52 protein-coding genes (2 of these 52 only partly in view) are annotated in these 57,671 nt (G+C 39.5%); 33 read left to right on the top strand and 19 right to left on the bottom strand.

Translation table 11 applies throughout. The features are described from left to right. Nucleotides 1-1,428: the 3' portion of a glycoside hydrolase family 43 protein gene (locus IGI77_RS16980; RefSeq protein ID WP_438770409.1), read on the top strand. It extends 207 nt beyond the left edge of the window; only the last 1,428 of its 1,635 coding nucleotides appear in the window; the start codon falls outside the window, past its left edge; it ends in the stop codon at nt 1,426-1,428. Between the two features lie 169 nt (nt 1,429-1,597). Here the strand turns inward: IGI77_RS16980 and IGI77_RS16975 are convergent, their stop codons facing one another. Continuing rightward, complete coding sequence (locus tag IGI77_RS16975) at nt 1,598-2,449, bottom strand: helix-turn-helix domain-containing protein (protein ID WP_438770408.1); 852 nt, start codon at nt 2,447-2,449, stop codon at nt 1,598-1,600. A 237-nt stretch (nt 2,450-2,686) separates the two neighbouring features. Between IGI77_RS16975 and IGI77_RS16970 the strand changes: the two genes are divergently transcribed. Continuing rightward, nucleotides 2,687-4,261, top strand: a complete 1,575-nt coding sequence (locus IGI77_RS16970; RefSeq protein ID WP_438770407.1) for an ATP-binding cassette domain-containing protein — start codon at nt 2,687-2,689, stop codon at nt 4,259-4,261. Between the two features lie 36 nt (nt 4,262-4,297). Here IGI77_RS16970 and IGI77_RS16965 read toward each other — a convergent pair whose 3' ends face one another. After that, on the bottom strand, nt 4,298-5,146 hold the full coding sequence (locus tag IGI77_RS16965; RefSeq protein ID WP_438770406.1) for a helix-turn-helix domain-containing protein: 849 nt from the start codon (nt 5,144-5,146) through the stop codon (nt 4,298-4,300). A 209-nt stretch (nt 5,147-5,355) separates the two neighbouring features. On the opposite strand from IGI77_RS16965, the gene IGI77_RS16960 reads away from it, so the two are divergent. The 7 genes from IGI77_RS16960 to IGI77_RS16930 all read left to right on the top strand — a co-directional run bounded on the left by IGI77_RS16960 (nt 5,356) and on the right by IGI77_RS16930 (nt 14,532). Continuing rightward, a complete protein-coding gene (locus IGI77_RS16960; RefSeq protein WP_438770405.1) occupies nt 5,356-6,543 on the top strand; it encodes an MFS transporter in 1,188 nt (395 codons plus the stop codon). An 865-nt stretch (nt 6,544-7,408) separates the two neighbouring features. Beyond that, the gene (locus tag IGI77_RS16955; RefSeq protein WP_438770404.1) at nt 7,409-8,401 is read left to right on the top strand and encodes an ABC transporter permease; all 993 of its coding nucleotides are present in this window, start codon (nt 7,409-7,411) and stop codon (nt 8,399-8,401) included. 15 nt (nt 8,402-8,416) lie between these two features. After that, nucleotides 8,417-9,301, top strand: a complete 885-nt coding sequence (locus tag IGI77_RS16950; protein WP_008381795.1) for a carbohydrate ABC transporter permease — start codon at nt 8,417-8,419, stop codon at nt 9,299-9,301. A gap of 48 nt (nt 9,302-9,349) precedes the next feature. Then, entirely contained in the window at nt 9,350-10,957 is a 1,608-nt protein-coding gene (locus IGI77_RS16945; protein WP_438770403.1) for an ABC transporter substrate-binding protein, read from the top strand. Further along, entirely contained in the window at nt 10,958-12,442 is a 1,485-nt protein-coding gene (locus tag IGI77_RS16940) for a glycoside hydrolase family 32 protein (RefSeq protein ID WP_034869507.1), read from the top strand. A gap of 176 nt (nt 12,443-12,618) precedes the next feature. After that, nucleotides 12,619-13,611: a LacI family DNA-binding transcriptional regulator gene (locus IGI77_RS16935; RefSeq protein ID WP_008381799.1), complete on the top strand. Its 993-nt coding sequence runs from the start codon at nt 12,619-12,621 to the stop codon at nt 13,609-13,611. A gap of 51 nt (nt 13,612-13,662) precedes the next feature. Continuing rightward, complete coding sequence (locus tag IGI77_RS16930) at nt 13,663-14,532, top strand: ROK family protein (protein WP_061053450.1); 870 nt, start codon at nt 13,663-13,665, stop codon at nt 14,530-14,532. A gap of 441 nt (nt 14,533-14,973) precedes the next feature. On the opposite strand, the gene IGI77_RS16925 is transcribed toward IGI77_RS16930, so the two are convergent. The 11 genes from IGI77_RS16925 to IGI77_RS16875 form a co-directional block, all read right to left on the bottom strand. After that, nucleotides 14,974-15,513, bottom strand: coding sequence for a DUF1697 domain-containing protein (locus tag IGI77_RS16925; protein ID WP_438770402.1), 540 nt, complete (start codon nt 15,511-15,513; stop codon nt 14,974-14,976). Nucleotides 15,514-15,787: 274 nt separating this feature from the next. Further along, nucleotides 15,788-17,179 (bottom strand): oxaloacetate decarboxylase subunit alpha, encoded by a 1,392-nt coding sequence (locus IGI77_RS16920; RefSeq protein ID WP_438770401.1) that lies wholly within the window; start codon nt 17,177-17,179, stop codon nt 15,788-15,790. Next, nucleotides 17,176-17,730, bottom strand: coding sequence for a citrate lyase holo-[acyl-carrier protein] synthase (gene citX / locus IGI77_RS16915; RefSeq protein ID WP_026008125.1), 555 nt, complete (start codon nt 17,728-17,730; stop codon nt 17,176-17,178). Before citX ends, IGI77_RS16920 begins: the two co-directional genes overlap by 4 nt. Beyond that, a complete protein-coding gene (citF, locus tag IGI77_RS16910) occupies nt 17,711-19,243 on the bottom strand; it encodes a citrate lyase subunit alpha (RefSeq protein WP_438770400.1) in 1,533 nt (510 codons plus the stop codon). The genes citX and citF overlap by 20 nt, the downstream gene beginning before the upstream one ends. Before the next feature lie 2 nt (nt 19,244-19,245). Beyond that, on the bottom strand, nt 19,246-20,133 hold the full coding sequence (gene citE / locus IGI77_RS16905; protein ID WP_005230463.1) for a citrate (pro-3S)-lyase subunit beta: 888 nt from the start codon (nt 20,131-20,133) through the stop codon (nt 19,246-19,248). Continuing rightward, a complete protein-coding gene (citD, locus tag IGI77_RS16900) occupies nt 20,121-20,429 on the bottom strand; it encodes a citrate lyase acyl carrier protein (RefSeq protein ID WP_005230465.1) in 309 nt (102 codons plus the stop codon). The genes citE and citD overlap by 13 nt, the downstream gene beginning before the upstream one ends. A 12-nt stretch (nt 20,430-20,441) precedes the next feature. Further along, nucleotides 20,442-21,437, bottom strand: coding sequence for a [citrate (pro-3S)-lyase] ligase (citC, locus tag IGI77_RS16895; protein ID WP_438770399.1), 996 nt, complete (start codon nt 21,435-21,437; stop codon nt 20,442-20,444). 12 nt (nt 21,438-21,449) lie between these two features. Beyond that, nucleotides 21,450-21,575 carry an OadG-related small transporter subunit gene (locus IGI77_RS16890; RefSeq protein WP_008381833.1) on the bottom strand — a complete coding sequence of 42 codons (126 nt, stop codon included), beginning with the start codon at nt 21,573-21,575 and terminating at the stop codon, nt 21,450-21,452. 24 nt (nt 21,576-21,599) lie between these two features. Continuing rightward, nucleotides 21,600-22,715, bottom strand: a complete 1,116-nt coding sequence (locus tag IGI77_RS16885) for a sodium ion-translocating decarboxylase subunit beta (RefSeq protein WP_010748903.1) — start codon at nt 22,713-22,715, stop codon at nt 21,600-21,602. Between the two features lie 23 nt (nt 22,716-22,738). Beyond that, nucleotides 22,739-23,152 carry an acetyl-CoA carboxylase biotin carboxyl carrier protein subunit gene (locus IGI77_RS16880; protein ID WP_438770398.1) on the bottom strand — a complete coding sequence of 138 codons (414 nt, stop codon included), beginning with the start codon at nt 23,150-23,152 and terminating at the stop codon, nt 22,739-22,741. 9 nt (nt 23,153-23,161) lie between these two features. After that, nucleotides 23,162-23,509: a hypothetical protein gene (locus IGI77_RS16875; RefSeq protein WP_034869502.1), complete on the bottom strand. Its 348-nt coding sequence runs from the start codon at nt 23,507-23,509 to the stop codon at nt 23,162-23,164. 431 nt (nt 23,510-23,940) lie between these two features. On the opposite strand from IGI77_RS16875, the gene IGI77_RS16870 reads away from it, so the two are divergent. From IGI77_RS16870 to citG, 3 genes are all read left to right on the top strand, one after another. Further along, nucleotides 23,941-25,287 (top strand): CitMHS family transporter, encoded by a 1,347-nt coding sequence (locus tag IGI77_RS16870; protein WP_010748906.1) that lies wholly within the window; start codon nt 23,941-23,943, stop codon nt 25,285-25,287. Nucleotides 25,288-25,403: 116 nt separating this feature from the next. Beyond that, on the top strand, nt 25,404-26,099 hold the full coding sequence (locus IGI77_RS16865; RefSeq protein WP_005230494.1) for a GntR family transcriptional regulator: 696 nt from the start codon (nt 25,404-25,406) through the stop codon (nt 26,097-26,099). Beyond that, nucleotides 26,092-26,955, top strand: a complete 864-nt coding sequence (citG, locus tag IGI77_RS16860) for a triphosphoribosyl-dephospho-CoA synthase CitG (protein ID WP_438770397.1) — start codon at nt 26,092-26,094, stop codon at nt 26,953-26,955. Before IGI77_RS16865 ends, citG begins: the two co-directional genes overlap by 8 nt. Here citG and IGI77_RS16855 read toward each other — a convergent pair. After that, the gene (locus IGI77_RS16855; RefSeq protein ID WP_438770396.1) at nt 26,932-27,648 is read right to left on the bottom strand and encodes a response regulator transcription factor; all 717 of its coding nucleotides are present in this window, start codon (nt 27,646-27,648) and stop codon (nt 26,932-26,934) included. The genes citG and IGI77_RS16855 overlap by 24 nt on opposite strands. Before the next feature lie 53 nt (nt 27,649-27,701). On the opposite strand from IGI77_RS16855, the gene IGI77_RS16850 reads away from it, so the two are divergent. After that, nucleotides 27,702-29,507 carry an ATP-binding protein gene (locus tag IGI77_RS16850; RefSeq protein ID WP_438770395.1) on the top strand — a complete coding sequence of 602 codons (1,806 nt, stop codon included), beginning with the start codon at nt 27,702-27,704 and terminating at the stop codon, nt 29,505-29,507. Between the two features lie 15 nt (nt 29,508-29,522). Here IGI77_RS16850 and IGI77_RS16845 read toward each other — a convergent pair whose 3' ends face one another. Further along, nucleotides 29,523-29,942 (bottom strand): phosphate-starvation-inducible PsiE family protein, encoded by a 420-nt coding sequence (locus tag IGI77_RS16845; protein ID WP_074934197.1) that lies wholly within the window; start codon nt 29,940-29,942, stop codon nt 29,523-29,525. Nucleotides 29,943-30,419: 477 nt separating this feature from the next. On the opposite strand from IGI77_RS16845, the gene IGI77_RS16840 reads away from it, so the two are divergent. Both IGI77_RS16840 and IGI77_RS16835 read left to right on the top strand, forming a co-directional pair. Beyond that, nucleotides 30,420-31,943, top strand: a complete 1,524-nt coding sequence (locus tag IGI77_RS16840; protein ID WP_438770394.1) for a flavocytochrome c — start codon at nt 30,420-30,422, stop codon at nt 31,941-31,943. A 277-nt stretch (nt 31,944-32,220) separates the two neighbouring features. After that, nucleotides 32,221-33,603: a lytic polysaccharide monooxygenase gene (locus IGI77_RS16835; RefSeq protein ID WP_438770393.1), complete on the top strand. Its 1,383-nt coding sequence runs from the start codon at nt 32,221-32,223 to the stop codon at nt 33,601-33,603. A 181-nt stretch (nt 33,604-33,784) separates the two neighbouring features. Here IGI77_RS16835 and IGI77_RS16830 read toward each other — a convergent pair whose 3' ends face one another. After that, the gene (locus IGI77_RS16830; protein WP_005230514.1) at nt 33,785-35,065 is read right to left on the bottom strand and encodes a 2-hydroxycarboxylate transporter family protein; all 1,281 of its coding nucleotides are present in this window, start codon (nt 35,063-35,065) and stop codon (nt 33,785-33,787) included. A gap of 13 nt (nt 35,066-35,078) precedes the next feature. Then, the gene (locus IGI77_RS16825; RefSeq protein WP_438770547.1) at nt 35,079-36,740 is read right to left on the bottom strand and encodes a malolactic enzyme; all 1,662 of its coding nucleotides are present in this window, start codon (nt 36,738-36,740) and stop codon (nt 35,079-35,081) included. Nucleotides 36,741-36,856: 116 nt separating this feature from the next. Here IGI77_RS16825 and IGI77_RS16820 point away from each other — a divergent pair, with 116 nt between their 5' ends. From IGI77_RS16820 to IGI77_RS16775, 10 genes are all read left to right on the top strand, one after another. Next, on the top strand, nt 36,857-37,753 hold the full coding sequence (locus IGI77_RS16820) for a LysR family transcriptional regulator (protein ID WP_015510574.1): 897 nt from the start codon (nt 36,857-36,859) through the stop codon (nt 37,751-37,753). 268 nt (nt 37,754-38,021) lie between these two features. Beyond that, nucleotides 38,022-38,165, top strand: coding sequence for a putative holin-like toxin (locus IGI77_RS16815; RefSeq protein ID WP_438770392.1), 144 nt, complete (start codon nt 38,022-38,024; stop codon nt 38,163-38,165). A 1,034-nt stretch (nt 38,166-39,199) separates the two neighbouring features. Next, nucleotides 39,200-39,445: a hypothetical protein gene (locus IGI77_RS16810; protein ID WP_438770391.1), complete on the top strand. Its 246-nt coding sequence runs from the start codon at nt 39,200-39,202 to the stop codon at nt 39,443-39,445. Further along, entirely contained in the window at nt 39,414-39,965 is a 552-nt protein-coding gene (locus IGI77_RS16805) for an ATP-binding cassette domain-containing protein (protein ID WP_438770390.1), read from the top strand. The genes IGI77_RS16810 and IGI77_RS16805 overlap by 32 nt, the downstream gene beginning before the upstream one ends. Then, on the top strand, nt 39,944-40,567 hold the full coding sequence (locus tag IGI77_RS16800; RefSeq protein WP_311903580.1) for an ABC-2 transporter permease: 624 nt from the start codon (nt 39,944-39,946) through the stop codon (nt 40,565-40,567). The genes IGI77_RS16805 and IGI77_RS16800 overlap by 22 nt, the downstream gene beginning before the upstream one ends. 1,600 nt (nt 40,568-42,167) lie before the next feature. Next, a complete protein-coding gene (locus IGI77_RS16795; RefSeq protein ID WP_438770389.1) occupies nt 42,168-42,719 on the top strand; it encodes a hypothetical protein in 552 nt (183 codons plus the stop codon). A 409-nt stretch (nt 42,720-43,128) separates the two neighbouring features. After that, nucleotides 43,129-43,620 (top strand): helix-turn-helix domain-containing protein, encoded by a 492-nt coding sequence (locus tag IGI77_RS16790; protein WP_438770388.1) that lies wholly within the window; start codon nt 43,129-43,131, stop codon nt 43,618-43,620. Between the two features lie 113 nt (nt 43,621-43,733). Further along, nucleotides 43,734-43,940 (top strand): hypothetical protein, encoded by a 207-nt coding sequence (locus tag IGI77_RS16785; protein WP_123833912.1) that lies wholly within the window; start codon nt 43,734-43,736, stop codon nt 43,938-43,940. Between the two features lie 175 nt (nt 43,941-44,115). Further along, nucleotides 44,116-44,409 carry a hypothetical protein gene (locus IGI77_RS16780; RefSeq protein WP_438770387.1) on the top strand — a complete coding sequence of 98 codons (294 nt, stop codon included), beginning with the start codon at nt 44,116-44,118 and terminating at the stop codon, nt 44,407-44,409. A gap of 13 nt (nt 44,410-44,422) precedes the next feature. Continuing rightward, the gene (locus IGI77_RS16775; protein ID WP_438770386.1) at nt 44,423-44,815 is read left to right on the top strand and encodes a hypothetical protein; all 393 of its coding nucleotides are present in this window, start codon (nt 44,423-44,425) and stop codon (nt 44,813-44,815) included. 161 nt (nt 44,816-44,976) lie between these two features. Here the strand turns inward: IGI77_RS16775 and IGI77_RS16770 are convergent, their stop codons facing one another. Continuing rightward, nucleotides 44,977-45,303, bottom strand: coding sequence for a YbjQ family protein (locus tag IGI77_RS16770; protein ID WP_142968639.1), 327 nt, complete (start codon nt 45,301-45,303; stop codon nt 44,977-44,979). A gap of 15 nt (nt 45,304-45,318) precedes the next feature. Then, entirely contained in the window at nt 45,319-46,050 is a 732-nt protein-coding gene (locus IGI77_RS16765) for a MerR family transcriptional regulator (RefSeq protein WP_438770385.1), read from the bottom strand. A 411-nt stretch (nt 46,051-46,461) separates the two neighbouring features. On the opposite strand from IGI77_RS16765, the gene licT reads away from it, so the two are divergent. From licT to IGI77_RS16725, 8 genes are all read left to right on the top strand, one after another. Next, a complete protein-coding gene (gene licT, locus IGI77_RS16760; RefSeq protein WP_270274295.1) occupies nt 46,462-47,292 on the top strand; it encodes a BglG family transcription antiterminator LicT in 831 nt (276 codons plus the stop codon). Nucleotides 47,293-47,372: 80 nt separating this feature from the next. Continuing rightward, complete coding sequence (locus IGI77_RS16755) at nt 47,373-49,235, top strand: beta-glucoside-specific PTS transporter subunit IIABC (protein ID WP_270274294.1); 1,863 nt, start codon at nt 47,373-47,375, stop codon at nt 49,233-49,235. A gap of 15 nt (nt 49,236-49,250) precedes the next feature. Next, entirely contained in the window at nt 49,251-50,681 is a 1,431-nt protein-coding gene (locus IGI77_RS16750; protein WP_270274293.1) for a 6-phospho-beta-glucosidase, read from the top strand. Between the two features lie 214 nt (nt 50,682-50,895). Then, nucleotides 50,896-51,774: a MurR/RpiR family transcriptional regulator gene (locus IGI77_RS16745; RefSeq protein ID WP_438770384.1), complete on the top strand. Its 879-nt coding sequence runs from the start codon at nt 50,896-50,898 to the stop codon at nt 51,772-51,774. A 136-nt stretch (nt 51,775-51,910) separates the two neighbouring features. Beyond that, a complete protein-coding gene (locus IGI77_RS16740) occupies nt 51,911-53,803 on the top strand; it encodes a beta-glucoside-specific PTS transporter subunit IIABC (RefSeq protein WP_438770383.1) in 1,893 nt (630 codons plus the stop codon). 4 nt (nt 53,804-53,807) lie between these two features. After that, on the top strand, nt 53,808-55,208 hold the full coding sequence (locus IGI77_RS16735; protein WP_438770382.1) for a glycoside hydrolase family 1 protein: 1,401 nt from the start codon (nt 53,808-53,810) through the stop codon (nt 55,206-55,208). 207 nt (nt 55,209-55,415) lie between these two features. Next, nucleotides 55,416-56,201 carry a sulfite exporter TauE/SafE family protein gene (locus IGI77_RS16730; protein WP_438770381.1) on the top strand — a complete coding sequence of 262 codons (786 nt, stop codon included), beginning with the start codon at nt 55,416-55,418 and terminating at the stop codon, nt 56,199-56,201. A 549-nt stretch (nt 56,202-56,750) separates the two neighbouring features. Then, a protein-coding gene (locus tag IGI77_RS16725; protein ID WP_438770380.1) for a bacterial Ig-like domain-containing protein crosses the window boundary here: on the top strand, nt 56,751-57,671 show its 5' portion. The gene runs 2,910 nt beyond the window's last position; the window shows 921 of its 3,831 coding nt (coding positions 1-921); the start codon lies at nt 56,751-56,753; its stop codon lies beyond the right edge, outside the window.

Raw genomic sequence — 57,671 nt, 5'->3', positions numbered from 1 at the left:
GGTGGAATATGGGCACCAGACTTATCCTATGCAGACAACAAATTTTGGTTGGTGTTTACCGACGTAAAAGTTGTGGATGGGGCGTTTAAGGACATGACCAACTATTTGACTACCGCAACGAACATCCATGGACCGTGGACTACACCGATTCGATTGAATGGCGTTGGCTTTGATCCCTCTCTGTTTCATGATGAGGATGGCAAAAAATACCTCGTGCAACAGACGTGGGACCATCGAGAGTATAAAAATCCTTTCAATGGCATTACACTGACCGAATTTGATGTAGAAACCATGCAGTTGAAACCAGAAACTGCTCGAATGATTTATGAAGGAACGAATGTAGGATTAGTTGAAGGGCCGCATCTATACAAAATAAATGGGCGTTACTATTTATTTGTGGCAGAAGGTGGAACTGTCTTTACCCATCAAGAAGTCGTAGCTAGATCCTCTTCACTGGAAGCTGATTCGTTCGAGACCGATCCTCATGGTCCGTTTCTAACCAATTACGATACGCCTCATTCATACTTGCAAAAGCAAGGACATGGGGCACTTGTGTCTACTCCGTCAGGCGAATGGTACTATGCATCGCTATGTGCAAGACCCTTACATCGAGAAAACGAGTCGGTGACAAATCCTCGCGGATGGTCAACTTTAGGACGTGAGACCGCCATTCAAAAAGTTGAATGGGATTCTGAAAACTGGCCAAGAATCGTTGGTGGACATGGGGGACAAACAAGCGTGGAGGCACCTAAAGATGCAGCACCTACCGAAGTTTTGAGTAGCCGCTCTCATTATGATGACTTTAGTGAGAAGCAGCTCAATAAAAACTGGCAGACCCTTCGTGTACCATTTTCAGCAGAAATGGGCAGTGTAGGCGATGGGAAACTAGAACTAATTGGAAAAGGAAGCTTAACAAATCGCCATGATCTTTCAATGATCGCACGCCGTTGGCAAACCTTTTATTTTGATGCAATAACAAAAGTAAAATTTGATCCATTTTCTTACCAACAAATGGCAGGACTAACCAATTATTATAATGACCAACACTGGTCCTTCATTTTTATCACTTGGAATGAAGAAAATGGAAAAGTAATTGAAGTAGCTGAAAACAACCAAGGAACCTATACGTCCTACTTAAGAGAAAATGCGATTGCCATTCCAGATGCTGTGGATTTTGTCTGGTTCAAAACAAAAGTCCGCAAGCAGACCTATAGATATGCCTACTCCTTTGATGGAGAAACATGGCAAGATTTACCAATCGAATTTGATTCTGCTATTCTCTCGGATGATTATGTATTACAAACTTGCGGCGGCTTCTTCACCGGAGCATTTGTCGGACTAGCAGCGGTTGACTATGCAGGCTATGACACAAAAGCTGTGTTTTATGAATTTGATTATCGAGAGATGGATGAGGAAGGGCGCAGTTAATTATTATATTGATCTAGAGTAAACTCATTTTTTGTGAGTTTACTCTTTTTTCGCTAATTTCTTTCAGTTGGCGGAAAAAGTGAACACCAACGTTGTTATAGCTTTTTGGTTTCTGCATAGTTCAGTCTTTTGTCCATCGGTACATAAAAGGAAATAGGTAAGCATTTAATTAAGAAGAGAAAACTGCCCATTCTTTTTTCACATGCTCTAAAATATCGTTTTCTTCGGTCATTTCCAACAAGAGAAAACCTTCACAAGCCATTTTGTAATCATCTATGCAGATAGCATAACGTACTTTGGCAATCGACAAATAGTCATATCGTTTCGCTTCTTTTCCTAGATCGATTGCTTCTTTGAGTAGAGGAATTGCAACTTCTTTATGGTTGTTCTGAATCAAAAGTAATCCTACATTTAATAGAATAGATAGTCTAATTGTAATCATAGGGGTAAATTTTTCATATTTTTCAACAGTTTCAAGCAGTTTTGGAAGAAACGAAAGGACGGTTTCTATCGGAAAGTAATACATAAAGCTATTAATTAGACGAAGCTCGCTATAGTACCATTCATCCATTTTTGACAATTTAGACCAGACATCACTTATGATGATTTTTGGTAAACAATCGATTTGCTCAATCTGGTCATTAGTCAGTAGAGTGAGACTTTGAATGATTTTCATCAAGTTTCTTATAAAAATATCGTCTGCTGTTTTCAAATATTTATTTCCTTTTTCAAGTAACCTGAAAAGTTGAGCAGTTTCTAAGTTCGACGTTTGTCTAAAGAAAAGAGTAATAATTTCATCCCTTAAATCATAGCTGAAGTCATTACATACAAATTGAAACTCTTCTTCACTCATATCAATTTGCAACAACAGATAGACCATCGTGTCATAGGAAGGTGAAAGTTTATTATTTTCGAATTTTGACAAGGTTGTTCTAGAAATGCTAGTGCCACAAACCTCGTTTTGACTTAATCCTTTACTCTTTCGTATCTTTTTGTAAATACTTCCTGCATCCCATCTCATAAACAACCTCCTTAAAAAGTGAGTACTCTGTACAAAATTAATTTCTCTAAAGAAAGTGTAATATGCTTTTTAAAAAAAAGAAAGAATAAATAGATAAGTTATTTTGTAGCTAAAATTGATTCAGAAAGTGAAAAAATAATTTTTTTAGGGGAAAGAAAGGTGTCTATGAGCGTACTGGTGATTCTCTTGAACAAATTTTGAAAGATCAGTATCAAAGATACGTATTGGAGGTAAATAATGTTTAGACTATTATTGAAAAAAAATAAATATTTGGGTTTCTTATCGATATTCTTTTTAGTATGTTACTCAGCGTATAGTCCTATTTTATCAAAATTAATTCAGTACAATATGTCTGTCGCAGAAGGTAAGTACGCTTTAGATCTGGTTAGATTGACAACAATAAATCTGAGTGTATTGATTCTTTTGTGTCTAGTTAATTGGTTTTCACAATATTTTTCAATTAAATTTTATTCTCGTTCACAAAACGAGTTGAATCAATTGCTTTACAGCAAAGCTGCTAAACATGTGACAGAAGAATTAAAGGTTTCAAAACTAATTAAGGTATTTAGTAATGACATCCCTTTAATCGTGGATAATTATATTCCTTCATTGATTAGTTTAATATATTTTGGTTTGTCATTTAGCTTTGGTGCGATTCTTATTTTCTCTTTAAACAAAATTATTCTGTGCTATCTGATTCTTATTGCTGTTTGTTCGTTACTCGTCTCGAAAAAAATGTCAAACAAGATATCCCCTTCTCAAAAGAAATACAATGATAGTTTGGGAAATAACTCAGACGTTTTGCTAGATATTTTTGATCACTCCATAATTAGAAAAGTATTTTTTCTAGATAATTTTTTGGAAAAACGGTTTGCTTCTTCGAGTGAACAGAGTGCAAAAAAAATGTTTGTATTAAAAAAAGAAAAGTCGATCGTAACTGTCTCAAATGATTCGTTTGCTTGGCTATTACAAATTGGTATGTATGTCATTGGTGCTATTCTCATTACACAAAAGAGCTTATCTTTTGCGGAATTGATTGCTATCACACAAGCTGCTGGTACAATTACAACACCTATTTTCTGGTTTTCCAATACGCTAGCAGATATTTACTCTTCAAAGGAAATTCGACAAGAAATGATGGAGTTTTTGCAATCAGAAGATTCACAAAAGCAAGAGGACTTCCATTCTGTTATAGATAAAGTAGAAATGAAAAATGTAACTTTTCTTATGGAAAACAAACGAGAAGTTGATCCAAATAGTTTTATTTTGGAGAAAGGAAATTCTTATGCAATGATAGGGAAAAATGGTAGCGGAAAGTCAACGATATATGCTGCTTTGATGCTGGCTAATAATAAATATCGTGGAGAAATTTTGATTAATGGTAAAAACATCCAACATTTGAAAAAAGAAGGTTATTTTTCTCAAATCAGTGCCGTGACACAAAACATAAAACTATACAACGGCAGTGTAATCGACAACATTACAGGCTTTTCTAGCGATGTGAATGAAGAGAAACTACGTAAGATAAAAAAAATGTTTATTAATGAGCAGGATGATTTTTTCTCGAAAGAGGTTAGCGCCCTTAGTGGTGGTCAAAAGCAAATGGTCTCAATTGCCAGAGCTTTGTATAAAGACGCATCATTTTTAATTATGGATGAGCCTTTTTCTGCTCTGGACAAAGTAATGGAGGAAGTTGTGCTGGACTATTTACTTAAGATTGATGATAAAATAGTTTTACTATCTTTACATCATTACGACCAGTTGGTATTAGATAGATTTAATGACGTAGTGATCATTGGAGAACGGTTATGAAAATTTAGTTAATGTAAGCCATCCGACGACCTGCCATCAACCCAAAAACTGTCGTCCTTCCTTCTCAATCAACTCACAAGTCCATTTATCCTCAAACAACGACGCCATCTGTCTTGCTCGCTCAAACAAATCCGAATCTCTGATCGCAAAACTTTTTCGAGCAGTGGCTAACGAATAGTAATCATAGCGCTTGCTCTTTTTTGCCAATAGCAGGGCTTGTTCCGCGGCTTCTTTCGCTTCTTGGTGTTGCTGCTCTTGCAGATAAAGCAAGGCGACATTCAAATGAATCGCACACTGTAAAGGCACAGTATTTTCTAGTGCTTCGTATTTTTTTAGCTGTTGGATCAATTGGCGGGCAATGGCGTGGGCCGTTTCAATTGGAAAGTGGTATAAAAGACAATTGATCAATTTGATATCATCAAGGGTCCAGTCGGAATAAGCTTGAAGCGCATCCCAGGGAACCGTCAAAAGAACTTTGGGCAGGCAAGGAATTTCTTTTTCTGCATTCATTGAGAGCGCTGTGAGAGAGTCGATTACATACAACAATAAGTCAATGGTTTTACTGACGGATGTTTTTTGGAAAAGTAAACATTGCTCTTTCAAAGCAAGCAATGCTTTTAGGTCCTGGTTGGAAAACATAGAGAAAAATTGATGCAAGATTTGTTGTTTCTCATTTAAACGGTATCCTTGGGCGATGTAAAAAAATTCATCAAAACTGCAATCGATTCGCGCTAAAAGTTCGATAAAAAGGGTAACGGAGGGTGTTAATTTTTCATTCTCAAATTTAGACAAGGTGGTTCTTGAAAGCAGGTCTCTACAAACTTGCGCTTGTGTGATGCCGCGGCTTTTTCTGATTTTACGATACGTGGTTCCTAAATCATTCATAGTTGCCTCCTTGAGCAATGTGATTATAGTGTACATAAGATAATTTTGCCCGTCAATCTGGTATAGTAGAACTATTAGACAGCTAGGCAACACCAGATAGAGGAGGCCCCACAAATGAATCAGACAAAATAAAATCCTTTACTTAGCAAATGGCGATCGATAACTAGAAAAACGAGCAATCGTTATTTCTAAGTAAAGGTGGAAAACAAATGAAGAAGAATCAGGGATTTACCCAATTGATCATTGGCCAAACAGTGGCGAATGTCGGGGATACCATTTATATTGTGGCAATTATCAGTTCTATTTTTAGCTGGACAGACTCTGCTTTGGCAGCGGCGCTTGTCCCGGTGCTAGTAACAGGAGGCGGTATCATTTCCGGCTTTCTCTCACCTGTCATCACGAGTTATTTTCGCTTAGAACAAGTGCTGAAGGTCAGCCAGATGTGCAAAACAGCCTTACTCTTTTTTATGACCGCGTATCTCTATTTGAAAGCTGAAACGATGAATCTATTGGTTTTATATTGCCTTGTCGCATTGATTTCGTTTTTGGACGGCTGTTCAGAACCAATTAGCCGTGCCTTGATCCCGAAATATGTGGAAAAGCATCGCCTCGTCAAAGCCAATGGAATATTCAATTCGATGCTTCAAACAGTCAACATCGGTAGCTGGGCGATCGGAACCTCCTTGCTGCTGGTATTTTCTGCTCATCAGTTGGTTTTATTAGACAGCTTTTTGTTTCTAAGTGCCTCGATAGTATTAGCGTTTTTGCCTAGAACGACTCGAGAAAAAAACGAAAAGCAGCCATTAGGACACCAGTTGTTTATTGGTTGGCGCTGGATTATGAAAGATCCTCTGGTTCGGGTGATCGTTGGCATGGACATGCTGGAAAGTATCGCCAATACAGCCTGGGTGTCCGCAATTGTGTTAGTATTCGTCCGAGAAGTGATGCAGGCACCTGATGCTTGGTGGGGCTATATCAACGCCACTTATTTTGTTGGTGCGTTGCTAGGAAGTTCGCTGGTGATGCGATTTTCCGAACGGTTTGATAAAAACAAACGAATAGCGATTGTAATGGGCGCTGTCTTAGGCGGACTGATCACCGTTGCCGTTGCCCTATCAGGCGACCGCTTTTTGATTCTAGGATTATCCGTTTTAATCGGGCTTTTTTCCCAGATCAAAAATATCCCACAAGCCTCATTGATCCAACAAAAAGTAGCAGCCGATCGATTGGTTGCCATCTACGCTGCCTCAGGCATCTTGAATTCCGGTGTTTTTGCTTTATTCACCTTGTTGATGGGACAGGTGGCAGATGTTTTTGATGTACGGTGGGTGTTTGTTCTTTCCGGCAGTTTATTGCTTCTAGTAGGGCTGATTGCAGGGAAGCTTAAAGTTAGATAAAAGTAAGAGAGATAGTAGTCAAGAGAAACTCTTTTTTACTAAGTTCTATAAGATAAAACTAGCTTTAACGGTTAGCTTAGATAATGGTACACACAGGAAGATGAAAAAGTAATTACGGCTAGTTAGGAATAGTCCCTGACTAGCTTTTTGCGTAGTGATCTAAACGCTCTTACATCGAGAATACAATGATTATTGTAGATTTGATCAGTAGCTGATCACAGATCATTCATATGCAAAAGCATTTCGTAGCTGAATGTTGAGATTGACTAAGTATGGGACTGCTATAGGAGGAAAGCGCAAGCGTCTCTATAGAAAACTTGATTACTTGAAAGAAAAGCTTTGTATTGATTTGGAGTAAACTCACAATTTTTTTGAATATCTTTAGTTTTCCGAGATTCCCCTAAAAAGCTCATCTAACAGCTCTTAACCTTATATACATTTACAAATTTAACTCTTATCTTTTCGCTTTTAGTTAGTTAAAAAGCAAAAAATAAATGTGAATCCGAGCTATTTTTAAATAATTAACTAGATAATCTTCCGATTGGAACGGTTAAACAGTGAATGATTGTTAGAAAATAGATTAGGGAATGCAAGTTGTGATAAGTAAACTCATAAAAGAAGAATGCTAGAAAAGTAGAGAAAAAATAGGATTAATGAAATAATCGAGATCATTAATTTTAACAATTTTCGTAAACCATAAATGAATTTAAGGAAGCTTAGTGTGGGTGAAAGAATAATTACAAAAAAATATTGACTTAAAAAAATGGCTATGGTAATCTATAAACGAAAATAGTGGGAACGTTTCCAAAAAGTATCTTCGTTAAATTTAAATTTTTTTTTAAACAAAAATGGAAACGTTTCTAAAATGTATCGGGAGGAGATTGAATTGGAAAAGACATTGGGACCAGGTGGTGAGATAAGGGCGGTACAACGGGATAAAAAAAATATCTCGAAGTGGGAAAAATTAAAGAAACAGTTGCGGCGTGATAAGTGGATGTACTTGTTGCTCTTACCAGGTATCATCATGACGTTTATCTTTAAGTATGTGCCAATGTACGGTGCTGTGATTGCATTTAAAGACTATAATCCTATGCTAGGAATTTTGGAAAGTCCTTGGGTAGGACTAGATCACTTTAGGGAATTTATCAGTTCACCAAATTTTACGCTTTTGCTGAGCAACACATTAAAAATTAGCATTTATGGTTTATTGTTAGGTTTTTTTCCACCAATTATTTTAGCACTGAGCTTGAATCAAATTATCAATAAAAAAATAAAACAGAAAATCCAGTTGATTCTATATGCGCCGAATTTTATCTCAGTAGTTATTATCGTGGGGATGCTGTTTTTGTTCCTATCCGCAAATGGACCCATTAATGGGTTAGTAGAAAAGGTTACGGGGCAACCAATTATGTTCATGTCTAATCCAGCTTATTTCAGAACGATTTATATTTTATCGGGAATTTGGCAAGGAATCGGCTGGTCATCCATTCTTTACACCGCGACGCTGGCGGGAGTCAGTACCGATTTATATGAGGCAGCAAATATCGATGGGGCAAATATTTTACAAAAGATTTGGCATATCGATTTGCCTGCATTGAGGCCTGTGATGGTGATCAGCTTCATCTTGGCCGCCGGCGGTATTATGAATGTAGGATATGAAAAAGCCTACTTGATGCAAACTTCAATGAACATCCCTGCCTCAGAAATCATTTCCACTTATGTATACAAAGTCGGCTTGCAATCAGGTGATTATGCCTACTCTGCTGCTGTTGGTCTGTTCAATATGATTATTAATGTCGTTTTATTACTGATTGTCAACAATATAACCAAGCGGCTAAACGATGGTCAAGGCTTGTAACGAAAGGAGAAAATTATGAATAGTGCTTTATCAAAAATCGACCGTCAAATCTTATGGCTGAATCGAGTGATTGTAACTTTTTTAGTCGTCATCACCATTGTTCCGCTGATTTATGTACTGGTAGCTTCTTTTATGGACCCAGCTACTTTGATCAATAAAGGTATAAGCTTCAATCCGAAAGATTGGACAATACAAGGATATCAACGGGTACTTGCAGATGACTCCATTTTACGCGGTTTTATAAATTCGTTGTTTTACTCTTTTAGCTTCAGCTTATTGACTGTATTTATTACGATGATCACTGCGTATCCTTTGTCTCGACCTAACTTGGCTGGGAAAAAGATTATTATGACTTTTTTTGTCATTACAATGTTCGTTGGTGGCGGCTTGATACCTACCTATTTATTGGTAAAGAACTTGGGCATGTTAGATAGTGTATGGGCGATTATCGTACCAGGTGCTATAAATGTGTGGAATATTATCTTAGCGCGTACCTATTTTAGTGCTTTGCCAAAAGAACTTTCTGAAGCTGCTACTATCGATGGGGCCAATGACTTGCAAATACTGTTCAAAGTCATGCTTCCATTAGCTAAACCAATTATGTTCGTGTTGTTTCTATATGCCTTTGTTGGACAATGGAATTCATACTTTGACGCCATGATCTATATCAAAGATCCCGACTTACAGCCGTTGCAACTTGTATTAAGAAATATTTTGATCCAAAACCAACCCTCACAAGACATGGTGGGAGCCAATACAGCCATGGCAGAAATGAAACAAATTGCTGAGTTGATTAAATACGCAACGATCGTCATTTCTAGTCTGCCATTAATCATAATGTATCCTTTCTTCCAAAAATATTTTGATAAAGGTGTTTTAGTTGGTTCTGTTAAAGGATAAGTATTGTTCACTATTTGTATGAATAAAAATTATAAAGGAGATTTTAAGATGAAAGCAAAATGGATGCTGCCAATCGTTTTTACTTCCGTACTAATTTTGGGGGCTTGTGGAGGCTCAAAAGAAAAGAGTACATCAAGCCCTGATTATGAACTAGAAAATGTCTCTTTTCCATTGAAAGAAAAAGTATCTTTAAAAATGATGTCTCAAAGTGCCCCTTTGGCTCCCAATGATCCTAATGACAAATTGATTTTCCAGCGATTAGAAGAAGAGACCAATCTCCATATTGATTGGACAAACTACAGTAGTGATTTTGCCGAAAAAAGAAATTTGGATATCGCTAGTGGTGATTTACCAGATGCCATCTTCAACGCCGCTGCAGGTGACTATGATTTATTAAACTGGGCGGAAAGTGGTGTTATTGTACCGATTGAAGATTTGATCGAAGATTATATGCCAAATCTGAAGAAAATTTTTGATGAAAACCCCGAATACCGACAAATGTCTACTGCACCTGATGGTCACATTTACTCTATGCCTTGGATTGAAGAATTAGGCGAAGGAAAAGAGTCGATTCATACAGTAAATGGGATGGCTTGGATCAACAAGGAGTGGTTGGATAATTTGGGTCTTGAAATGCCGCAAACCACTGATCAGTTGATGACTGTGTTGGAGGCTTTCAAGACGCAAGATCCAAATGGTAATGGTGAAGCAGATGAAATTCCTTTTAGCTTTATTAACAATGGAGGAAACGAAGACTTAAAATTTTTAATGGGGGCATTCGGTCTAGGTGATAATGATGACCACTTAGTCGTTGATAACGATGGCCAAGTACAATTTACTGCTAACAAAGAAGGGTATAAAGAAGCCATCAAATATTTCAACGAAATGAATAATAAAGGTCTTATTGATAAAGAGGCTTTCGAACAAGATTGGAATACGTATGTTGCCAAAGGGAAAGAACATAAGTATGGCGTGTACTTTACTTGGGATAAAGCAAATATCACGGGTGCAGATGATAGTTATGACGTCTTGCCAGTCTTAGCGGGACCAGATGGAACGAAACACGTTACTCGTACGAATGGCATGGGTTTCTCAAGAGATCGTTTCGTAATTACTAGTGCGAATAAAAACTTGGAACTTACAGCTAGGTGGATAGATAAAATGTATGAACCGTTACAGTCTGTCCAAAATAACTGGGGAACCTACGGTGATGAAGCACAGGCGAATATTTTTGAATTAAAGGATGGTATGTTAAAACATTTGCCTTTAGAGGGGACAGCACCGGGGGAACTAAGACAAAAAACCGAAGCTGGAGGACCATTAGCAGTTCTTGATTCTTATTACGGCACAGTCACTACTATGCCAGATGATGCGAAGTGGCGTTTAGATTTGATGCATGACACGTATTTGCCATATATTACAGAAGACAATATCTATCCACGTGTCTTTTTAGAAAAAGAAGAAACAGATCGATTAGCAAAAATTGAAACAGATATGTGGGATTACATCTATCGCAAAAGAGCAGAGTGGATCACCGGCGGTAAAATCGATGAAGAATGGGAAGAATACCTTGCTGAATTGGAACGTGTAGGTTTGGAAGAATGGATTCAAATAAAACAAACTGGCTATGATAATTTTTTGAAGGGAGCACACTAAGTGTTAGTAGAAGAAACGGCGATTTTGGATAAAGCAAATCGATTTATTGAAATGATGCGAGGAAAAGTTAACCCTCAGTATCGACAAAACTATCATTTTTCCGCACCCATCGGGTGGATAAATGACCCCAATGGGTTTATATATTACAAAGGGCATTACCATCTCTTCTATCAATACTATCCTTACGATAGTCGATGGGGGCCCATGCATTGGGGGCATGCGCGCAGTAGTGATTTGGTCCATTGGGAAGATCTACCAGTAGCGTTAGCCCCAGATCAACCTTATGACAGCGGCGGGTGTTTCTCAGGAAGTGCAATTGAAAGAGACGGAAAACTATATTTATTTTATACAGGCTGTCAAGAAATTGATGGTATTAGCCATCAGCATCAATGTTTGGCGGTCTCTGAAGATGGTATTCATTTTAGCAAATACAGTGGTAATCCTGTGGTAGCAGAAAAACAGCTAGGTGAAAATGGGCTGATACAAGAATTTCGTGATCCTAAAGTAATTGTTCACAACGATGCTTACTATATGGTAGTAGCTACTAAATCTACACAGTCTACTGGTAGAATAGTGATGTTTCAATCGTCAGATTTGTATACTTGGCACTTTTACTCTGTGTTGCTAGAAGGGACTTCAGAGCAAGGAATAATGTGGGAATGTCCTGATTTATTCCATTTAGACGGACGAGATGTCTTAATCATGTCTCCGATACAAATCAAGAAGAACGGACTGGAATATCATAATATCAGTTCTACCATGGCTTGTATTGGTGAGGTAAACTGGGAAACAGGTCAGATGATAGTTGATAATTTCCATGAAATGGATTTTGGAATGGATTTTTATGCACCACAAACAACAACAGATCCTAATGGTGGACGGGTGATGATTGCTTGGATGCAGATGTGGGATCGTACATTGCCTACACATGAGTTAGGCCATCTTTGGGCAGGCTCTATGAGTTTGCCCCGAGAGTTAAGAGTGAAAAAAAATCGATTGGTACAAAAGCCCATCTCAACTGTATATAGTCATTTAGTTTATCAACAAGGCAGTGAAAATATCGCAGTGACTGACACATCAGTCGTATTTCGAAACGCACTGTCGGATTCTTCATATTTACATCTAGTCGCAGATTTGGAGAAAGCAGAAGTTTTTACAATTGAATTACTGCGGTCTAAGACGGATTGTCTCAAACTAACTTATGACACTGCTAAACAGGTTTTTGAATTGGATCGTCAGAAACTAGGAAGAGAGCTTACAGGGGCGGAAGAAGAATCTCTGAATGTCCGAAAAGTTGAAGTACCTTTGATTGATAATCAGCTCGTTCTTGAGATTTTTAGAGATACCTCATCAGTTGAAGTCTTTATTAATGGTTTAGAAGTTATGACGGCTACTTTCTATGAGCTGGAAAAAGCTCGAGATATCTTGTTTCATTCGATTGGAGAAAGTCGTATTCAAGCTTTTGAAACAGCGAGTGTGAAATAAATGTTTGATTGCTTAGGCGGTGTATCAATTATTTAATAGGTTTTGAAGGATAATATTTTTAGAAAAGAACAGATAGCTAGATTTCCCATGGCTTTGCTATTAGTATTTTGAAAAAATTAGTAATTTATGACAAAATTCATTATACTAAACTTGTGCAGAAATGTGAGGGATCAACTATGAAAGCAACAATGAAAGATGTCGCAAAATTAGCAGGTGTCGGAGTAGGAACTGTTTCCCGGGTATTGAATAACGGCTCTGTTAAAGCTTCTACTAGAGAAAAAGTTGAAGCAGCAATGACAGAGTTAAACTATCAACCAGATTTTTATGCCCGGGGGTTAAAGATGAAGCATACGAATACGGTTGCTTTGATTCTACCCACTGTATGGCATCCATTTTTTGGCGAATTTGCCTACCATGTAGAAACAGCATTAGAAAGACAAAACTACAAGCTTTATTTGTGTAACTCCAGTGGTAATAGTGAAAAAGAACAAGAATATATCCAGATGGTCAGCCAAAATAAAGTAGACGGCATCATTGGAATTACTTATTCAGATATCGATGAATACATTTCGAGTAATCTGCCTTTTGTTAGTATTGACCGTTATTTCACTGAAGAGGTGATTTATGTGACCGCTGACAATGCGGCCGGTGGACGTTTGGCTGCAAATGAACTTTATCGCCGAGGATGTCAGAATGTAGCATATATCGGTGGGTACCAAGAAACACCGAATGAAACGAAGAGTCGTCGAAAATATTTTGAGATCGAGTGCCGTCAACTGGGGATTTCCTATAAAGCGTTAGATATGTTAGAACCTTTAGACCATCTCTCAGAACGTGTAACAAATTTTTTGTTAGAGAATCCCGATATCGATGGGATTTTTACGATCAACGATCCGATGGCATTAGCTGTCATTGGTATGCTTGAAAAAATAGGGAAAAACGTACCAGAGGATGTCCAAGTTATCGGATTTGATGGTCAAAAGATGACAGAAGGAGACCCTTATCTCGTCTCAACAATTGCCCAACCTACAAAGCAAATGGCGGAAGTGGCAGTGGCAAAATTAATTGCTGTCATTAATGGAGAGACAGTAGAAAAACGTACCGTATTGCCGATTGAATTTGGTGAAGGTGGAACAACGAAATCTTTAGTGAGAAACGATTTTGCTTAGTGCAAATACGTTTCTTTTTTTGAAAATGAGTGAATGAAAGGTGTAGATAAAATGTTATATGGCGGGATAGAAGCTGGTGGAACAAAGTTTGTCTGTGGGATTGGTAACGAACAATTACAAGTGATAGAACGGAAAAGTTTTCCTACCACAACACCAGAAGAAACGATGAAGCAAGTGTTTGATTTCTTTGATAAGTACAAAGGAAATATCGCATCAATTGGTGTAGGAGCATTTGGGCCAATTGATATTCAAATCGAATCAAGAACTTACGGATATATCACCAACACTCCGAAGGTAGCTTGGCAAAATTATCATTTTGTAGGAGCTTTGGAAAACGCCTTGTCGGTTCCCATCTATTGGACTACCGATGTAAATGCTGCTTGTTATGGAGAATATATGGCAGGGTATGGAAAAGGTAAAAATAGTGTTCTTTATTACACCGTTGGTACTGGTGTTGGTGGTGGTGCTGTAGTCGATGGAAAAATAGTCACAGGTTTCAGTCATCCTGAAATGGGACATATGCTCTTACAACGTCATAATGAAGATCAATTTGAAGGAATCTGTCCTTTTCATCATGATTGTTTGGAAGGGTTAGCCTCAGGCCCCGCGATTGAAAAACGCTTTGGAAGAAAAGCCCAGACCATTTCATTTGATCATCCTTATTGGGCGATTGAGGCAGATTATCTTGCTCAGTGTGTGTATAACACAACGTTACTATATGCACCGGAAGTAATAATTTTAGGTGGGGGTGTAATGAAACAGCCGCAACTACTCGAGTTGATTCGCCAAGCGTTTAAAGAAAAAATGGGTTCCTATGTGGATACCCCTGCTCTTGAAGAATACTTACTAACTCCAATGCTCGCTGACGATGCAGGTTTGATCGGCTGCTTAGCTTTAGCAATAAAGAAGTTGGAACAATAGCAGCATGTTAAAGAACGTGCGAGAGAGTTTTTATAGCAGTTAGGATAGATAAAAAGGTTAACTAAAATGTGAGCTAGTAAAAAGGATGGCTAATAATAGATGTTCATATGTATCTTTTTCGTAATCGAATGTTGCGAATAAGAATTTTTTCTTTCGTTCTCGTCTTCAGTTATATTGTTGTCTAGCTGCCTCAAAATTACTTCTTAGTGCTTGGTTTTTGTTTTATCACAGATATTCATTATAGAAAGACACGATGTGAAAATCTATTATTCTCGGTAGTTTATTGCTTCTAGTTGGGATGATTGCGTAGAAACTTAACGTCAGTTAAAGTGCGTCACGAATAGTAGTAACGAGAACTAATGAGACATTAGAATGTTATAAGAAACCCGTCAGAAGAGTCTACCTGACGGGTTTTATAATTATTAGAAGGCTTGCTATTCCTCACAGCTCCGCAATCTTCCTTACGGTATTGATAGTCCGAATCGTAATCTGTTTACCGACGCTGGTGCTGGCTGTTTTTTTCCACCAATTGGTTTTTTGATAGTCTTTGCGGATGTAGGACCAGAAGACGACGTCTTTGTAAGGGAAAACCTGTTCAAGGTCGGCATTTGGAGCCCCGAGTTTTTCAGATAACACCTCGTAGGTCAGTGAAGGCATCAAAAAGATCAGGTTGTCATAGATGGTTTTATCTTCCGTTCCTGACCATTCAGGTATATGGGTCAAGCGTTCCTGCAGCTCTGTTTGGCGAATGATATAAATAGCGATATCAAAGGAAAAGTACCGTTTGATCATTGCTTTAATCATTTCGGCAAGGGCTTGTGGATCATACCCTTCACTGGAAAAAATCACATTGCCGCTATTCAAATAAGTGACCACATCTCTAAACCCCAGTTCTTCAAAACCGGCTTTCAATTCTTTCATAGAAATTTTGTTCTTTCCACCGACATTGATGCCTCTTAATAAAGCGATGTATCGTTGCATGGCTAGACCCTCCTTTAAAACGCTTCTTTTAGCTGATTATAGAATGGATGGAGCGAAAGCACAATCCTGGCTTCTCAGCTACCCAAAATACGTGAGCGAGAAGCGATTAATGCAAGCTTATTGGTGGAGTGGCAGTGGCGTACGTATTTTTGCACTGCTGATTAGTAAAAAAAAAGAAACAGCCTATAGATGGTAATACCCCTCACAAATTTGCTAAAGCAAGCGAATTTGTGAGGGGTACTTTAAGTTGTTTTCTCTATTTCTGGCTTCATTGTTAATCCACCGCAATCCTCACAGACACTGTCTGTAAGGGGACGTCATAAAAGGGATCTTCTCGTCGGCCTAAAAAGTCTTGGGCTTGCTGAGGGAAGAGGGCGTACATCAGCACGTCTTCTTCGCTTTTGGCATACTCAGCGATTTCTTCCCGAAAGGCTGGCAGTTGTGGTGCCAGTAGATCCGCTGGTCTAACGGTGATCACTTCGGCATCTCCGATGATTGTTTCTTTGATTTCTTCGCTGAGGGGTGCTGGCGATTGTCCATAAAGTCCTTTGACGTAATCTTTTATCTCACTTGGGACAAGTTTGTAGCGTTCTCCTGAAATCACATTCATCAAGGCTTGAGTGCCGACCATTTGCGACAATGGGGTCACTAGCGGTGGATAACCCAAGTCCGCTCTGACTTTTGGTACCTCTGCTAGGACTTCTTCATACTTGTCTTGCAATCCTTGTTCCGTCAATTGGCTGAGTAGGTTCGACAACATGCCGCCAGGTACTTGATAGATCAAGGTTTTGGGTTCGATGTCTTTGACTTTCGGATTCAGCAGCCCTTCTTCACGGAAACGATCACGAACGGGATTGAAATGTTCTGCAATCTCAGCGACTTTCTGCAAATCAAGTCCAGTAGCAAAGCCGCAATCTTCTAAGGCGATCGCCACAGATTCGGTCGCTGGCTGACTGGTGCCGCCAGCAAAAGAGGAGATGGCAGTATCAATGAGGTCTGCGCCAGCTTCCGCAACTTTCAAGTAAGTCATCTCAGCAATGCCGCTGGTGGCATGGGTATGGACTTCCAGCGGCAGATCGACCGCGTCTTTGATTCGGCTGACCAACTCGTAGCCGGTCTGCGGCGTCAAAACGCCTGCCATATCTTTGATACAGATAGAATCTGCGCCGAGGTCTGCCATTTTGTTGGCAAGGTCAACGAAGTAATCCACGGTATGGATCTGGCTAGTAGTATAAGAGATTGCCGTTTGACAGTGTCCACCCGCTGCTTTTGTGGCACGGATGGCAGTTTCCAAATTGCGGACATCATTTAAGGCATCAAACAAACGAAGAATGTCGATGCCGTTTTCGACCGATTTGGTCACAAAGTCAGCAACGACGTCATCGGCATAGTTTTTGTAGCCTAAGAGATTTTGTCCCCGTAAGAGCATTTGCAGTTTGGTCTTTTTCACTTCTTTGCGGATCGCCCGCAATCTTTCCCATGGGTCTTCATTTAAAAAACGCAGACAAGCATCGAAGGTCGCGCCGCCCCACATTTCCAGGGCATGGTAGCCTGCTTGGTCCATGGTTTTTAGAATCGGCAGCATATCGCTGGTAGGCATTCGTGTAGCGATCAGACTTTGTTGGCCGTCCCGCAAGACGGTTTCGGTAAATTGGATTTTTTTCATTCTTTCACTCTTTCCTGAATGATTTTACGGATCTGCTGCTGCATGTCTGCTACGCTATGAGTTCTAGAACGGCCACAAACTTTGGCGTCTTGCTCACAGATGTAGCAGCTTCTTGCAGGCAGTCCAATTTCGGTGCGGCTGATAGGTAAAAGCTGGTCTTGGGTTTTGGTTAAGACATCAAGATCCACCAACCGGCCGTAAGGATGATTGGTCTCAATCTGAACCATCATTCGTTTTAGTTCATAAGGATCTGTGGGCAGTACGAGATAATATTCTGGTCCGGTCTCCAAACTGCGGTAGAGGTTTGCCAGTGGAATTAGTTCCTTGACGACCTCTTCGATTTCCGTAATGAGTTCTTCAAAAACTGCGGTCAATGGGGCAGAATTTTTCACGGGACCAGGAATATTCATGGTGGCAACAAGCAATGCCGCTTTTTCATCCGCAGCGAGAAGCTCCCGTTGAAGGGAGCTTCTATTTTCTCGCGCCTGCAGCATGTCGGTTAGCGTCACAGGGGTTCCTGAAAATAGGGCATCAGACATTTTTGACCACATCAATGATCGTGCCATCGCGGTATTCGATCAAAGCGACGGTTTTTTCCCCGTACTTGATGGGTTCGGGTTGACCCACGATACTGTAGGCTTTTTCTTTTAATTCTTCAATGGTGTATTGGGGAATATCCAATGCTTCAAAATGGCTGATCAGGTCTTTGCGAGCTGGATTGATGGCGATCCCGATTTCTGTGACGACAACATCAATGCTGGCGCCTGGCGTGACGATCGTGTTGACGGTATCGACGATCGTTGGGATCCGTCCCCGCACGAGAGGAGCGATCACTAAGCTCATTTTGCACGCCATACTGGTATCTGAGTGGCCGCCAGAAGCACCGCGGATCACACCGTCAGAACCGGTGATGACATTGATATTGAAATCCGTGTCGACTTCCAGTGCGGAAAGAATGGCGGTATCCAATTGATTGATAAACGCCCCTTTGCTTAACGGTGAGGCATACATATTGGCATCGATCTCGTAATGATTGGCGTTTTTTCCTAGCGATTGTGCGGAAGGATGATCAAAGTCTTGGACATCGATCAGTTTTTCCACTAATCCTTCTTCTAACAGTTCCACCATGGCATTGGTGATGCCGCCAAGGGCAAAGCTGGCTTTGATCTCATCTTGGATCATTGCTTCGCGTAAAAAACGAGAAACGGCTAATGCGGCACCGCCTGTTCCAGTTTGGAAGGAGAAGCCTTGTTGGTAGTAAGGCGAGCTCGTGATGACCTTGGCTGCATACTCAGCAATTAGCAATTCTTTTGGATTTTTGGTAAAGCGGGTCGCACCTTTTGCGATCCCTGCAGGATCACCGATGGCGTCGACTTCCACGACATAATCGACATCCGTTTGGGGAATGCTGATTGGGGTATTTGGAAACGGCACCAGGGTGTCGGTGACGATCACGACTTGGTCGGCGTATTTTGCATCGACCATCGCATAGCCCAATGAGCCGCAGGTTGCTTTTCCGACGGTGCCATTAGCGTTGCCATACGCATCTGAGCTAGGCGCTCCTAAGAAAGCGACATCGATGTGGATATCGCCGGCGGCAATCGCACGAGCACGACCGCCATGAGAACGGATAATGACTGGGGCATCCATAATGCCTTCGGAGATTGCGGCACCGACTTTGTCCCGCAGACCGCTAGAGGTGATATTGGTCACGACCCCAGATTTGATATGTCCGATCAATGGTTCATGGACATTCGCGATGGAACTAGGGGCAATCGCAAGATTCTTGATGCCCATTTTTGCGATCTCGTCCAAAACGAGATTCATGATAAAGTCCCCTTCGCGAAAATGATGGTGGAAGGAGATCGTCATGCCGTCCGTTAAACCTGTTTTTTCAATGGCTTCACGTATGCTGCCTAAGACCTTGCTTTTGCCTGGCAGGACTGGCTCGATCTTGCGACTCGCTTCTTTGTAGGCATGGATATTGGCCGTTTCATTTTCAAAGACCCCGTATTGGTTGGCATAGCATTCAGGGATGTCTTTTCCTGCTTTGTTTAACACCATAATTACACTTCCTCCTCGGTAATCAATTTCGCTGCTTTGGCAAGGGCGATCACGCGTTCCGCTCGCTCAACGATTGGTTTATCGACCATTTTGCCATTCAAGGAGATCACACCAGAACCTTTGCTTTCGGCTTCGCGAATGGCCCAGATCACTTCTTTGGCCTGTTGGATCTCGGCTTTTGAAGGCGCATAGATCCCATTGACTAGGGGAATCTGCCGTGGATTGATCACTGATTTTCCGTCAAAACCAAGCTGCTTGATGCGAGTCGTTTCAGCGATAAAGCCATCGGTGTCATTGATATCAGAAAAGACGGTATCGATGGCGGCGATCCCTGCAGCTCTAGCTGCATGCAAGATCATACTGCGGGCAAACAACAATTCTTGCCCATCTGGGTAGCGACGAGTCTTCATATTGGTGACATAATCTTCTGCCCCTAAAGCGATCCCGATCAAACGATCGGAAGCTGTAGCGATGTCTCGGGCATTTAAAACGCCTTCGGCAGACTCAATGGCAGCCATCATTTTGGTGGTTCCTACAGGCAGATCGTTTTCTTCTTCTACTTGTGTGATCACAGCGGCAACGTCAATGATGTCTTGGGCGGTTTCGGTTTTCGGTAGACGAATGACGTTGACCCCCGCTAGGACCATCGCTTCGATATCAAGGGCACCCACCGTGTCGAGGCCGTTGATGCGTACGACGGTTTCGATGGCAGAATAGTCAAAGGTTTTTAAGGCAAAATGCACCAGTGTCCGAGCGGAGTCTTTTTCATTCAAGGAGACCGCATCTTCTAAATCAAACATAACGGAATCGGCGCCATACAATGGTGCATCTCGTAGCATGGCAGCATTGGCTCCTGGTACAAACATCATCGTTCTTCTTAAACGTTCCATGTGTCGATCTCCTTCCAAGCATACTGTTCTTGTTCGGCGGCCCGATGAACGGCGGTCAGAGTTCGGGCTTTGATGGTACAGTCCAAGGCGCCTTTATCGGTGGCGGTGATTTTGGCCTGGGTCACGCCTAGATGGTTCAGCGTTTCAAGGATGACGGCGCGAATTTGTTTGCCGAATTGTTTTTCGACACTGCTATCGAGGGTCAGCTCGATGGTTTGGGTTGTGGTAGGCTCGATCGCGATCAAGATATCACTGGATTCAACAGAGCCAGCAACCGCACTTTTTTTGATTTCCACTTATTATCACCTCTAAATATAGTTATGCTGCATTAAAAATGAGAACGTTGTTTCTGGTAAAAATTGCTGCAAGGAAAGTAAATCTTTTTCTGCAATCGCTTTCCGAACGTTTGTAGCCGAAACGGTTGATTGGTTGATCTTCAGACGGTCGATCACGATCAGTTCAAGCTCGGGTGAAAAAACGGCAGCCATGGCCTCGTTGTAGAGTTGGGTCACGGGCGAGTAAGGCTCTGAGCCTACAAAACGCGTAGTGATCGCCAACAGCGGGGCAAGTTTTTCTTTGAAGAGGGTTGCATCAAAGGCGGCTTGTTTTTTGGCGATCGCCTCAGGTGCTTGCTCTTTCAAGAAATAACTGGGAAAGACCGCCGAAGAGACGAGATAGTTGTTGGTCGGCAGCACCGTTACATTTGGCAGATGAGCCACACCATCCGTCACCATCTGCAGCCGTTCGCTGGTAGAAAATTGCGAGCGGTCTTCTGATAAAACGAACACATAAACCTGTTCTTTTTGACTCGCAGCCGTTTCGACTAAGTACAAATGTCCTTTGGTAAAAGGATTAGCGTTCATGACGATCGCGCCGTTGTTTTGTCCAATTCGCTGCCGTTGCAGTTGCTGGGCATAGCTTTCAAAAGAAGGAACGCCTTGTTCCATGAACAAGATGTCTTGTGCTGCCAGCACTTCACGAAACCCGAGGGATTCAAAAAACAGGCGGTTTTTCGGTGCTGTATAGACGAAGGACTTGGTGAAGCCTTCGTCTTTGATATGATCGCTAAGGTGTGAAATCAATTGCGTCAACAGCTGTTCGGAGCGTCTTTTTTCACAGACCACCACATACTTGATGATATTGGCATAGCAAGAAGCAGTAGCAATCAAGGTTTGCTGGTCAAAAATGCCGACGGTATAGGCTACTTCTTCACCGACGGCTAAGCCAGCATGAGTAATCAATTTTTGCCATTGCAAAAAGACTTCTGGATCTTTTTGCAGCCAGATTCTTTTTAAGGTATACATACAATGCCTTCTTTATTTTTTTACTGGGAAGAGCTTCGACAAAAGCAAGGATGCGAAGTAGATGATCAGGATCACGACAAAGACGCCGCCCCAACCGAATAACAACAATTCAAATGAAGTCAGTAAATCTTGACTCATAGTTTTCCTCTCCTTTCTAGTGACCTAAGCAATCAGTGCCAGCAGTAAGCCACCGGCGATGACCGAAGCAATCTGTCCTGAAACGTTGGCACCGGCTGCATGCATCAAAATAAAGTTTTGCGGATCTTCATCTGTCGCCATTTTTTGGATGACCCGACTAGACATTGGAAACGCAGAGATACCAGCGGCACCGATCATTGGATTGATTTTTTCTTTACGGAACAAGTTCAGCACTTTCGCAAACAACACGCCGCCGACCGAGTCCATCACGAAGGCAACCAGCCCTAAACCAATAACCATCAATGTATCGACTTGTAAGAATTCTTCATATTGCATTTTCACAGAAATTGATAAACCTAGGAGGATACTAATGATATTCACTAGTTCGTTTTGAGCAGTGATGGACAAACGATCCAAGACACCACATTCCCGTAAGAGATTTCCAAACATCAAAAATCCAACCAGTGGCAATGAAACAGGTGCAATTAACCCTGCTACGATCGAGATCACGATCGGGAACAAAATTTTGGCCGTTTGCGAAACTTCGCCGGCACGATACGACATACGAATTTTTCGTTCATGCTTGGTCGTCACTGCTTTGATGGCAACTGGTTGAATGATCGGCACTAGCGCCATGTAAGAGTAAGCTGCTACCATGATCGCACCCATATATTTCGAGTTCAGCGTATTTGCGACAAAAATCGAAGTCGGACCGTCAGCAGCGCCGATGATCCCGATGGAAGCTGCGTCGTTTAAATCAAAACCAAGCAACACGGCAACGATGATCGTAAAGAAGATCCCGAATTGCGCAGCAGCGCCAAACAACAAAAGAAATGGATTTTGCAGCAAGGGACCAAAATCGATCATCGCGCCAATCCCGATAAACAAAAGCAAGGGGAACAATTCAGTTGAGATCCCCATATCAAACAATACTTGGAACGGGCCAGCTTCTCCGCCAGCACTTAACACACCTGAGTTCGGGAAGTTCACTAACAACGTGCCCAATCCCATGGGTACTAATAAGGTCGGTTCATATTCTTTCTTGATTCCCAAATACATCAATAGACCACCGATGAACATCATAACGATCCGTCCCGGCTCCGATCCTAACCCGACTACACCTTCAATTAACGTTTCCACTACGTCACTTCCTTTTCAATAAATTAGCCGATCGTAATCAGCAGTTCTCCTGGGTTGACCATGTCGCCCGCATTGACTGCAATCGCAACCACGGTTCCTGCTTTTGGTGCCACGATCTCATTTTCCATCTTCATGGCTTCTAAAATCATCAACGACTGATTTTCTTGTACAGTATCACCTACATTGACCAAGAGACGTAAAATCGTTCCCGGCATCGGAGAATGAATCGGCTCGCCATCAGCAGGAAGCGTAGCTGGCGCTGGCTGCGGTGCTACTTCTGGTTCTGGTGTGCTGACTGCCTCTGGTTGAGCAGGTACCGCTGCAGGAGCCGGTGTTGGCACTGCTGGGGCAGGAGCGGTAGATTGCGGCGCACCGATTTCTTCCATTTCGACAAGGTATTCTTGCCCATCGATCGCTATTTTAAATTTACGTAACATGTTTTTCCCTCACTTGTTTTCATTTTTTTTGGCTATTTTTTTGATTGTGAACTGAGAATCAGGCAGCTCTCCTGCGGCAATACTGGCAGCAATCAGGGCGACTCGCTTAAATTCAGGATTGCGTTTCTCAATTCTTCGAATGACAAACTGACTTTCAGGGTAACATTCAGCCCCTAGTGCGGCGGCTATCAGACTGACTAATGGATAATCTTCTGCAGGCGCTGGCTGATAGCTCGACACTTCTTGCCAATCAGACGCGGGTGGATCCGTTATCATTTCCTGTGGCTTCAAAGGGGAGCTGACAGGCGCATCAGGTTCATCATGCGTTTTTTTGAACAATCTTTTAATAAGATTCATGGGTTTCTCCTTTCTCAATGATTCGTTCCCTTTCATTATAGAAACTCCCGTTCAATCAGCGAGATTTATTTCGGCTGAAAATTGTTTTTTCAGTGTTCCTTTTTTAAAAAAAGAGCGAAAAACCTTAGTAAACGTTGATTTATCAAGGTTTTTCTTGCGTTAATATTCTATTAAGAACTTTTTAAACGAAAAATAAGATTTGAAAAGAGAAATTGTTTTTTTGCTGTTCTTTTTTTAAACGGGTCTTTTTTTCTATTTCTTGATTGTTTATTCTTAGACGTGTAAAGCATTCAATAACATTATTTCCTTTAAGAAAAGAAAAAGATTCACAAACTAGTGACGCTTGTCGCTAACAAATTACGGGCCTGTAATTTTTTTAAAATGTTTTTTGATAACGCTTACACATTTCGATGCATGAAAGGAAGAAGAAAATGTTCTTAACGATTTTATCCTATGCTATGATTATTGTCTTCATGTTCGTCATCATGAAGAAAAAAATGTCACCCTTTACATCCTTAGTAATTATCCCATTACTATTTACCCTTGTTGCGATGGTTGCTGGTGTTTCAGAAAAAGGCAATATCGGTGATTTTGTCCTTGAGGGAATCTCCACCACAGCCAACACAGGGATCATGTTGCTGTTTGCGATTTTGTACTTTTCGATTATGTTGGATGCGGGTTTGTTTGATCCAATCACGAAAAAAATGATTTATTTTGCTAAAGGCGATCCGATGAAAGTCTTGATGGCAACGGCAGTCGTTGCCGCTGCAGTCTCTTTGAACGGTGATGGAACGACCACGACCTTGATCTGTTGTTCTGCGTTTATTCCCATCTATAAGAAGTTGAATATGAAAATGATGAACCTTGGTGTCTTGATCATTTTGCAAAATACCATCATGAACTTGTTGCCATGGGGCGGACCAACTGCTCGGGCAATGGCCGTGCTGGAAGTCGATGCGGATATTCTTTCTTATCTGCTGCCAGGAATGATTTTGTCTCTGCTCTATGTGGTTTTCTTTGTAGCTCGCAGAATGGGGATCCAAGAACGGAAACGTTTAGGAGTTACCGAGCTGACGAATGATGAGATTTTAGAAATGACAACTGTGACTGATCCTGATACATTAGCGATCCGCCGTCCGAAAAACTTTGTCTTCAACGGTATCTTAACGATCGTCTTGATTGGCTGGTTAGTAGCAAGTTCCTTTATCTCTAGTATCGCTTTACCACCAATCTTGTTATTCCTAGTAGGTACGTGTATCGCATTGATGGTCAACTACCCAATCTTGAAAGACCAGTCGTCACGGATCGGTGCCAACGGCGGCGACGCTGTGCAAGTCGTAATTTTAGTTTTTGCAGCAGGCGTCTTCATGGGCTTGTTCCAAGGCTCAGGGATGGCAACGGCTTTGGCGAATAGCTTCACGCAAATCATCCCTAAACAATTGGCTGGTTTCTGGGGCTTAGTCATCGCCCTGATTTCTGCACCTGGGACCTTCTTTATTTCCAATGACGGGTTTTACTTTGGGGTCCTGCCAGTCTTAGCAGAAGCAGGTCGTTCGTATGGCTTCACCAATATGCAGATGGCCTTAGCCTCTTTAATGGGCCAAGCGTTCCACTTGTTAAGTCCATTGGTTGCCTTCATCTACTTGCTGTTGCGCTTGACGGGCTTAGATATGGGACAATGGCAAAAAGAAGCTGCGAAATACGCACTGGGGATTTTCGTGATCTTCGTCGTTACGATCGTGCTATTAGGTCACATGCCGTTTTATATTCCACAGTAATTTCATACAGAAACTATCGAGCAGGCTGCCATTTTGCTCGGTAGTTTTCCTTGTTTATCGATAAACTTATTTTTTCCCAAAAATCTCATTTGTTTTTAGTATGATAGGAGTAAATCATGAATCCAATTATTGATGCAGTAAATAAAAATCTGGATCTGACCAAAAATAAACCATTAAAAGATTTGATCTATGAAGCATTCAAAAAAACCATCATTTTAGGAGATATTCCCGCAGGCTCTCGCATCAATGAGAAAGAATTTTCCGATACGCTAAATATCAGCCGAACCCCGATTCGTTACGCCATGACTCAGCTCGTGGCTGAAAAACTGGTGGAGCATGTGCCAAAAATCGGCATCGTCGTAAAAGGGATCAGTATCAAAGATGCTTATGAGATTTACGATATCCGCAAATCATTGGATACGTTAGCGACCATCAAAGCGATGGACTTGATGACTGAGGAAGATTTCCAGGAAATGCGCTGCTTGTTAGAACATGGCGAACAGCTGAATCGTGAGGATGATGTGGATGGGGTCTTGAAAAACTTTTCGGACTTCAATGCGTTTATTTACGAAAAAAGTCAAATGCTGCGGTTAAAAAGTATCGTGCTAGATCTGCAAGCGTACCTCGTGTATTTTCGTGACATTGCGATTCGCTCTTCTAGAAGAAGGGATGCGGCATTGGCGGAACATTGGCTGATTTATCGCGGCATGAGAACTAATGACACGGAACAGATCACGTTGTTGACCCATGAACATTTGGATCACTCCCTGCAATTTATTCTTGCTGAAATGGAGCGAAGAAAAATTGACTGATTCCCGTCTTTTTACCGCCAGCAACTATGCAGTCAATGCGCTGCATTATGAGGTAGCGTTAGCACCCAAGCCTGGTTTAGTAGATCCTTGCTCCTCTGGTGCGCATCAGGACATGAATGTGTTTACCTTTATCAACAGTATCACTTGTTTGGCGCCTTTTTTTCAGCGCTATAGCCAAGCGGGCTTTGCCCATACAGGCTCGCTGATCCAGCTATTTGACCAGTTACGAGGGATCGGTCAAGAAGCAGAAACAGCGATGCTTCGGGCAACCAAAGGCATCAATACCCACAAAGGGGCAAATTTTTCCTTTGCAGTTTTGTTGGGGGCGACAGGAGTCTATTATCAACAAAATGGCAAGGCGGAGCTGACGGCTGAAGATACCAATCAGATCCTGCAGCTTGCCGCTGATATCTGCCAGCATTTGGTCAAGCAAGACCTGCAGCAAATCACCCACAAAGACCAGTTGTCTTACGGGGAAAAAAATTATTTGACCTACGGCACGATGGGGATTCGTGGAGAAGCTGCAGCTGGGTATCCAACGGTCAAAAAACTGCTGGAGTACTTGCGGCAGCAACCGCAAAAAACCTCCGTTTCCTTGTTGCGCGGGTTAGTCTATCTAATGAGTGAAACCGAAGACAGCAACCTCGTCCACCGAGGAGGTTACGAGGCGATGAAGACCGTGCAGCAGGAGATGCAAAAAATTCACCAAGCCAATCTGTCGGATACAGACTTGCTTCGTGAATTAACGACCTATGATCAAGTATTGATCGCACGCCATTTGAGTCCCGGCGGCTCGGCGGATCTTTTAGCCTTGGCGCTTTATTTCTTGCAGCTAGAAGGCGTCTCCTTCTGGTAAAAAGGTATAGCCGATCCCCCAAACGGTTTTCAAAAAGCGGGCGTGCTTCGGCTCGTCTTCAATTTTGTTTCGCAGATGATTGATAAAAACCATCACGGTATTGGCATCGAATTGGCCGTCTTGCCAGACATTGCTGTAAATCTGTTCTTTCGAGAACACTTGATCCGGATTTTCCATGAAAAAGCGCATCAGCATGATTTCTTTTGAAGACAACTTGATGAGCTGATCATTTTTGAAAAACTGATAGCGTTTTTGGTCAAAACGAAACATGCCGCTGCACAGATCGCCTTCCGGTTTGGCGATCCCTTTTTCTCGCAGCACGTTGCGGCGATCAAGAATCGAAACGATTTGTGCTTTTAAGAGTGCCGGTGAAAAAGGCTTCGTAATGTAGTGATCAGCGCCAATCTCATAGCCGTTGATCATGTCTTTTTCGTCCCTTTTTCCGCTCAAAAAAACGATCGGCACCGTGGGGTTTTCTTCCCGAATCAGTTGTGCCAAATGATAGCCGTCATTTTCATGCTCTAAACTGATATCCAGTAAAAAAAGATCAAAGCTGACACGAGAGTTGATCGCAATCGTTTTTTCAACGGAATCGGTCTGGTAGATCAAAATACCCGTCGACTGTAAAGATTTCCATATCAGCCGCCGAATCGCAGGGTCATCATCAACGATTAAAATTTTTTCATCTCGCAAAATATCCGCCTCCTGTATCAATAGTATTATAGTAAATATGAAAGGGGTTTACAATGAAACCGCCATCAAAGTTTTGGCTGTATTTAAGTGTGGTCGCTACCTTATTCATTACACTGATTGGACTTATTTTTACCTTTACAAGTTATAAAAGCGCACAAAGACAAGCTGAAACCGTCGGGTTGCGGCAGTTGGAAACGGTCAATCAAGCGGCGATCAAGCTGATCAGCCGCAGTATCGAATCGTACCACATGGCTCTTACCAATTATGCCGATGACCACCTTGAAGGCGCCGCCTTGGCTGATTTGCAGCGCCCCTTAACGTTACCAGTGATCAATTCTGCGAACAATGCCATGGTCGGATTGTTTTTGATCGACCAACAAGGTCAGGTCATCGCCCAAAATACCGCAACGGCGGTCAATAAACCAGAAGACCCGCCGTTGCAAGAATTGTTATTCAAAGACCCATCCTTAGACAAAGTATTGGCAGGACGGCAGGTACAAAATGGGCAAGTTTATTTTGATGGCAAGCAGGCCTATCTAAATGTGTATCAGTCCCTAACCCTTGACGACAAAGAAGCGATTCTTGTGATGCCTTTGAATCTGCAGCGCATGTACCATCATGAATTTACCACCGATCGCAATGTCTCCGGCTATACGATGGTCAAAAACGCCGAGATGCGGATCGTTATGCACCCATCGGACGAACAAATTGGTTTTTCCATCGTTGAAAGCCGTAAAAAAGAATTTCCAGAGCTGGATTTCACCGATCTTGAGCGCTTGGAGCAAGAACAAATCGACAATGAAGAAGGCACCTCCGTCTATTATTCTTATTGGTGGAACGAAGAAGCACTGCAAAAAGTGCTGAAATTGGCTGCTTATCAATGGATCACCATCGGCGACAGTCGGCTGATCGTCGCTAGCAATGCTGATTTTTTGGAGCAAAGCGGTCTCTTTTTACAAGACAACTTGATTTTGATCGGCCTACTAGGTTTGTTGTTTGTCATTATGATTTTATTGACGGTCCTGATCAAAAACTACATGAAACGCAATCAAGCCTATGTCGAAAACCAAGCATTGAAAGAACGACAACGGCTGTTAAAAGAAAAGCACGAAATCGAAAAAAACATTTTGCAAGAATCAAAACTGGAAACCATTGGCTTATTAACGACCTCGATCGTCCATGACCTAAACAACTTTTTGACGCCCATGATTGGTCATCTGCAATTGCTGATCGAGGAAAACCAACACGATGAAGTCTTAGTGGAGGACTTGCAAGAAGTCTGCAAAGCAGCAGAAAAAGGCAAAGAGTTATCTAGCAATGTGCTGCGTTTTTCAAAACTCGAAAGTGCCGACAAAACTGTGCAGTCGATCGCTACTACCTTGACAGAAGCCATCGATACTATGCGCGCACTGTTGCCAAAAGCCTTTTCCCTTACGTATGATATCCAAGAAGTAGGATATGCCGTCTACGAGAAGATCGATCTGCAAGTCATTATTTACAATTTGTTGATGAATGTATACCAAGCAAATGCTGACTGCAGCATTCGATTGAGCCGCACTTCGACAGAAAGCGCCACCTTTCTGTTTCGTAAGCAAGCTTTCTCCGCGCAACAGGAGTTTGCTTTGATCGAAATCGCCGACAACGGTCCCGGCATACCAGAAGCGATCCAAGAAAAAATCTTTACCCGCTTTTTCACGACCAAGAGTGCCACTGGCGGTACTGGTCTAGGACTCTTCACTGTCTCTTCGATCGTGGAAAAAAACGATTGGCTGATTGATGTTACAAGTACGCCTAAAGGAACCACCTTTTATATTGGTATCCCTCTAACTGATCCCGAAAAAGCCGCTGAAACCAATTGATCCAATGGGATGGTTTCAGTGGTCTTTTTCCTGGGTATGTTGGAAGGCATTGATTTTTTGCAGGACTAGCAAGACGAGTACCAAAACAAAGATCGCTAAAGCAAAAAATAGGGCATCGTTCGCCATGCCTTGCGTCAACAATAACTCGCGCAAAATCGCAGTAATGCTGATCAGAATCAAGTAACGGACAGGGATATGGTGTCCATCCTTCATATACCGCAGCAACATCAAAATGATTTCTAATAAAATGAATAACGTGGCAATTTCTTCGATCAAAAAGGACAGGTGGGGCGCTTCGCTTAAGGGAAAGAGCGTCGTACTGATCATAAAAATCGCTTTTCCCATAAAAATCAAGACGACAACGACTAAGATCGCCAACATGCTATCAATGCAAATACTGATCACTCGCTCGAACATTCGGGTCAATTTTTCCATTCGCCACTCCATTTCTGCTTTTTCTTTTATTATACAAAAGAAGGCGTAGGACAAAGGGAAAAGAACAGAGAAAGAACAATCGCGGCCATATCTTTTTGACCGCAAGCTTAACGGTCCTTCTATGGGCATGTCTTTTGTGATAGCTTTCAATAGCAGAAAGTAGCGAGGAAAATATAATATCTTTTTTTGGTAAAATTAGAATAAGATGAGAATGAATAGTTAAAATATACACAAATTATTACGAGACACTTAGTTTCTTTTTTTGTTACAATGGTTAAATAAAATAGAACGCTGTTAAAATGTTGCTTAAACAATGTTTTTATCGCTATCGAATAGAAAAATAGTCCGATCGCAAGATATTTACAATTGTTAATAAAGTAACAAGTTGACGGAGTTCGCAAGAAAAATGCTGCTTTTCTTATCGTATATGACGGGGATCAGTGAGGAGAAAAGAGCAAGAAAAACGGAGGGAAACAAATGAAAAAAAGTGGATGGTCAAAATGGGTGATTGGGGCAGCCTCATTATTGTTGCTTAGTGCATGTGGCGCCGATGGCGGAACAAAAGCCAGCAGCAGTGCGGCAAGCTCTTCTTCAGAAAGTGAAGTCACTTCAGGTGCTTCCCAACAAGAGTATAACGATCCAGCAGAGTTAAAAGATCAATATGATATCGTCATCGTTGGTGCTGGCGGTGCAGGGATGGCAGCAGCCTTGTCGGCTAAAGATGCTGGAATGAATCCAGTCATTTTAGAAAAAATGCCGATCGCAGGCGGAAATACCTTGAAATCTTCTGGCGGAATGAACGCATCAGAAACCAAGTTCCAAGAAGCCCAAGGCATTGAAGATTCCAATGAACTATTTTTTGAAGATACCCTAAAAGGCGGCAAAGGAACCAACGATCAAGATCTGCTGCATTATTTAGTAGACAACTCTGCTTCAGCGATTGATTGGTTGGATTCAATGGGGATCACTTTAGACAATATCAGCTATAGCGGCGGTGCCAGTGTAAAACGGATCCATCGTCCTCACGACGGTTCAGCAGTCGGTACGTATTTAGTGGATGGCCTATTGAGAAACATTCATGAGCAAGAGATTCCTTTGTTTGTAAATGCTGATGTGACAAAAATCAATGAAACAGACGGCAAAGTCACTGGCGTCAACGTAAAAATCAATGGCGAAGAAAAAGAAATCGCTGGCGATGCGGTCGTTGTTACTACTGGTGGTTTTGGCTCCAACAAAGAACTGATCGAAAAATACCGTCCAGACTTGAAAGGCTATGTCAGCACGACTTCTGAAGGAAGTACAGGCGATGGTATCAAGATGATCGAAGAATTAGGCGGCGCAACGGTTGATATGGATCAAATCCAAGTCCATCCAACAGTAGTTCAAGATACAGGCATGTTGATCAGTGAAACCGTTCGTGGAGAAGGCGCCATCTTGGTGAACCAACAAGGGGAACGTTTCTACAATGAATTAGAAACCCGCGACAATGTTTCTGCTGCTATCACAGATCTGCCAGAAAGCTATGCCTACTTGATTTTTGACAATGCGTTAGCAGGTAGAGCCAAACAAGTCGATTACTACAAAGAACAAGGTGTAGTGGTAGAAGCCGATACCATCGAAGCCTTAGCTGAAAAAATCGATGTCGATCCAGCAACCTTGAAGAAAACCTTAGATACATGGAACCAAGCAGTGGCAGACAAAGCCGACAAAGATTTCGGTCGTGAAACGGCGATGGACTATGATCTGACGGAAGGGCCATTCTATGCGATTCAAATCGCACCTGGGATCCACCACACAATGGGCGGCGTCAAAATCAATACGAAGACCCAAGTGTTGAAAGAAGATGGCACTCCAATCACTGGCTTGTATGCAGCAGGTGAAGTGACCGGCGGTATCCACGGACAAAATCGAATCGGCGGCAATGCTGTAGCCGACATTATGGTCTTTGGTCGCCAAGCAGGCGCGCAATCCTCTGACTATGTGAAAGAAAACGGGAAATAAGCGGCTGTTTTTTCCTAAAAAAGACCGTATATAAAGAAAGAAACTTGGAACGAATCCTCTTAAGCGATTAGGAGGAGAATCGTTTCAAGTTTTTTTGTATTTCTCACTGAAAGGACGGGAAACTAGTCATTATAATCTTATAATGATTTGATAATTTATAATTCACATATAAACAAAATGTTTTTGTCAGTAGGATTTGCTTTTCAATGAATCGGAATCAAGGAATAAACGGATAGAATTGGTTTATTCGATGATAAAAAATTTTAGGAGGCAGAGTATGAAAAACGCATTGGTAAAATGGTCGGTCGGGGTGGCAATCTTACTTGGAGGGACCTTGTTCTTCACGGGAAAACAAGTATTTGCTCATGGTTATGTGGAATCACCGGTCAGTCGGGGCTATCAAGGGTCTTTGGATCGCAATACGTTAGGGTGGAGCGCTGCGTTTGAAAAATATGGCAATGTCATTTCAAACCCACAATCATTGGAAACCAAAAAAGGCTTTCCAGAAGCAGGACCAGTAGATGGTCGCATCGCTTCGGCAGATGGTGGACTCGGACAAATCGGGGACTTTGTTCTTGATGAACAAGGAACCAATCGTTGGACCAAACAAGACATCAATCAAGGACCATTGCGGGTCAATTGGCATTATACAGCGCCTCACAAGACCACAAAATGGCATTACTATATCACGAAACCAGGTTGGGATCAAAACGCGCCACTTTCAAGAGATAGCTTGGAATTGATCGCTACTGTGAATCACGATGGTTCGGCGGCCAGCAATAGCCCAAGCCATACCATTACCATTCCAGAAAATCGTCTCGGTTACCATGTCATTTTAGCGGTCTGGGATGTTGCCGATACGCCAAATGCCTTTTATAACGTGATCGACGTCAACGTTTCCGGCTCAACGGTCATTCCCGAAAAACCAGCAGCACCAGCAAATGTCCGCTCAGAACGAGTGACTAGCAGCACGGTGGCTTTAGCATGGAACGGTCAAACCGATGCGAAAGAATACAACGTCTATCGCGATGGTGCCTTAGTGGCGACGACTACTGAGCCAACTTTTACCGACACACAATTAAAAGCCAACACAACCTATAGCTATCAAGTAGAAGCAGTCGGCTTTACGGCGTTAGTTTCAGAAAAAAGTGCTGCAGTGAAAGTGACTACCTCAGCAGACAATCAAGTCGAAACCCCTTCGTCACCAGGCAACCTGCACCAAATGAGCGTGACAGACAGCAGCGTTTCCTTAATGTGGCAAGCATCGACTCATACAAATGGGATCGCTGGATATGACGTTTACCGCAATGGCGTCAAAATCGCTACAGCCACAGGAACAACCTATGAAGACACGAATCTAGCAGCGGATACAACCTACAATTACCAAATCAAAGCAATCAGCAAAACGGGCGAACAATCCGCCTTTAGTAACCAGCTGAGCGTGAAAACCAATGCCAAAGAAGAAACGGAAACACCTGGAGGCGGGGAGTCAGAATACCGCGTGTGGAAACTAGGTACTTTCTCTGCACCAGAAGTGTATACAAGTGGTGAAATCGTGAGCCATAAAGGCAGCAATTATGTCGTGATCAACACCCACTCAAATTACGGGGACACAACATGGTCTCCTGATCAAGCACCAACCTTGTTTCAGAAGCTGTAACCCTTGAATGAATCAGTAACGCAAGAGCAGTGCGGTGGCACTGCTCTTTTTGACTCTTTTATGAGGAAATGATTGAACCTTTGTTTGATTCGTGCAACCAATTGGACGAATTCGTTTGAGGAATGCAAAAACAGGTGCTGCTATGCATCATGCGTAGCAGCACCTGTTTTTTTGTTTTAGATCAAGAATAGAAGAAACGGATCAAGATCCCACCTAAAATCAGCACGATCGCACCACATAAACGGTTGGCCATTTGGGCAAAAGCAATCATTTCCATTCTATCAGAGGCAGACAATACAGCGATATTGCCTGTTCCCCCCATGGAGTTGTTGATCATACCGGCGCCAATTGCGGTTTCAACGGGGTACATCCCCAATACCATCCCGAAGAACCAGCTGGCAGCCCCCATAGATACGACACTGGTTAGGCAAAGCACGACAAATTGCCAAGTAAAGGCAGAAGCCAATGTTGACAGATCGATCAATGCCAAACCAATCCCCGCCAAGACCGCATGGGTCAAATTCGTCATCACAACATTGTTGAACATCACCACAGAATCTTCGAGTTTCTTAGGGACAATGTTCAAGGCTTTTAGAATAAAGACAATCACGATCATAAAGGCATATTCGTGAATTTTAGGGAAAAAGTCGCTTAAAATCGCACCAACGACCAACAGTGAGAAGGAAAACAGCATCCCGACCCCGATTTGTTGGGCATCAAGCGTTATTTTTGGTTTTTCTAATTCTTCTTTGGTGGCATTGATCAGGGTGCCATGGCCATTGTATTTGGTTTTAGCAAAGGCCTTTGCGATAAATAAAGCACCAATAATGGCAAGAATATTCCCGAAAGTAACTGCTGGCGCTAATTGAGAAAATATGGCAGCTTGATTGCCGTTTGCCAAGCCATCAGCATAAATTTGTGAAAGTGGGGTGATTCCCGCACCCATCCCGCCAGACATCATTGGTAGAGATACATACATCACCGAATCAGCAAAGCCATTGCCTAGCAGCATACCGACAAGGCCGACGGAGAAAAAGCCTACTACCATGGTGATCAAAGCAACAGGAATGAATTTCGTAGAAGCTTTCACCAACAAATTGCGGTTCATCCCTAAAATCGAGCCGCAAATCAAAGCGGCAATATAGAAATCAAGAAAGCCAAAACCGCCCCCCATGAAGTCACTGACCGCGTCAATGACTTTCGTGGGTACGAGATGGAAGGAGGCTAAAAGAGTGGCACCAAGCAGGGTAAAAACTGACCCACCGCCAAGATAAGAATTCATGATCGGGAGTTTTTCCCCAATGAAATACAGCAGGTGTCCTAAGGCAACCAGTAAAATGGTGATCCCAACCATATTTAATGGCAATTTGTCTAAGGCAATCGCACTGAATATGACAACCATGAAAAAGAGATACAAGGGAAGACTAATTCCCGAAATCGTCATCGTTTTTAATTTATTCATTTTTCAGACCTTCCTAGTATGTTGGATACCATTTAAGATTTTGGACAGCTTTTGCCATATCGGTTTCTTGCGCTTGGGCTAACCCTTGTTCTTTGGCTTTATTGGCAACTGCTTCAGCCACTTTGATAGAAACGTCCGCAACGTATTCAAATGGTGGAAGAACAGGTGCACCAGGTTGGCTCAAATCAACCAAACCACTTAATGAGTGAGCAGCGGCACCAATCATTTCGTCGGTCAAGAGAGAGGCTTCTGAAGCCAACATACCTAACCCTAGACCAGGATAGATCAAGGCGTTGTTTGCTTGACCGATTTGGTAGTCGACCCCTTTGTATTGGATCGTTCCTGAAGGGACACCGGTTGCCACAAAGGCTTTTCCATCAGACCATTCGATTACTTGTTCAGCCGTTGCTTCTAATTTTTTGGTTGGATTCGAGATAGGGAAAATCACTGGACGAGCAGTGTTTTCACACATCGCTTCCACAACTTCTTTGGTAAAGGCACCCGCATTGGTTGAAGTACCGACCAAAATCGTTGGTTTTGCGACTTTAATGACATTGATCAATTGCGTCATATCGCCAGCATTGGCAAAGTCAGCCCGTTTTTTGGCAAATGGTTTTTGTGCAGGAGTCAAATCGGACATATCATCGAACAAAAGCCCTTGTTTGTCAACCATAAAGAAATGATTGTAGGCTTCTTCTTCTGAAAGACCTTCGCTGACCATTTCGGCATGGACACGGCTGGCAATCCCGGCACCAGCGGAACCACCGCCATAACATAAGTAGATTTGATCTGTTAACTTTTCACCTGTAATATCTAATGCGCCGAAAATACCGCCCAGTACAACGATTCCCGTTCCTTGGATGTCATCGTTAAAAGTTGGAATTGATTGTTTGTATTTGTCCAAAATCGTTGCAGCATTTGAACGGCCAAAGTCTTCCCAATGCAAGTAAAGTTTAGGGAACAATGATTCTGCCGTTTGAACAAATTGGTCGATGAATTGGTAGTAGGCATCACCGTAGACACGTTCTTGACGATTGCCTAGATACAAGTGATCCTCTAATAATTCTTTACGGTTGGTCCCAGCATCGATCACGATTGGTAAAACAGAAGCAGGGTCGATCCCAGCAGCTGCTGTATAAATCATCAATTTACCGACAGAAATATCGACACCTTGGACACCCCAGTCACCAATCCCAAGAATCCCTTCAGCATCTGTGGCTACGATCAAGCGAATGTCCCGATCGCCAGCGGCATTTTTCAACGTTTCTTCGATGTTTTCTGGATGATTGATATCTAAGTATGCTGCATATTGAGGATCAACGAATAGGCGGCTGTAATTTTCAATGGTGTCAGCAATCGTTGGATCATAGACGATCGGATTGAATTCAACGATATGTTGGTTGAACAAATAGTAGAACAATGTCCGATTGGTATTAAAGATCTCCATTAAAAAGTGACGTTTTTCAATGTCTGATTCTTTGGTGACATATTGCAAATAGGCTTGTTCTGCTTGTTCTTCGATCGTTTGTACGTGTGGGGGCAATAAACCGATCAGCCCTAGTTCTTTTCGTTCTTCTTGTGTAAACGCGGTTCCTTTGTTTAAAAATGGGTTATTTAAAATGTCATGTGCTTTCATTATGTTCCTCCAATAGGTGTATTTTGAGTACTCGTTCATTTCCATTAGCTACTTTAATCCTCGGACAGAATTATAGTCAACTATCGGTGGTATAATAAAAATTATTTATAACAAAACCGATGTGAGCTTGAATCGGCTAAGGGAGAAATCAGACGATGAACATACGAGATTTAGAATACTTTAACGCTTTGGCAGAGATGCTTTCTTTTACGCAAGTGGCGCATAAATTTGCTGTCAGTCAACCAACCGTCAGCTACGCTGTCAAACGCTTGGAAGAGCATTATGGCTGTGATTTGATCGCTCGAGAAGCCTCTCATCGCTCCATCTCATTGACGACAGAGGGGGAAATTTTGAAGGCTCATGCGCAATATATCTTAGATGAATTTGTGACCTTGGACCGAGCCATCGACCATGCTAAAAACAACCGGACCCACATCGGTTTGCCGCCGATCATTCGTTCCAAAGTTTTTTCAAAACTCTTAGATGAAAAAGAGATCATCCGCTTTATTTCGAATTTCCACTTAGTATCTGGGGGATCCAATGAATTGCTTTCGAAACTATTATCAGGAAAAATCGATTTTAGCTTGCTGGGCAGTGTCAATCCCCTCGTCCACCCGAATCTGCAGGTGAAGTTGCTGCACCAACAAGAGTTTTTTATCTTTGTGTCAAAAGAAAACCCATTGGCAGAAAAAAAGGAAATCTCATTCGAAGAAGCTGCCGAATATCCCTTTATCCTATTGGAAAAAGGCTATACCCATATGCGCGCCTTTCAGAATTTAAGTGAGAAATCAAAGAAGAAGCCCGAAGTCCCCTTTTATTTTTCAGACGTTCAGACGATTGGTCAGTTGGTCAGTTCCAATATCGGCATTACCTTGATGACGGAATTTCCTGTGTTTCAAGAAATGGAAGGCTTAGTGAAAATACCATTGGTCCCTGAAGATAAGGAAATCTTTTATATTCAATATGCCTATTTAAAGAGTGCGATGTTGAATCAAGAGGTCCAGAAGTTGATCAGGATCTTGGATGAGCTGTCTTGGGAGGAGGAAGGGTGAGAAATGGGGATTTCTTGAGGTAAGGTCAGAGAAAAATAGTGTCGGTATGTATGCTTGAGGTAAGAAAAATCTTTCAAAGTAGATAAAACGAGTGAATGGTTCCTTTAAACGATGAAACGAGAAAAAGCTTCCTTTATTTAGGCTGTACTTATCGCATAAAAAACGCTAAAAACCTTGATAACTCTCGGTTTTTAGCGTGGATTTTTGGTATAATAGTAGGACAGTAAAGTTTGTGACGGTGGCTATCTTTTGAAAGGTGGTGGTGCTTATGAAAGTAAGTGTTCACTCTTTAGAAAGGAGAAGCCTTTTGTCTGTAGCTGAAGCATTAGGGCTAATGATTAATTTCGGTTCTTTAATCGCAACGATTACCTTTGGCATCCTAACTGCAGCAAAAAACGACAAAAAAAAGTAACCAGTCACTAAACTTTGGCGAGTTGACTGATTACTAAAATAATATAAAACTTGCCACCGTCTTAAACGGTGCTGTAGGGGAGTTGTTCGCGCAACTCCTTTTTACACAGTAATTATAGCAAGATTTCGGTGAGATATCAATCATTGACGCTACAGACGTGCTATTGCACGTCTATTTTTTTGTCCTCCTAAGTGGTGGAGCCAACTGGAACGTGGAGGGTAAAAAAGATCGCTTTTCCTTCTTAAAAAAGGTCTAAGTACCACCATTGTTCTGCAATTTAACCATTCATTTTCTCGGTATTATTAATCTATCGGGTACTTAAAATATCTTTCATGTGCATGAAGAAACTGAATGAACAATGGAAAATACCAATAACGCCCTACAATCGGCGCTTATACTGGCTGCCTAGCTGGACAAAATGTGATTGCGGTGAGTTAGTAAAACAAGTTTATGTGAAAAAAGGGGATTTTTCTATCCTGATGGGCTTTTTAAGTAACGCTACGACGGTTGAGAATCTGCAATTTACGCAAAGAAAAGAAGAGTTAGGTATTTTTAAGGAGAACGAAGCAAAGGCAATCCTTGATGCCATACATGCACTATAAGATGAAGAGGATGTGATCCGCAAAACTTTTACAGATAGCGGTCATGTAGACTGGGTATCTGGAACGTATTTTGATTTTGAGATTGCAAAATTAACGTTTGAATAATTACTGAATGAATGGTCAAAACCAATTAGAGGAGGAACAACAATGGATGATTTATTTCTAAATAAGGAACACATTTCTGGGCGCCATTTTTGGAGTTAGTAAAGAGTCTTATATAGGATTGAATAGTTTAATTAAGTCGGATAATCACTTAGTAAATATTCTAATAAACAAGGTCAATCCTTTTGAAATTATCAGTATAATCATACTCGCATATCTGTTTACAAAAAAATAGAAGGAAGTAAAAAAGATTTTACACTTATTATTTCTATATGGTATATCCTGGATTTGCTTATTCTTTACTTTTTTTCTAACTAAGATATGTTACAAATGGGTGCAGTATCCGTTCTACTTCATGGAGAGATCGAGTTTTTTGGTTTTTTCTTGGGTGCACTTATTGGTTTGAAAAGTATTGAATATCATGTGGCAAACGTCAAAAATACAAAATTAATTTTATTATTAGGAATTATCGCTATTTTTCTAGGTGCATTGGTAGAAGTATATATCACCACTATTTTTAATGATTTAAATAAGGAGAATTACTATGCAGGAAATTTTGAAAGTAACAGATGTTAATTTTGAGAGGAGCGACTTTAGTTTTAACAACATAAGTTTTAAAATCTACAGTGGGAATATTGTTGGTTTGATAGGTGAAAATGGTGCAGGGAAAACAACTTTATTTAACGTAATATTTAAAAATTTAGAGCCGTCCAATGGAGAAATATCTTTTTTGGGCGATCAGCACACAAAAACAGACAAATCAGAAATGGCCATTATTCTAGACAAAAATCATTTCAACGCATCATTTACACCTATTGATATAAACTCTATTTTTAGCAAAGTTTTTAAAAACTGGAACAAGGAGCTATTTTTTTCATACATAAAGGAATTCGACTTACCAAAAGATAAAAAAATTGAAGATTATTCACATGGTATGAAAGTGAAATTAAATTTTGCCTATGCTTTTTTTCGAAAGCTCAAATTGTTGTTGCTGGATGAGGCAACTAATGGATTGGATCCCGTATTTAGAAATACATTACTATCTTATATATCAGATTTTTCAAAGGAAACTGGATGTGCTGTGTTTATTCCTTAAGGAATAAGATTAAAATAATCTATGTTATCTCATTTTTGATCATATACTTTACTGCTGTTTTGATATTTAAAGAAACTGGGCTTATAATAGCTAATATTATTAGTATATTTTTTTCTGTATCGATTGTACTACCATTATTCACAGATGATCATAAAGACGATTGGTACTATTTTTCTACTACTTTGCCTATTAGATATACGGATATAGTCCTATCAAGATATACTGTTATGGGAGTTGTTCTAGCAACTATTTCACTATTCAATTTAATTGTAGATTCTATATTTTTACTTTTTTACAACCAATACTCAATTTTGGTATACTTAAGTGTTATAGGATTATCAATAGCTATTAGTGTAATATACACTTCCCTTTTAGTACCAGCGGTTTATTTAGCTGGAATAAACGGAAGCTCAATCGTTTTTCTGATACTGATTGTTATATTCATGTTAGTTCAAAACTTATTGAAAACTTCTATGATAAATGAAATATTTAAATTATCAAATTACATTCTCTTTTTCTGCTTGTTCTTAGTTTGTTTATTGTTTTTGCTTATATCGATATACCTATCTTTTAGAATTACAAAAAAGATGGTTAACCAATGACCAAATACAGATTAAAGGAGCTTTAACATGTATGATGTAAAGTCAAAAAAATTTTATTGTAACAGATGTAAGAAAGAAATAAGTACTTATGAAACATGTTGGACTAAATGGCAATTTCCTCCCAAAATCAATAGCGCTCAAGAAAAATCCCTCAAGGCTTTAGAGAATCAAAATGCATCTATCTTATGTTTAAAGTGCGCCAACGATATTTTCTCTGAACCGTTTTAAAAAGTTGAAGTATTTATACTTCCCGTTATTAGTCACCAAATAAGATGTATTTCAGGATAAAAAAGGTGTCAGAAACTTAATAGTTTTTGATCCTTTTTTTATCCCTCGTTTAAGGGGACACTGGAACATCCGTATAGAAAATAGCGGTAGTTTTTGGGAATGATTATTCAGAATCATTTTGACAATGACTTTTTGAAACTATAAAACATTGTTATAATAAGATTTTATAACTTATTTTACTGATTGCCAAAAACTAATTTTTTTAGAATCTATGCTACTTTCCTTATTGCTAATTTCTGCATGAATGTTCCAGTGGCCCTTATAGAGACAAATTTATAACAAGAAAAGTCTATTCTGAAAAACACTATATAATAAATATATACACGTTATAGTGTTTTATCACGATGGGATGATTCATATGGTTTTTGAGCGGAAATGTTACGGTGACCAAGGGAAAGTACCTGTTACACCGTATAATCAACGATGGTATTGGCCACCTGATTGTATAGAATGCGATTGTGGTGATCTAGAAAAAATTACGGTAAGGAAAGAAAATTCTTTTTACTCAAATGGACATTATCTATGCAAAACTTGTGACCGAGAGTATCGAAAAATTGATGGTATTAATCGATTTGTTTTAGTGAGAGATAAGGTAAATTAAAAAATTTATTAATCCATGTATTCTTAGAGCATTGCTAATAGTGCAGTGTTTTTTTTATGAAGATGATGCAACTACTTTATAAAATTTACCTAATAATGTATTTCCCTTCTATATCAGTAATCGTTTACAGTATTGTTTTATTACATCTTCAAACTGTTATCTAGACTAAGACATGTTTTTTTTATATAATCAAGATAATTAATTACTTGAGGGGTTTAATAATGAAAAAGAACTATCAAAAATTATTTTTGTCAGTGTAATAATGGTCTCAACTTTGTTGATAATCAGATTCCAAAAAAAGAAGTTAGCTACCTTCCAGTTCATTATTTTACAGAAGTTATTACAGATAATAAACAAGAACTAATTGATAGATCGAATATAAACAAAGTCTCAATTGCTGATAAACAATTAATTGTAGAACTGAAAAATGAATTGAACAAATATGATGAAGAATCATATTTACTCGATGGAAATGATGATGAACTAACGTTGTCACTTTATATTAATCAAAATAATAATAGAAGTAATAATTCTCAGAGTCACAGTAAATCAACCTTAGTTTTTCCATTAACTAACAACATTGAATCTGGTATCAATATAGTGAATATATAAGCTAATAATTAATAAGAGAGCTGAATCGATTCGAAAAGAGTAACAAGGATGATTTTGAATTTTAAATTATTAGATTAGGTGAGTGAGGAATATAATATAATGATTATTTATATAGTATGTTATTGGGTGTTACTCATTGCTTGTGGTGTACTAATTAGACAAAATGAAAAAGGAAATAAACAAATTTACCAAAAAATTGCAAATGAGTTTGGCTCAATGTCTTTAAAAGAGGCTGAAGGATTGTTAAAAAAACAAACCAATTATTTTTTTAAAGAAAATCCTAAAACTGGTTTTTTCTTGCGTCACCTAGCGTATTTTTTTCAATTCATATTCATACTCCTATATTTTTTTACGCCATTCTTATCAATGGTGTACTGGTTAAGTGTCCTTTTTATTTTTTTTCAGTTAACTCTTATAGCGGATATTATAGCTATTTTATATGTAAAAAAAGTATATTCGAAGAACGAAATTGAATTGTTTTGGAAAGAATATTTAGACAATCATCCTACAAACTTATTGAAAGTAGCGTTAGATAATGGATATTACACACCTAAGTCAAATTTCCTATTAATTAATCGTTCTATATTGTTACTTGTTTTTTCAGCTACTGTAGCGTTAATCCAATTCTTCTATCACAACTTTGGTGTATGAGAAAATGACTTAGGTTTTTTTAGGGTGTTTATAATGCTGGTGTATGTATAGAATCATATAGTATACATTGAAGCGAAAAAGCACTTTGGTTTCTTCTAATAAGAATGATAGATAGAAAATCTTCTATTAACAAATTTTCTTGAGAAATGAGGGAGGGCAAAAACTTGGAAGTTTTTGCATCTCCTTTAATTATTTACAGACGCTTATGATTTCTGGTTTGATATTATTTAGAAGATATCAGAATGCACAGCAACTATTGTTGTAAGGAAGGATTCGGTAGTATGTTTCAGGCAAATCGCCAGAAATAGCCATAAAATCCACTCTATTCTACTCTCTTTTTCAAGAATTCCTGTTAAATGATAGGTTTTATGTCAAAATGAAGGGTAGAAATGGATGAGGAGTGGTTGAAATGAAAGAAACGATATTAGCAATGAAGCTGAAAGAATATAGAGAAAAAAACAAGCTAACGCAAAGTATGCTCGCAGAATTATTAGAAGTAAGTGACAAGACGATCTCAAAATGGGAGTTAGGTGCTACGTACCCTAGCAAAAAAAATATGATCAAACTAGCCGAAGAATTGGATATTTCATTAGAAACATTACTTTTGGAAGAAACTAAGAAAGACAATGATGATTTAAAAGTAAGTATCAAGTATGGGGTGATTAGTTTTTGCTTGATCTTTTTTGTCACGATGATCATAACTTCGTTCAATCAAGACTTCAGCAGGATTATGAATCTTTCTATTCAAGAAAAATTTGGTGTACTTTTAACCACCGCTTTAAAATTATTGAGCATCTCTGTGCCGCCAGCGATCATCATTGGCTCCGTGTTTTATTTTTATATCTTCCCTAAAAATAAAAAAGAGAACGAACCATTTCCTCGATTCCGACAGAAATGGTAGATTAGGGTATAGGAATCAAGTCATGGACAGAAAAACGGTATTTTAGATAAAAAAGCGTGCGCAGTCTGGCTGGTGTGAAAAGCGTATGGATTTTATAAGAAGGAGAGAGCAGAATGGGATTATTTGGTAAAAAGAAAGAAGTCAGAAATTTAACGAAGGAAGAAGAAGCAGACATCAAAGAAGAAATGGCACGACAAATGCTTTCAAAAAACGAAAATGATATTGGCATGGTCAAGAAAATCAAAGATCTGACAAACATGAGCACAGGACAAGCGAAAGAGCTATTCCTGAAATTCAGGGATGAGCTAACCGAGAGATAGCGGATAGGGAATCCGCCAACAACAGCCTTTCAAATGGGAGGCAGATTCGCTTTATTGACAGCTTATGCGGTTGAAAAGGATGTTGTAATCTGGTCAGTTAGTTTTATAAAACTCGGTTACGCCGTAGCACTTCTATTACAATCAAGATTTTTTTCTTCTACTGGAGGGCACAACGATGTCGAAAGAGTTAAAAAAGGTTTACAGTATTACGGTTATTCAGGTAGTGATTTACGTGATTGCATTAGCTATGGCTTTTCTTAATCGTGGGATCTCACCGAACTGGCCCTTCTACTTGGTCCTAGTAGGAATATTAGTAGGATTTTTTATCCCCCAAAAATATCGCTCACAATTTTCATCGACTGCTCCGGGTATTTTTTTAAAGAACCGTACGAGATGTACAGAAAATATAATCGAACTGACCGTCACTTGTTTCGTCATTTTTCTGGTTATTTATTTAAATCTTGTCTAGAGGGGGTGTGACTATGAATACTAGCAAAAAGAAGCGGCGGTTAGGATTGGTGGGTCTTTATTTACTTTTGGCTATAGTGTCCTCACTTATACGACAAGTGAAGTACTATGGCATAACGGCGGTACTTATGATCATTCTCACTTTCCTCGTACTGGTCATTTTATGGGGGTCTTTGCTTCGTCACAACGTTATTGGTGTCACTTGGACAAGTATGACTTATGAACCAAATCTTCATAAAAGTGAACGGGTGTTTTTGTTTAGCCTCGTTACTTTAGTAGCGCCGGTTCTTAGATTTCATGACCTGACTGTCTATGACCTAATCGTTTCTGTTGTAGCTATATTGGTAGGGATAGTTGGTTTTGTAATAAATGAGCATCGATTAAATCGGAAAAAACAAATGCTATAGTAGAATTTTTCATTTGATCTCAGAAGTGACCGTTTTTATGCGGTCGCTTTTTTAATGAAATAAATGATCTTTTAAGCGCAATGAAAATAAATCAGATCACGGTGATCCGCACCGTGTTTTCTTTATTTTGAAACGCTTTTTATAGAAACATGCAGAATTCTCTAGTCTTCAACAACAACCGCTGTTCCGCTGGCTGTCACCACAATTAACATAATATCTGAATTTACAAATTGATTGTAGCTGATATGCGTATTGACTATGGCGTTTGCCGATAAGCGATGCGCTTGTTGTTCCAACTCCACGAGAGCCAACTTTCTTCCTTTAGAATATTCATCAGAATAGGTAGTAGATTTTCCACCAAATATCCCTTTTATCCCACTTATGGCGTCCTTTACGATGTTCACGGAAATCACTTGTTCATTAAAAATAGCTCCTTTTACTTCACTGATTTTTTGGTCTGCAATGGTCTCGGTTGTTACTAAATACATAATAGATTCCTTCTTTCACAATTTCATTTCTACAGTAAAAATAGTGGCGCTGTTATAGGCTAATGAGCAATAGACGTTTTCAAAAAATAAGAGTTGATTTTGAGAAATATTTCTGACAGACAGCAGTTTGTCAGTTAAAAAAAGGTCGATATTTTGTTTGATACAATCTTCCGTCTCCACGATAAAACTCATACTTGCATAAGTCCCTTTAGTAAAAGCAAATTCCCCTTCTTCCTTTTTACTTTCAAGACAAGGAATATCTACATTTTCACGATGAACATAAAAAATTTGATCGAGAGAGGATAGATTCATATTATTGGCTTTTATCAAATCCACCTCGCCATTTTCCACAACTGATTCTGGAAACGAATGAAAATAACGATCGGACCTCTCGAAGAAACTTATTTCGTTTAACTTGTAGGAATTTTGGGCTTCGATAACGGCGTGTACGGTATTTTTTATAGCCAGCAATTCATCGATCTTTTTTTGGATCGTTTGTTCGGCTTCAGTAAAAAAAGGTGCCATGTTTGATTGGGGCAAAATGGTTTTGATGGAACGAAGCGAGTAACCAATATTTTTAAAAACGAGAATCTGATAGAGTTTGTAGACATTTTCTTCATCAAAGAAAAAATACCCGTTTTCATTCCGTTCCTTTGGTGTGAGCAATTCGATATCAATATAGTGTCGAATCGTGTGTTTTGAAATAGAAAACAATGATGCTAGTTCACTTGTTGTAAGTAATTTCATAAGCAGCCTCCTGAGGATAAGTATATCGTGTCGGGTAACCACACAGTCAATAGCTTATGAGAAAAGTTTAGATGGTTATATTCAAGATTCGCTCGGTTGTTTTTTGTAGTGTGAGGGAATATACACATAATGAGAATAATGCATATTCCTTCATTAAAAACAACGATCATTCCCTGCAAGGACTTCACTAAAAATAAAAGAATTAAATAAGTAGCTTGATTTAACAATGTAAGCGTGCTAATATGTTTTTGAGATTGTGACATTTGGTTGGCAAGTCTTTTAAATTAAATAGTTTCGGTATATAATAATGGAATTGTTATTACGCAAGTAAGCTTGACCCAGGTTATATTCAGCGTTTCTAGTTGAGTATGCCTTTTTTTGTGTGAAAAAGTAAGAGGAAGGAGGTTAGTGATGGAAATTGAACGTATAATCAATAACAATATTGTTACTTCCACTCAAAATGGCAATGAAGTGGTGATTATGGGAAAAGGTGTAGGCTTTAATCAGAAAGTTGGAAACAAACTCGATGAAAAGAAAATCGAAAAAGTTTTTTCCTTAGAAAATGGAGCAACGACCAATCGATTTGGCAGTTTGTTAACTGATATTTCGGTAGAGGAAATCAAAACGATCGATGAAATTATTTCGTACGCTAAGCTGTCATTGGCTAAAAAGATTAGTGATAGTATTTATATTTCGTTGACCGACCATATTCACTTTGCAATCGAACGATTTAATAATGGAATCGAATTTAAAAATCCTTTAGATTGGGAAGTTCGACATTTTTACAATCACGAATATTTGATTGGAAAAGAAGCATTGCAAATTATCTCTAAAAGATTGAAGGTTGACCTGCCTATTGATGAGGCAGTAACGATAGCTTTACATATTGTTAATGCTGAGATGGATTCTACAATGGATGGTACGATGGGAATGACAAAGATAATTAAGCAAATCCTAAGTATTATTCAATACTCATTTAATACGGAATTCACAGAAACTAGTCTGTCCTATGAACGTATGCTGACTCATTTGAAATTTTTTGTTCAAAGAATCACCATGAATCGCCCTTTGCCAGATGATAATATTGAATTGTTTTCTTTAATTCGTCACAGCTATCCGAAAGAATACGAATGTGCACTCAAAATCAATAATTATGTACTTGAAGAAACGGGGTATAAGCTTACGACAGCTGAGTTAGCTTACCTTACTATTCATATTAATCGTGTGGTAAATAATATATAAACGGGATTGTTATCGGTAAAACGAGCTAGACCCAAACTCGATCTATGAGTTTGGGTCTTTTATTTTTAGGAGGGAATATTATGGATACAAAGAAAATTGCATCTGAAATTGTTACAGCAGTAGGTGGTACTAAAAATATTCAGTCAGCAACTCACTGCATGACACGCTTGAGACTAGTTTTAAAAGATGAATCGCTAGCAAGTGATTCATCAGTTGAAAATATCGATGGTGTGAAAGGATTGATGAAACAAGGAGGCCAATATCAGATTATTATTGGTGGAGAAGTAGCTAATGTATTTAGTTCTTTACCGAAAACTATTCAAGGTGAAGAAGAGGTAGAAAGCAAAAAACAGGATCGATCATTTAAACGGTATACGTCTTCGATTTTCGATTATATTTCAGGTTCTTTAACTGGTGCGCTTCCTGTCATTTTGGGAAGCGGTATGATCAAATTATTGGTTTCTGTGTTAGCAATCTTTCATATTACAGATACACCAACGGTTGACGTGTTAAATATTATTGGAGATGTAGGTTTCTACTTCTTGCCAATCTATATAGCCTATACTGCGGCTATGAAATTAAACATAGATATTGTACTATCTATGGCTGTTTCTGCATTACTTGTCCACCCTACTTTAATAGAAGCACTGAGCGGAAATGGGTTATCCTTCTTAAATATTCCAATTTACGCAACAAGTTATACTTATTCAGTTGTTCCGCCTTTGTTAGCTACATGGGTGTTGAAATATGTTTTGATAGGTGTAGATAAAATTACTCCTGGTTGGAGTAAGTCAATTTTCAGACCGATGCTTGCGTTATTAATTACAGTGCCTGTTGTGCTAATTATTTTTGCACCATTAGGAGCAATCATAGGAGAAGGGTTGGTTCGAATAACTGATGTTGCTCAACAATACTCTCCATGGTTAACAAAAGCTATATTATCAGCTTTGATGCCGTTGTTAATCTTTACAGGAATGCATCATGCTTTCGATCCAATCGTTATATCTAGTTTAGCAAATCAGGGGGTAGATAACTTCTTTTTCCCAATGATGTTAGCAAATAATTTTGCATTGACTGGAGCTACATTAGCTGTAGCCATTAAATCTAAAAATAAAAATATGAAGTCAATTGGTTTTTCTTCCGTTATTTCAGCTGGAGTTGCAGGGATTACAGAACCGGCTTTATTTGGTGTATTGATTCGTTTAAAACGTCCATTAATTGCGGCTATGATCGGGTCTGGTATCGCAGGGATCTTTGTGGGGCTGTTAAATCTTAAAGCCTATGTATTTGCATCCCCAGGATTAATCGCCTTGATTCAGTTTATCTCACCAGATCAACCTTCTAATATTCTGAATGCAGCGATTGTTGCTATTATTGCATTAGTTAGTGCATTTTTACTGACGCTGATATTAAAATTTGAGGATGTTGGGACGTCAACTAATAATAAAGCTGATGTGAATTTACCAGACACAATCATTCAAGAGAAAGCTATTGTAGCTTCTCCGTTAACAGGAACAGTAGTTTCTATAGAAGATGTTAATGATGCAACGTTTGCTCAAAAATTACTAGGAGACGGTACAGCTATTGTTCCTACTGAGGGGAAAGTTTATTCACCGGTTGATGGGATCATTCAAGTAATGTTCAAAACCGGTCATGCAATCGGTATACTTTCTGATAGCGGGGATGAATTGCTAATTCATGTCGGAATGGACACAGTGAAATTGGAAGGAAAAGGTTTCTCTCCAAAGGTAAAAGATGGTGAAAGAGTTATAAAAGGACAATTGCTCTTAGAGTTTGATATTGAGTTACTGAAAAAAGAAGGATTCGATGTAACTACACCAGTAGTAGTGACCAACTTAAGTACTTCGAATAAAAGGATAGAACATATATCAAAAGGGCAAGATCAAGTTACTAGAGGTCAAGAGTTATTCAATCTAAGATAGAAAAGAGGACTATTTATGGGATTTCAGAAAGGCTTTTTATGGGGAGGCGCTACTGCGGCCAATCAATATGAAGGTGCTTATAATGAAGAGGGACGTGGTTTGTCAAATGTAGATTTACTACCAGTAGGGAACGATCGCAGAGCAGTTGTTTTTGGAGAAAAGAAAATGTTTGATTTTGAAGAAGGATACTTCTATCCAGCAAAAGAGGCGATTGACGGATATCATCGTTATAAAGAAGATATTGCTCTTTTTGCTGAAATGGGATTCAAAACTTACCGAATGTCGATTGCTTGGACAAGAATTTTCCCACGAGGAGATGAAAAGGCGCCGAATGAACAAGGATTACAATACTATGAGAATGTTTTCAAAGAATGTAAAAAGTACGGGATCGAACCTTTAGTTACCATTTCTCATTTCGATACGCCTATGTATCTTGTAGAAAAATACGGATCATGGCGCAGCCGAGAAATGATTGGCTTCTTTGAAAAATATTGTCGAACAATTTTGACTCGCTACAAAGGTCTTGTAAAATATTGGTTAGTCTTTAACGAAATCAATATGATTTTACATGCACCCTTTATGGGAGCTGGCGTTTATATTGGTGATTTGTCAGAAAAAGAAGCTACTAAAGTTAAATATCAAGCTGCGCATAACGAATTAGTCGCCAATGCATTAGCAGTAAAAATTGCGCATGAGATCGATCCAGAAAATCAAGTAGGTTGTATGTTGGCTGGAGGAAAACACTATCCGTATAGTTGTGATCCAAAAGACGTATTAGTCAGTCAATTACGAGATAGAGAAGATTATTTCTTTTCAGATGTTCAAGCTCGTGGAGAGTATCCAACGTTTATGTTGAAAAAGTTTGAAAATGAAGGAATTGAAGTTGTTTTCGAAGCTGGTGATGTCGAATTATTAAAAGAAAATACAGTAGACTTTATTTCATTTTCCTATTATATGTCTAGAGTTGGAACTGCTGATCCAGAAATTGCTGAAAAAACAACAGGAAATGTATTTGATTCAGTTAAAAATCCCTTTCTGCCTTCTTCTGAATGGGGCTGGCAAATTGATCCTTTAGGTATGCGAATTATTTTAATTGAATTGTATGATCGTTATCAAAAGCCATTATTTATCGTAGAAAATGGGTTAGGTGCCAACGATATACCAGATGAAAATGGTTATGTAGAAGATGATTATCGTATTGATTATATGGCTGATCACATTAAAGAAATAAAAAACGCGATTGACCTTGATGGTATACCCGTACTTGGCTATACGATGTGGGGCTGTATTGATATCGTTAGTGCTGGTTCTGGGGAAATGAAAAAACGGTATGGTTTTATTTATGTGGATCGAGATAACGAAGGAAAGGGAACACTGAAGCGTACGAAGAAAAAATCATATGCTTGGTATAAAACAGTGATTGCTACAAATGGAGAACAAATTTAAGCTTACGTACCCAAGATTTATAGTGTGACTCAAGTAAGGATCTTAAATCCCATTACTGCTTATAGTAAAAGAAGTCATTGCTAATAGGTAAATGAAATACCCTCTATGTGTTAGAATGCAACGCTTGGAGGGTATTTCTAGTAAATTTTATTAGCATACCCTGTTAATATGTGATAATTTGGGTACATATAATATCTAAACAGGGAGCAAAAAAATGTTAATACATGAAAAGCTGACGAGCCAAGAGACAATGAGTGAAATTGAAAAGACTATTGCAAGTTACTTTTTAAATGAGCCAGATAATTTGAAAAGGCTGAGTGCGCGTAAACTAGCAGAAGTTATGTTTGTTGCCCCTTCAACGATTACAAGATTCTGTAAAAAAATTGGTTATGAGGGGTATAGTGATTTTAAGGAAGCCTATTTATCAGAGTATAAGTATCTGCAATCTCATTTTACAGAAATTGATCCCAATCACCCGTTTGAACCTAGGGATCATCCGTGGACAGTTTCAAATAAAATAGGTCAACTGTATACGGAAACGCTTAGAGATACTTTAGCTATCCAAGACTATGAAACGATGGAGAAAGTTGTCCAGCTATTAAATAATAGTCGGAAAATATATATCTATTCTGCAGGAAATCATATTAATCTGGCTAATCAATTTAAAAATAAGATGATGGAGATTGGCCGTTCCGTCGAAGTAATATCACGGTTCGACCTAGCTTTTTATAGTATTCATTATGCAAGCCCTGAAGACTGCTACTTACTTATTTCATACTCCGGCGAAACGCAGGATATGATTCGGGTGTTAGATGCCTTAAAAAACAAAAAAACACCTGCGATTGCTCTTACCTCTTTTGGGGATAATACATTAGCAAAGTCTACAAATCTTGCATTAAGAATCTCAACAAGAGAGAAACTCATCAATAACTCGGGTAACTTTAGCAGTGATTTATCCGTAATGTATTTATTAGATTGTTTATTCGCAAGTATTTTTGCAAAGAACTATCAGGAAGCTTGGAATAATAAAAAGAGAATTGCAAGAAGTTATCAAAAATATCGTTATTCTGATAATCCTTTGATTCAAAATTAGCTAATAAGAAACAGTGTTGCGTAAATGGAAGCGTTTTATACGCTTTTTACGCAACACTCTTTTTTGTTTTTTGAAAACGAATTATTTTTGGATGCGCATTCGTATAATGGGAGTATGAAAGTGGGGAGGTAAAGTTATGGATTATGAAAAACTAGCACAGAGTATTTTAGAAGATGTTGGCGGATCAGACAATATAAAGACATTCACGCATTGTGCAACACGACTACGATTTACTTTAAACAACAATGAGAAAGTCAATCTCGAAGCAATCAAAAGCATTGAAGAGGTGCTTGGGGCGGTAAATCAAGGTGGACAATTTCAAGTGATCATCGGTAATGATGTGAAATATGTTTATAAGGCACTGCAAGAAATTGTGGGAGTTTCTGATCGAGAAGAAAAGGCGGCAGAAACACAAGACAAATCAACTTTAAACAAAGTATTGGATACAGTTGCTGGTATTTTTGTTCCAATTGTTCCTGCACTAGCGGGATCAGGTATGTTAAAAGCGATCTTAGCAATTGTGGTTTTACTTGGATGGATCAATACGGATGGACAGACCTATCAAATTTTAAATTTTGTGAGTGATGCTATTTTTTATTTCTTACCAATGTTGCTAGCCCATTCAGCTTCCGTAAAATTTGGCACCAATCCTTATCTATCGATCACAATTGGTGGGATTTTACTTCACCCAACATTTACTGCCATGATTGCAACTGCCAGGGAATCTGGAGAAGCAATTTATCTATTTGGTTTGCCCGTAACACTGGTTAATTATGGTTCCTCAGTGATACCAATTATTTTAACCATTTGGTTTATGTCATTTATTGAACCAAGAGTGGATAAAATTGTTCCAAAAGTAACGAGAATTTTTAGCACACCATTAATTACACTATTTATAGTTGCCCCGGTTGCGTTAATTGTGATTGGTCCTTTAGGCGCTTTTTTAGGAGATGGCTTAGCCGGTGGGATCAAATGGCTTGATGGCTATGCAAGTTGGTTAATTCCAATGATTGTTGGAACGTTCACACCACTTTTAGTAATGACAGGTATGCATTACGCCTTGATTTCCATTGGGATCAATTCTTTAGCAAAATTTGGTTTTGATACAGTTGCTGGACCAGGAATGCTAGTATCTAACATTGCGCAAGGTGGAGCAGCTTTGGCAGTAGCGATACGGGCAAAAAACGTTAAACTCCGCTCTTTAGGGATTTCCACTGGTATTTCTGCAATTTTAGGAATCACAGAACCTGCACTATATGGAGTCAACTTACCTTATCGTAAACCATTGTATTCAGCGATGATTGGTGGTGGATTAGGTGGTCTTTTTCTTGGGATTATGGGTGTGGGTCGTTACCAGCAGGTACCCCCGGGAATATTGGCGCTTCCAAGTTTCATCGGAGAAGATGGCTTTTCTAATCTGACTTATACGGTTATAGGCATTGCGATTGCTTTTGTGGGTGCTTTTGCAGCTCAACTTATTTTGGGCATAGACGAGGAAAAAGAAAAAATTATTGAACAAGAAGAATCATTGGTTCATACGTCTTCTTCAGATGCTCAACTACAGAAAGAACCTATCTATGTTGACGCTCCGATGGATGGACAAGTACTTCCTTTAGAACAAGTAAATGATGAAGTATTCGCTAAGGGTCTGCTAGGAAAAGGAGTCGCAGTTATTCCTAAAGATGGTCTAATATATGCACCTTTTCATGGGTCAATTTCTGTATTTATGGAGAGTAAGCATGCGATTGGTCTGATTGGCAACAATGGAATAGAGTTGTTGATTCACTGTGGTTTGGATACAGTCAGCCTTGAAGGAAAAGGGTTTAAAGCCCATGTAAAACAAGGGGATAGGGTAGAAAAAGGTGATTTATTAGTCGAAATGGATATTGACTATATACGATCCCGAAACTTAGAAACAACGACACCTATTTTAATCACAAATAGTAGTAACTATGATGATGTTGTACCAACTAGAAGAGGCGCTATTCAAATGGGTCAAGAATTGATGAGAGTAAGAATAAAGGAGTGAGACAATGCCATTTCCAAAAGGTTTTTTATGGGGTGGAGCGACTTCAGCAGCGCAGATAGAAGGAGCGTATAATAAAGACGGGAAAGGTTTGAGTACCGCTGATAGGATGCCGATAAGCGAACATGGGCAACCTAGAGCGATTACCCAGACTATTGAGAAGGATCAATTTTATCCGACACATGAAGCGATAAAACATTATGAATATTATGCTAAAGATATTGCTTTATTTGCGGAGATGGGATTTAAAGTGTATCGTCTGTCGTTTGCATGGACGCGGATTTTTCCAAATGGTGATGATCATGAGGTCAATAAAAAGGGGCTTGATTTCTATGATAAGATAATTGATCTTTGTTTATCTTATGGGATTGAGCCGCTAGTGACTCTCCAACATTTTGATACACCATTAGGATTAGAAAAATACGGTTTTTGGAAAGGGAGAAAAACTGTTGAATTTTTCGTGCGATACGCCAAAACAATGCTAAATCATTTTAAAGGGCGTATTCGCTATTGGCTGACATTTAATGAAATTAATAACATGTCAACAATGCCTTGGAATGCTGGAGGAATTAGTGTTTCAGGAAATGAAGAGGATAAAATGATTGCAGCGTACAATCAATTTATTGCCAGCGCTCAAGTAGTCAAACTGGCACATGAAATTGACGAAAACAATCAAGTGGGTATGATGTATAACGGACATTTTTCTTATCCTAACAGTAGTCATCCTGATGACATCCAAGGGAATGAAGCATTTCAAAAGCTAATGCTGTTTTATGCGGATGTACAAGTACGTGGAAGATATCCAAATTATAAAGTAAAAGAATTAGAACGGCTAAATATTACCTTACCAGTATTAGAAGGTGATGAAGCTATTTTACAAGAAGGAACAGTTGACTTTATTTCGTTTAGCTATTATCTGACCCATGTTTGTGGTAAAAAAACAAAAGGAATTTTAAAAGGGTTAAATGGCTTAGAGACTGGCTACAAAAATCCTTACCTAGAACGTACTGAATGGGGGTGGCCGATTGATCCGCAGGGATTACGGTTTGCCTTGAATACCCTTTATTATCGTTACGAAAAGCCTTTAATAATTGTTGAAAATGGACTTGGTGCACAAGATAAATTGGAAGATGATGGCACCATTCATGATGACTATCGAGTGGATTATTTGCGCCGACATTTGCTGGAAGTTAAAAAAGCTATTGAACTGGACGGAATCCCAGTCATGGGGTATACCTCATGGGGACCAATTGATTTAATTTCTGCCAGCACTGGTGAAATGAGCAAGAGATATGGCTTTATTTACGTTGATATAGATGATTATGGGAAAGGAAGCTGCCAAAGAATAAAGAAGGATTCCTTTTACTGGTATCAAAAAGTGATAGCTACAAATGGCGAGGAATTGTAAATAAAACAAAATATAGCACAGCTTTTGTGAGGATCTGCGGTGTTTTCTATACAAATCTAATTAAAGCGTAGAGAATAGCGATTCGTCAATTCTGCTGGTATTTTTGGCTGAATAAGTTATAGGGAAAACGCAAAAAAATGTAAATAGATAAAGCCTATCAGACCCATTTTAGTTTCTGATAGGCTTTATCTAGATTGGAGGAAAAGGATGCTCGAAAACATACTTTATGTTATTGTCTCATTCTTAGCAACGATTATTGGTTCTTTAACAGGAATCGGAGGAGGGATCGTTTTAAAATCATTCGTTGATACCTTTAGTAACGATTCAGTTATCGTGGTTAGTTTTTATACGACAGTTGTTGTCTTTACTATGTGTATTGTCTCTATTTATAAGCAATGGCAAAGAGGGTTCAAATTCAATTTAAAAATGCTTGCAGGTATCTCGAGTGGCTCTTTGATAGGTGGATATCTCGGTGATTACATACTAAATAGTATTGTAGGAAACTATGAGCAGCAAAGCGTTCAATTAGTACAATCAATTATTCTCTTTATAACCTTAGTATTTTTAATCATTTATACACGCATTGGACCAGAAAAAAAGAAAGTTGAAAACCCTTCTACTATATCAACGATTTTCTTAGGATTGTTTCTAGGAAGTATTTCAATTTTCTTAGGGATTGGCGGCGGACCGCTTAATGTGTCATTACTCGTAATTTTATACGGATTTGGCATGCGAGATGCAGTAATATACTCCCTTGCGACGGTATTTTTTTCTCAAATCGCCAAAATTATTTCAATTGTCTATGTGGGTGAATATGGACAGTTTAATTTGCCGCTCGTTCCCATACTAGTTTTCGTTGCTATAATGGGTGGTTATATTGGGACAATTCTTAATCAGAGACTTAGTTCTAGAAAAATTGAATTGTTGTATATACTATTTATGCTGGCGCTATCTTTGATTACTTTAATAAATATTTTTAGATATACAATTTGAAAACTATGCTTTACAGTTTGTATTCTACTAGCTTTATTTAAAAACTTCGTCGTTGGACAATAGTCTTGCACCGGTGAAAGCCAACTAGTTTGGGTAGGTTGGAATAAATATAATTTTTCATTCTTTCGATTGAAGCATATGAAAGAATAAAGTCCAGATGATAGATTACTAAGACATTGAATCTTTCAATTAGTATTATTGTGGCTTAAAAACTTTGAATTTTTGGATTTTGTTATTTAATCTTTATGATGTTCTAGTAGAGCATTTACATTTATTCACTTCTAAAACACAATTCTCGTACACTGTTATACCAAAATTGTAGATGGCAGTTTCTTTTTCTCTGTGATACGATACCTCGGTCAATTAATGACCTGCAAACAGTCAAATACTTTTCCTTACTGCTTTATTTTGTATGAATAGAGGCATGGAAATTTTTTCTATAGGTAAAAGGCTCATTTGGTGGATCAAAGGTAAAAAAGAAAGGCAGAGGTAAAGATGAAAAAAGGGTTTGTATCACTTTTTAGTGTGCTGTTATTAGTAGCTCCGTCTATGATAAATTCATACCAAGTAGCAGCGGATGTGATTGAAACTGAAAAAAATCAGAATCAAGAAATTACTACTAATAATAAAGCGACTACTGAAGATACTGGAAAAGAAACAAGTGAAAGCAGCTTTTCGGAAAAAGACAATGATGGTGTAGAAAGTACGTCTGTCAATGAAACCAATGTTAGCGAAACGGATACCGGGGAGGAAGATTCCTCGAAAGAAAGCCGCAATGGGGACGAGACCTCTGAGCAGACAAAAACCACGGAAAGCCAGACGACTTCGAGTTCGCCACAAGCAAATAACAGCAACCCTTCATCAGCGAACGAAGTGGATCAAGTGATACAAGATGCAGCAATTCAAGATATAGCTTCAGGAACCGCAGGGACTGCTCCTTGGCGGATTGATTCTAACGGTGTTTTACATATTGGTGCAGGACAGCTGGAAGATAATGTAATGAATCTCTGGGGTGGGTATTTAGAGACGATCAAAGAAATAGTCTTTGAAGGAAATGTTATAGCTGGATTAAGCTTACGAAGTTTTTTTGATGGAATGATAAACTTAACGGCTATTCAAAATTTGGATAGACTAGATACTTCTAATGTCAGAGATATGTATAGGATGTTTATTAATACTCATAGCCTTTCGTCCGTGGATGTTTCAAATTTTGACACGAGGCAAGTTAAAGATATGAGCGAAATGTTTTATGGCACTGGGATTGAAGCATTAGATTTATCCAGTTTTGATACGAGTCAAGTAACCAACATGAATGGGATGTTTTTCTTATCAAACGTAAAGCAAGTCAATCTTGCAAATTTTGATACAAGTCAAGTCACAGATATGGGGAGTATGTTTTCACGGGCAAACTTTACATCTATAGATGTTTCTAGCTTTGATACAAGCCAAGTCACGAATATGGCTGCAATG

The sequence above is a fragment of the Enterococcus sp. DIV0213h genome, from assembly GCF_051711285.1.
Taxonomy (GTDB): Bacteria; Bacillota; Bacilli; order Lactobacillales; family Enterococcaceae; genus Enterococcus_D; species Enterococcus_D casseliflavus.
The sequence above is the reverse complement of the archived record's forward strand: the minus strand, read 5'-3'. Positions and strand labels throughout refer to the sequence as shown.

Bases quoted from the DNA above. Each gene is read 5' to 3' on its own strand.
- IGI77_RS16960 (WP_438770405.1), top strand. From the start codon at position 5,356: ATGAAGAAGAATCAGGGATTTACCCAATTGATCATTGGCCAAACAGTG.
- IGI77_RS16740 (WP_438770383.1), top strand. From the start codon at position 51,911: ATGGATTATGAAAAACTAGCACAGAGTATTTTAGAAGATGTTGGCGGA.
- IGI77_RS16930 (WP_061053450.1), top strand. From the start codon at position 13,663: ATGTTATATGGCGGGATAGAAGCTGGTGGAACAAAGTTTGTCTGTGGG.
- IGI77_RS16810 (WP_438770391.1), top strand. From the start codon at position 39,200: ATGGGTGCAGTATCCGTTCTACTTCATGGAGAGATCGAGTTTTTTGGT.
- citX (WP_026008125.1), bottom strand. From the start codon at position 17,730: ATGTGGTCAAAAATGTCTGATGCCCTATTTTCAGGAACCCCTGTGACG.
- IGI77_RS16765 (WP_438770385.1), bottom strand. From the start codon at position 46,050: ATGAAATTACTTACAACAAGTGAACTAGCATCATTGTTTTCTATTTCA.
- IGI77_RS16800 (WP_311903580.1), top strand. From the start codon at position 39,944: ATGTGCTGTGTTTATTCCTTAAGGAATAAGATTAAAATAATCTATGTT.
- IGI77_RS16780 (WP_438770387.1), top strand. From the start codon at position 44,116: ATGTCGAAAGAGTTAAAAAAGGTTTACAGTATTACGGTTATTCAGGTA.
- citE (WP_005230463.1), bottom strand. From the start codon at position 20,133: ATGGAACGTTTAAGAAGAACGATGATGTTTGTACCAGGAGCCAATGCT.
- IGI77_RS16975 (WP_438770408.1), bottom strand. From the start codon at position 2,449: ATGAGATGGGATGCAGGAAGTATTTACAAAAAGATACGAAAGAGTAAA.
- IGI77_RS16820 (WP_015510574.1), top strand. From the start codon at position 36,857: ATGAACATACGAGATTTAGAATACTTTAACGCTTTGGCAGAGATGCTT.
- IGI77_RS16795 (WP_438770389.1), top strand. From the start codon at position 42,168: ATGATTATTTATATAGTATGTTATTGGGTGTTACTCATTGCTTGTGGT.
- IGI77_RS16750 (WP_270274293.1), top strand. From the start codon at position 49,251: ATGGGATTTCAGAAAGGCTTTTTATGGGGAGGCGCTACTGCGGCCAAT.
- IGI77_RS16890 (WP_008381833.1), bottom strand. From the start codon at position 21,575: ATGAGTCAAGATTTACTGACTTCATTTGAATTGTTGTTATTCGGTTGG.
- citF (WP_438770400.1), bottom strand. From the start codon at position 19,243: ATGGTGTTAAACAAAGCAGGAAAAGACATCCCTGAATGCTATGCCAAC.
- IGI77_RS16775 (WP_438770386.1), top strand. From the start codon at position 44,423: ATGAATACTAGCAAAAAGAAGCGGCGGTTAGGATTGGTGGGTCTTTAT.
- IGI77_RS16785 (WP_123833912.1), top strand. From the start codon at position 43,734: ATGGGATTATTTGGTAAAAAGAAAGAAGTCAGAAATTTAACGAAGGAA.
- IGI77_RS16730 (WP_438770381.1), top strand. From the start codon at position 55,416: ATGCTCGAAAACATACTTTATGTTATTGTCTCATTCTTAGCAACGATT.
- IGI77_RS16840 (WP_438770394.1), top strand. From the start codon at position 30,420: ATGAAAAAAAGTGGATGGTCAAAATGGGTGATTGGGGCAGCCTCATTA.
- citC (WP_438770399.1), bottom strand. From the start codon at position 21,437: ATGTATACCTTAAAAAGAATCTGGCTGCAAAAAGATCCAGAAGTCTTT.
- IGI77_RS16955 (WP_438770404.1), top strand. From the start codon at position 7,409: ATGTATCGGGAGGAGATTGAATTGGAAAAGACATTGGGACCAGGTGGT.
- IGI77_RS16920 (WP_438770401.1), bottom strand. From the start codon at position 17,179: ATGAAAAAAATCCAATTTACCGAAACCGTCTTGCGGGACGGCCAACAA.
- IGI77_RS16815 (WP_438770392.1), top strand. From the start codon at position 38,022: ATGAAAGTAAGTGTTCACTCTTTAGAAAGGAGAAGCCTTTTGTCTGTA.
- IGI77_RS16870 (WP_010748906.1), top strand. From the start codon at position 23,941: ATGTTCTTAACGATTTTATCCTATGCTATGATTATTGTCTTCATGTTC.
- IGI77_RS16845 (WP_074934197.1), bottom strand. From the start codon at position 29,942: ATGGAAAAATTGACCCGAATGTTCGAGCGAGTGATCAGTATTTGCATT.
- IGI77_RS16945 (WP_438770403.1), top strand. From the start codon at position 9,350: ATGAAAGCAAAATGGATGCTGCCAATCGTTTTTACTTCCGTACTAATT.
- IGI77_RS16875 (WP_034869502.1), bottom strand. From the start codon at position 23,509: ATGAATCTTATTAAAAGATTGTTCAAAAAAACGCATGATGAACCTGAT.
- licT (WP_270274295.1), top strand. From the start codon at position 46,462: ATGGAAATTGAACGTATAATCAATAACAATATTGTTACTTCCACTCAA.
- IGI77_RS16850 (WP_438770395.1), top strand. From the start codon at position 27,702: ATGAAACCGCCATCAAAGTTTTGGCTGTATTTAAGTGTGGTCGCTACC.
- IGI77_RS16745 (WP_438770384.1), top strand. From the start codon at position 50,896: ATGTTAATACATGAAAAGCTGACGAGCCAAGAGACAATGAGTGAAATT.
- IGI77_RS16790 (WP_438770388.1), top strand. From the start codon at position 43,129: ATGAAAGAAACGATATTAGCAATGAAGCTGAAAGAATATAGAGAAAAA.
- IGI77_RS16970 (WP_438770407.1), top strand. From the start codon at position 2,687: ATGTTTAGACTATTATTGAAAAAAAATAAATATTTGGGTTTCTTATCG.
- IGI77_RS16965 (WP_438770406.1), bottom strand. From the start codon at position 5,146: ATGAATGATTTAGGAACCACGTATCGTAAAATCAGAAAAAGCCGCGGC.
- IGI77_RS16935 (WP_008381799.1), top strand. From the start codon at position 12,619: ATGAAAGCAACAATGAAAGATGTCGCAAAATTAGCAGGTGTCGGAGTA.
- IGI77_RS16825 (WP_438770547.1), bottom strand. From the start codon at position 36,740: ATGAACGAGTACTCAAAATACACCTATTGGAGGAACATAATGAAAGCA.
- IGI77_RS16925 (WP_438770402.1), bottom strand. From the start codon at position 15,513: ATGCAACGATACATCGCTTTATTAAGAGGCATCAATGTCGGTGGAAAG.
- IGI77_RS16735 (WP_438770382.1), top strand. From the start codon at position 53,808: ATGCCATTTCCAAAAGGTTTTTTATGGGGTGGAGCGACTTCAGCAGCG.
- IGI77_RS16755 (WP_270274294.1), top strand. From the start codon at position 47,373: ATGGATACAAAGAAAATTGCATCTGAAATTGTTACAGCAGTAGGTGGT.
- IGI77_RS16950 (WP_008381795.1), top strand. From the start codon at position 8,417: ATGAATAGTGCTTTATCAAAAATCGACCGTCAAATCTTATGGCTGAAT.
- IGI77_RS16830 (WP_005230514.1), bottom strand. From the start codon at position 35,065: ATGAATAAATTAAAAACGATGACGATTTCGGGAATTAGTCTTCCCTTG.
- IGI77_RS16770 (WP_142968639.1), bottom strand. From the start codon at position 45,303: ATGTATTTAGTAACAACCGAGACCATTGCAGACCAAAAAATCAGTGAA.
- IGI77_RS16880 (WP_438770398.1), bottom strand. From the start codon at position 23,152: ATGTTACGTAAATTTAAAATAGCGATCGATGGGCAAGAATACCTTGTC.
- IGI77_RS16835 (WP_438770393.1), top strand. From the start codon at position 32,221: ATGAAAAACGCATTGGTAAAATGGTCGGTCGGGGTGGCAATCTTACTT.
- IGI77_RS16805 (WP_438770390.1), top strand. From the start codon at position 39,414: ATGCAGGAAATTTTGAAAGTAACAGATGTTAATTTTGAGAGGAGCGAC.
- IGI77_RS16865 (WP_005230494.1), top strand. From the start codon at position 25,404: ATGAATCCAATTATTGATGCAGTAAATAAAAATCTGGATCTGACCAAA.